The 57,343-nt window shown below is 71.3% G+C and carries 46 protein-coding genes (1 of these 46 running past the window's edge); 26 read left to right on the forward strand and 20 right to left on the reverse strand.

Annotation, left to right across the window (positions count from 1 at the left end):
* Both C516_RS0108975 and C516_RS0108980 read right to left on the reverse strand, forming a co-directional pair.
* Positions 1 to 744: the 5' portion of a bifunctional enoyl-CoA hydratase/phosphate acetyltransferase gene (locus C516_RS0108975; protein WP_018718041.1), read on the reverse strand. Its footprint begins 693 nt before the window's first position; only the first 744 of its 1,437 coding nucleotides appear in the window; it begins with the start codon at positions 742 to 744; its stop codon lies off the left edge, out of view.
* A 54-nt stretch (positions 745 to 798) separates the two neighbouring features.
* Positions 799 to 3,276 carry a plasma-membrane proton-efflux P-type ATPase gene (locus C516_RS0108980; RefSeq protein WP_018718042.1) on the reverse strand — a complete coding sequence of 826 codons (2,478 nt, stop codon included), beginning with the start codon at positions 3,274 to 3,276 and terminating at the stop codon, positions 799 to 801.
* 207 nt (positions 3,277 to 3,483) lie between these two features.
* On the opposite strand from C516_RS0108980, the gene C516_RS0108985 reads away from it, so the two are divergent.
* The 6 genes from C516_RS0108985 (at position 3,484) to C516_RS0109010 (ending at position 8,190) form a co-directional block, all read left to right on the forward strand.
* On the forward strand, positions 3,484 to 4,107 hold the full coding sequence (locus tag C516_RS0108985; protein WP_018718043.1) for a cation efflux transmembrane domain-containing protein: 624 nt from the start codon (positions 3,484 to 3,486) through the stop codon (positions 4,105 to 4,107).
* 11 nt (positions 4,108 to 4,118) lie between these two features.
* Positions 4,119 to 4,796 (forward strand): class I SAM-dependent methyltransferase, encoded by a 678-nt coding sequence (locus tag C516_RS19135; protein ID WP_018718044.1) that lies wholly within the window; start codon positions 4,119 to 4,121, stop codon positions 4,794 to 4,796.
* Positions 4,797 to 4,808: 12 nt separating this feature from the next.
* Positions 4,809 to 5,120, forward strand: coding sequence for a hypothetical protein (locus C516_RS0108995; RefSeq protein ID WP_018718045.1), 312 nt, complete (start codon positions 4,809 to 4,811; stop codon positions 5,118 to 5,120).
* A gap of 164 nt (positions 5,121 to 5,284) precedes the next feature.
* Complete coding sequence (locus C516_RS19140) at positions 5,285 to 6,607, forward strand: M23 family metallopeptidase (RefSeq protein WP_018718046.1); 1,323 nt, start codon at positions 5,285 to 5,287, stop codon at positions 6,605 to 6,607.
* The gene (locus tag C516_RS0109005; protein WP_051088211.1) at positions 6,604 to 7,455 is read left to right on the forward strand and encodes a cytochrome c oxidase assembly protein; all 852 of its coding nucleotides are present in this window, start codon (positions 6,604 to 6,606) and stop codon (positions 7,453 to 7,455) included. Before C516_RS19140 ends, C516_RS0109005 begins: the two co-directional genes overlap by 4 nt.
* A 114-nt stretch (positions 7,456 to 7,569) precedes the next feature.
* Positions 7,570 to 8,190 (forward strand): SCO family protein, encoded by a 621-nt coding sequence (locus C516_RS0109010; protein WP_018718048.1) that lies wholly within the window; start codon positions 7,570 to 7,572, stop codon positions 8,188 to 8,190.
* A gap of 8 nt (positions 8,191 to 8,198) precedes the next feature.
* On the opposite strand, the gene argH is transcribed toward C516_RS0109010, so the two are convergent.
* Entirely contained in the window at positions 8,199 to 9,599 is a 1,401-nt protein-coding gene (gene argH, locus C516_RS0109015) for an argininosuccinate lyase (protein ID WP_018718049.1), read from the reverse strand.
* Positions 9,600 to 9,764: 165 nt separating this feature from the next.
* Between argH and C516_RS0109020 the strand changes: the two genes are divergently transcribed.
* From C516_RS0109020 to C516_RS0109045, 6 genes are read left to right on the forward strand one after another with little or no spacing between them, the layout of a single operon-like run.
* Positions 9,765 to 10,790, forward strand: a complete 1,026-nt coding sequence (locus C516_RS0109020; RefSeq protein ID WP_026321059.1) for a sensor histidine kinase — start codon at positions 9,765 to 9,767, stop codon at positions 10,788 to 10,790.
* Positions 10,771 to 11,508, forward strand: a complete 738-nt coding sequence (locus tag C516_RS0109025; RefSeq protein ID WP_018718051.1) for a LytR/AlgR family response regulator transcription factor — start codon at positions 10,771 to 10,773, stop codon at positions 11,506 to 11,508. Before C516_RS0109020 ends, C516_RS0109025 begins: the two co-directional genes overlap by 20 nt.
* Before the next feature lie 55 nt (positions 11,509 to 11,563).
* Positions 11,564 to 12,493 (forward strand): hydroxymethylbilane synthase, encoded by a 930-nt coding sequence (gene hemC, locus C516_RS0109030; protein WP_018718052.1) that lies wholly within the window; start codon positions 11,564 to 11,566, stop codon positions 12,491 to 12,493.
* Positions 12,490 to 13,284 (forward strand): uroporphyrinogen-III synthase, encoded by a 795-nt coding sequence (locus tag C516_RS19145; RefSeq protein WP_018718053.1) that lies wholly within the window; start codon positions 12,490 to 12,492, stop codon positions 13,282 to 13,284. The genes hemC and C516_RS19145 overlap by 4 nt, the downstream gene beginning before the upstream one ends.
* Entirely contained in the window at positions 13,281 to 14,420 is a 1,140-nt protein-coding gene (locus C516_RS0109040) for a uroporphyrinogen-III C-methyltransferase (protein ID WP_018718054.1), read from the forward strand. Before C516_RS19145 ends, C516_RS0109040 begins: the two co-directional genes overlap by 4 nt.
* 10 nt (positions 14,421 to 14,430) lie before the next feature.
* Entirely contained in the window at positions 14,431 to 15,702 is a 1,272-nt protein-coding gene (locus C516_RS0109045) for a heme biosynthesis HemY N-terminal domain-containing protein (protein WP_018718055.1), read from the forward strand.
* Here C516_RS0109045 and C516_RS0109050 read toward each other — a convergent pair.
* Entirely contained in the window at positions 15,699 to 16,196 is a 498-nt protein-coding gene (locus C516_RS0109050; RefSeq protein WP_018718056.1) for a hypothetical protein, read from the reverse strand. The two genes, C516_RS0109045 and C516_RS0109050, sit on opposite strands and share 4 nt — an antisense overlap.
* 159 nt (positions 16,197 to 16,355) lie before the next feature.
* Between C516_RS0109050 and hemP the strand changes: the two genes are divergently transcribed.
* The 6 genes from hemP (at position 16,356) to hmuQ (ending at position 21,928) form a co-directional block, all read left to right on the forward strand.
* Positions 16,356 to 16,541: a hemin uptake protein HemP gene (gene hemP, locus C516_RS0109055; protein ID WP_018718057.1), complete on the forward strand. Its 186-nt coding sequence runs from the start codon at positions 16,356 to 16,358 to the stop codon at positions 16,539 to 16,541.
* 105 nt (positions 16,542 to 16,646) lie between these two features.
* The gene (locus C516_RS0109060; RefSeq protein WP_018718058.1) at positions 16,647 to 18,755 is read left to right on the forward strand and encodes a TonB-dependent hemoglobin/transferrin/lactoferrin family receptor; all 2,109 of its coding nucleotides are present in this window, start codon (positions 16,647 to 16,649) and stop codon (positions 18,753 to 18,755) included.
* Positions 18,749 to 19,660, forward strand: a complete 912-nt coding sequence (locus C516_RS0109065; protein ID WP_018718059.1) for a heme/hemin ABC transporter substrate-binding protein — start codon at positions 18,749 to 18,751, stop codon at positions 19,658 to 19,660. Before C516_RS0109060 ends, C516_RS0109065 begins: the two co-directional genes overlap by 7 nt.
* Before the next feature lie 2 nt (positions 19,661 to 19,662).
* Positions 19,663 to 20,751 (forward strand): FecCD family ABC transporter permease, encoded by a 1,089-nt coding sequence (locus C516_RS0109070; RefSeq protein ID WP_018718060.1) that lies wholly within the window; start codon positions 19,663 to 19,665, stop codon positions 20,749 to 20,751.
* Positions 20,751 to 21,539 carry a heme ABC transporter ATP-binding protein gene (locus C516_RS0109075; protein WP_018718061.1) on the forward strand — a complete coding sequence of 263 codons (789 nt, stop codon included), beginning with the start codon at positions 20,751 to 20,753 and terminating at the stop codon, positions 21,537 to 21,539. Before C516_RS0109070 ends, C516_RS0109075 begins: the two co-directional genes overlap by 1 nt.
* A gap of 50 nt (positions 21,540 to 21,589) precedes the next feature.
* Positions 21,590 to 21,928 (forward strand): heme-degrading protein HmuQ, encoded by a 339-nt coding sequence (gene hmuQ / locus C516_RS0109080; protein ID WP_018718062.1) that lies wholly within the window; start codon positions 21,590 to 21,592, stop codon positions 21,926 to 21,928.
* 15 nt (positions 21,929 to 21,943) lie between these two features.
* On the opposite strand, the gene C516_RS0109085 is transcribed toward hmuQ, so the two are convergent.
* The 6 genes from C516_RS0109085 to C516_RS0109110 form a co-directional block, all read right to left on the reverse strand.
* Entirely contained in the window at positions 21,944 to 22,921 is a 978-nt protein-coding gene (locus tag C516_RS0109085; RefSeq protein ID WP_018718063.1) for a quinone oxidoreductase family protein, read from the reverse strand.
* Positions 22,922 to 22,982: 61 nt separating this feature from the next.
* Positions 22,983 to 24,026: a ferrochelatase gene (hemH, locus tag C516_RS0109090; RefSeq protein WP_018718064.1), complete on the reverse strand. Its 1,044-nt coding sequence runs from the start codon at positions 24,024 to 24,026 to the stop codon at positions 22,983 to 22,985.
* A gap of 69 nt (positions 24,027 to 24,095) precedes the next feature.
* On the reverse strand, positions 24,096 to 26,381 hold the full coding sequence (locus C516_RS0109095) for an NADP-dependent malic enzyme (protein ID WP_018718065.1): 2,286 nt from the start codon (positions 26,379 to 26,381) through the stop codon (positions 24,096 to 24,098).
* Positions 26,382 to 26,497: 116 nt separating this feature from the next.
* Positions 26,498 to 27,283, reverse strand: a complete 786-nt coding sequence (locus tag C516_RS0109100; RefSeq protein ID WP_018718066.1) for an alpha/beta fold hydrolase — start codon at positions 27,281 to 27,283, stop codon at positions 26,498 to 26,500.
* Between the two features lie 10 nt (positions 27,284 to 27,293).
* A complete protein-coding gene (locus tag C516_RS0109105) occupies positions 27,294 to 32,153 on the reverse strand; it encodes an NAD-glutamate dehydrogenase (RefSeq protein ID WP_018718067.1) in 4,860 nt (1,619 codons plus the stop codon).
* 88 nt (positions 32,154 to 32,241) lie between these two features.
* Complete coding sequence (locus C516_RS0109110; RefSeq protein WP_018718068.1) at positions 32,242 to 33,264, reverse strand: 3-oxoacyl-ACP synthase III family protein; 1,023 nt, start codon at positions 33,262 to 33,264, stop codon at positions 32,242 to 32,244.
* 116 nt (positions 33,265 to 33,380) lie between these two features.
* On the opposite strand from C516_RS0109110, the gene C516_RS0109115 reads away from it, so the two are divergent.
* Positions 33,381 to 34,745: a phosphohexomutase domain-containing protein gene (locus C516_RS0109115; RefSeq protein WP_018718069.1), complete on the forward strand. Its 1,365-nt coding sequence runs from the start codon at positions 33,381 to 33,383 to the stop codon at positions 34,743 to 34,745.
* Positions 34,746 to 34,762: 17 nt separating this feature from the next.
* Here the strand turns inward: C516_RS0109115 and lpdA are convergent, their stop codons facing one another.
* The 10 genes from lpdA to C516_RS0109165 all read right to left on the reverse strand — a co-directional run bounded on the left by lpdA (position 34,763) and on the right by C516_RS0109165 (position 48,719).
* The gene (gene lpdA / locus C516_RS0109120) at positions 34,763 to 36,556 is read right to left on the reverse strand and encodes a dihydrolipoyl dehydrogenase (protein WP_018718070.1); all 1,794 of its coding nucleotides are present in this window, start codon (positions 36,554 to 36,556) and stop codon (positions 34,763 to 34,765) included.
* Positions 36,557 to 36,633: 77 nt separating this feature from the next.
* Entirely contained in the window at positions 36,634 to 38,379 is a 1,746-nt protein-coding gene (gene aceF / locus C516_RS0109125) for a dihydrolipoyllysine-residue acetyltransferase (protein WP_018718071.1), read from the reverse strand.
* Positions 38,380 to 38,454: 75 nt separating this feature from the next.
* Positions 38,455 to 41,130, reverse strand: a complete 2,676-nt coding sequence (aceE, locus tag C516_RS0109130; RefSeq protein ID WP_051088213.1) for a pyruvate dehydrogenase (acetyl-transferring), homodimeric type — start codon at positions 41,128 to 41,130, stop codon at positions 38,455 to 38,457.
* A gap of 401 nt (positions 41,131 to 41,531) precedes the next feature.
* Complete coding sequence (gene hemF / locus C516_RS0109135; protein ID WP_018718073.1) at positions 41,532 to 42,452, reverse strand: oxygen-dependent coproporphyrinogen oxidase; 921 nt, start codon at positions 42,450 to 42,452, stop codon at positions 41,532 to 41,534.
* 18 nt (positions 42,453 to 42,470) lie between these two features.
* Positions 42,471 to 43,058, reverse strand: a complete 588-nt coding sequence (mobA, locus tag C516_RS0109140) for a molybdenum cofactor guanylyltransferase MobA (RefSeq protein ID WP_018718074.1) — start codon at positions 43,056 to 43,058, stop codon at positions 42,471 to 42,473.
* Entirely contained in the window at positions 43,051 to 43,608 is a 558-nt protein-coding gene (gene tsaC / locus C516_RS0109145; protein ID WP_018718075.1) for an L-threonylcarbamoyladenylate synthase type 1 TsaC, read from the reverse strand. Before tsaC ends, mobA begins: the two co-directional genes overlap by 8 nt.
* 7 nt (positions 43,609 to 43,615) lie before the next feature.
* Positions 43,616 to 45,949, reverse strand: coding sequence for a DNA topoisomerase I (locus C516_RS0109150; protein ID WP_018718076.1), 2,334 nt, complete (start codon positions 45,947 to 45,949; stop codon positions 43,616 to 43,618).
* Between the two features lie 117 nt (positions 45,950 to 46,066).
* A complete protein-coding gene (locus tag C516_RS0109155; protein ID WP_018718077.1) occupies positions 46,067 to 46,543 on the reverse strand; it encodes a Smg family protein in 477 nt (158 codons plus the stop codon).
* A 32-nt stretch (positions 46,544 to 46,575) separates the two neighbouring features.
* Positions 46,576 to 47,688 carry a DNA-processing protein DprA gene (gene dprA, locus C516_RS0109160; RefSeq protein WP_018718078.1) on the reverse strand — a complete coding sequence of 371 codons (1,113 nt, stop codon included), beginning with the start codon at positions 47,686 to 47,688 and terminating at the stop codon, positions 46,576 to 46,578.
* On the reverse strand, positions 47,685 to 48,719 hold the full coding sequence (locus C516_RS0109165; protein ID WP_018718079.1) for a LysM peptidoglycan-binding domain-containing protein: 1,035 nt from the start codon (positions 48,717 to 48,719) through the stop codon (positions 47,685 to 47,687). Before C516_RS0109165 ends, dprA begins: the two co-directional genes overlap by 4 nt.
* A 128-nt stretch (positions 48,720 to 48,847) precedes the next feature.
* Between C516_RS0109165 and def the strand changes: the two genes are divergently transcribed.
* From def to trkA, 7 genes are all read left to right on the forward strand, one after another.
* Positions 48,848 to 49,384: a peptide deformylase gene (gene def, locus C516_RS0109170; RefSeq protein ID WP_018718080.1), complete on the forward strand. Its 537-nt coding sequence runs from the start codon at positions 48,848 to 48,850 to the stop codon at positions 49,382 to 49,384.
* A gap of 89 nt (positions 49,385 to 49,473) precedes the next feature.
* The gene (gene fmt, locus C516_RS0109175) at positions 49,474 to 50,403 is read left to right on the forward strand and encodes a methionyl-tRNA formyltransferase (protein ID WP_018718081.1); all 930 of its coding nucleotides are present in this window, start codon (positions 49,474 to 49,476) and stop codon (positions 50,401 to 50,403) included.
* On the forward strand, positions 50,387 to 51,718 hold the full coding sequence (gene rsmB, locus C516_RS0109180; RefSeq protein WP_018718082.1) for a 16S rRNA (cytosine(967)-C(5))-methyltransferase RsmB: 1,332 nt from the start codon (positions 50,387 to 50,389) through the stop codon (positions 51,716 to 51,718). The genes fmt and rsmB overlap by 17 nt, the downstream gene beginning before the upstream one ends.
* Positions 51,703 to 52,278, forward strand: a complete 576-nt coding sequence (locus C516_RS0109185) for a DUF4390 domain-containing protein (protein ID WP_018718083.1) — start codon at positions 51,703 to 51,705, stop codon at positions 52,276 to 52,278. The genes rsmB and C516_RS0109185 overlap by 16 nt, the downstream gene beginning before the upstream one ends.
* Positions 52,257 to 54,476, forward strand: coding sequence for a sensor histidine kinase (locus C516_RS0109190; protein WP_018718084.1), 2,220 nt, complete (start codon positions 52,257 to 52,259; stop codon positions 54,474 to 54,476). The genes C516_RS0109185 and C516_RS0109190 overlap by 22 nt, the downstream gene beginning before the upstream one ends.
* A complete protein-coding gene (locus tag C516_RS0109195) occupies positions 54,473 to 55,813 on the forward strand; it encodes a sigma-54-dependent transcriptional regulator (RefSeq protein WP_026321067.1) in 1,341 nt (446 codons plus the stop codon). The genes C516_RS0109190 and C516_RS0109195 overlap by 4 nt, the downstream gene beginning before the upstream one ends.
* A 7-nt stretch (positions 55,814 to 55,820) precedes the next feature.
* Positions 55,821 to 57,197, forward strand: a complete 1,377-nt coding sequence (gene trkA, locus C516_RS0109200; protein WP_018718086.1) for a Trk system potassium transporter TrkA — start codon at positions 55,821 to 55,823, stop codon at positions 57,195 to 57,197.
* Positions 57,198 to 57,343 lie beyond the last annotated feature (146 nt).

Here is a 57,343-nt window from a genome sequence, read left to right on the forward strand (position 1 = left end):
GCGGCCGTCGCCGGCGGGGACGATGCGGTAGTCGTCGATGGCGAGCCCGGCGCGCCCGGCGGCGGCGCGGATATCCGCCTCGGGGCCGACCAGCACCGGGACGATCAGGCCGGCCTCGGCGGCGCGTACGGCGCCGAGCAGCGACGCGTCGTCCACCGGGTGGACCACCGCCATGTGCAGCGGGGGCAACGCCCGCGCCGACTCGATCAGCCGCCGCAGGCGGTCGCCGTGGTCGAGGACCTCCACGTCCGGCAGCGCGGTGCGCTCGCGCCGGACCTCCTCCTGCGGCGGCAGGACCTCGGCGGTGCTGCTCACCAGCACGTTGCCGTCCCCGTCCAGGCACAGGCACTCCATGACCACGCGGCCGCTGTCGGCGTGCTTCTCGGCGACGCGCACGGTGACGGTCACCGTGGTGCCCAGGGCGATGGGGCGGACGAAGTCGAAGGTCTGACGGGCGTAGATGGTGCCCGGCCCCGGGAGGTGGGTGCCGAGGACGTTGGAGATCAGCGCGCCGGCCCACATGCCATGGCCGATCAGGGTGTGGAAGACGTGCTCCTGGGCGAAGCGGCGGTCCACGTTGAGCGGGTTCACGTCCCCCGAGATGGCGGCGAATGCCGCGATGTCGCGTTCGGTGAGCTGGCGTACCAGGCTCGCGGTCTGGTCGACCTTCAGCTCCTCGAAGGTGTACCCCCTCAGCAGGCCGTCGTCGTCCGTTGTCGTGGTCTCGTCACCGCAATGGCTCATTGCCGTTCACCCCGCAGCGTGGGTTGCCGGCGCGCCCGGGGGCGCCGCCGGGGCTCAGTGGCCGTGCATGCTCGACTCGAACCGCCGCAGGTGGCGGTTCTGGTAGCCCGCGCCGTAGCGCATCAGCCGCCCGAGCAGGACCTTGGCCGTGTCGTTGACCAGGAACTCCGCGAACGAGAAGGCCCACACCAGCACCACCAGGCGCCAGTCCAGCGGCGTGATGAACCAGCCGAACAGCGCCGCCAGCGTGCCCAGGACCTGGGTCGCCTCGAGGGTCACGAACAGCTGCCAGCTCGGCCACGGGCGCTGCCAGAACGGCCCGTCCGAGCGGGTGATGAACAGTGTCATGTGCCCGGCGACCAGCAGCTTGAGGAAGATCAGCGTCTGCAGCGTGTCGCCGTCCAGCCCCAGCGGGTGGCGCCCGAGCCAGTAGAGGATGAAGGTCGCGATCACCCCGAGGGCGCCGATCAGCGACGCCTCGCAGAGCGTGCGGGTCATGTCCCAGCGCCTCGGGTGATCGGCCACCGGGGCGTTGTCGTAGGCGATCATCATGATGGGCACGTCGTTGAGCAGGGCGAGCAGCACGATCATGATCGCGGTCACGGGGTAGACGTCGAAGACGACGATGCTCAGGGCGATGAACAGCAGCACCCGGATGGTCTCGGCGATGCGGAAGGTGGCGTAGCTGTTCATCCGCCGGAAGATGCGCCGGGCCTCCTCCACCGCGGTGGCGATTACCGACAGACCGGCCTCGGTGAGGACCAGATCCGCGGCGGCGCGGGCGGCATCGGTGGCGCCGCTGACCGCGATGCCCACGTCCGCGCGGCGCAGCGCGGGGGCGTCGTTCACGCCGTCGCCGGTCATGCCGACGATGTGGTCGGCGGACTGCAGCGAGGAGACGATGGCGTGCTTGTGCTCCGGCAGCACCTGGGCGAAGCCGTCGGTGGCCTCGATCTGCTCGTTGTCGGGGGTGCGGCCGTCGGCGAAGCGCTCCTGCGCGGAGACGATGCGCTTGCCGAGTCCGAGGCGCGTGGCGATCTGCCGGGCGATGGCGAGGTGATCGCCGGTGAGCATGCGCACCCGGATGCCCATGTCGTGGAGGCGCCCGATCACCGCGCCGGAGTCCTCCCGCGGCGGGTCGTAGAGGGGGATCAGGCCGAGGAACGTCCACGCCCCGCCGTCGTTGCGCGCCACGCCGAGGGTGCGGTAGCCGTCGGCGGCGAAGCGGTCGGTGGCCTCGCTCACCTGCCGTGCGAGGTCATCGTCCACATCGCACATGCCGAGCACCACCTGCGGGGCGCCCTTGGCGAAGCGGACGCGCTCGCCGTCGCGCTCGGCGGTGGCCTCGCTGTGTTTGCTCACCGGGTCGAACGGCACGAAACCGGTGACCCGGTAGGCGTCCAGGGCGGAGGCGTCGGAGAGGGCGGCGAGGATGGCGGTGTCGATGGCGTCCGGTTCCTCGCTCTCGTCGCGCTCGGCGGTCAGTGCCGCGGCGAGCAGCACCGCGGCCTCGTCGGCGTCCCCGAACGGGGCGATCTCGCCGACGGTGAGCTGGTTGCAGGTGAGCGTGCCGGTCTTGTCGGCGCACAGCACGTCCATGCCGGCCATCTCCTCGATGGCCACCAGCCGCGAGACGATGGCTTTCATCCGCGCCAGGCGCTCGGCGCCGATGGCCATGGTCACCGACAGCACCGCCGGCAGGGCGACCGGGATGGCGGCGACGGTGAGGATGAGCACGAAGCGGATGGTCTCCAGCGCCGGGGCGTGGCGGAACAGCGAGACCACCACGATCAGCGCGACCAGTCCCAGCGTGCCGAAGATCAGGAAGTTGCCGATGCGCAGCACCGCGCGCTGGAAGTGGGAGCGCCCGCTGCCGGCCTGGACCAGCTGGGCGGTGCGGCCGAAATAGGTGTCCATGCCGGTGGCCGTCACGACGCCGGTCATCTCACCCTGCTTGGCGGAGGAGCCGGAGTAGGCGGTGTCGCCGGCCTGCTTGTCCACCGGCAGGGACTCGCCGGTGAGCGCCGACTCGTCCACGCTCAGGTACTCACCCCGGCACAGACGCAGGTCGGCGGGGATGACGTTGCCCATGCGCACCGCGATGACGTCGCCGGGCACCAGCGTTCGCGCCGGCACCGTGCGCCACTGACCGTCGCGCAGGACGTGGGCGTTGAGCGCCAGGCGTTCGCGGAGCCTGTCGATGGCGGAGTCCGCCTTGTGCTCCTGCCAGAAGCCCACGCCGGCGTTGACCACGAGCATGGTGAGGATCACGGCGAGGTCGGCCCAGTGGCCCACCGCGGCGGAGAGGATGGCCGCCGCCTCGATCATCCAGGGGATCGGGCCCCAGAGGTAGGAAAGCAGCTGGCCGAGGACGCTGTGGCCGTTCTCGGCAAGGGTGTTTTCGCCGTAGCGCGCGAGCCGCTCCTGCGCCTCGGCCTCGGTGAGGCCCCGGTCCAGGTCGGTTTCCGGGGGTGCCTCCGCCGCGGTCTCGGCGGCCGGGCGGCCGGTATCGGAAGGGTCTTCACGGGACACTGTCGCCTCCCTGGCAGCACGCCGCGTCGCGGGGCCACCGGGCCCCGGCGGGGAACGGCCTCGCGGTCTTCCCTGTGCTGCGCTGCAATATAAGCTATGCCCGTGTGGCCTGCTCCGTCAATGCCCGGCGCGGGGGTGAAAGCTTTACCTTGTAGTCACTATAAGGATTACCGTACCGGTCAGGATCGATGACGAGTGAGGTGTGCGATGGCCGGTTGCTGTCACGACGACGACTGCGCGGCAAGCGCCCTGGCGGAGCGTCAGGCGCGCATGCTCTGGGTCGTTCTGGCGATCAACGCGGTGATGTTCGTGGTGGAGTTCGGCGCCGGCTGGGTCGCCGGATCCACCGCGCTGCTCGGCGATTCGCTGGACATGCTCGGGGACGCGCTGGTGTACGGCTTCAGCCTCGTGGCCGTGGCCCGCGGGGCACGCTGGAAGGCCGCGTCGGCGGGGCTGAAGGGCGGAATCATGGCGGCCTTCGGGATCGCCGTGCTGCTGGAGGCCGGTGCCAAGGCCCTGTGGGGCGTTGCGCCGGCCTCCGGGCTGATGGCCGGTATCGGCGTGCTGGTGCTGCTCGCCAACGCCGCCTGCCTGGTGGTGCTGACCCGCCATCGCGGCGATGACGTGAACATGAGCTCGGCGTGGGTGTGCTCACGCAACGACATCGTCGCCAACGTCGGCGTGCTCGTCGCCGCCGGCGCGGTGGCGCTCACCGCCAGCCCGTGGCCCGACATCCTGGTGGGCACGGCGGTCGCGCTGCTGTTCCTGCGCTCGGCGGTGCGGGTGCTCGGCGACGCACGGCGATCCTGGGACGCGGCGCCCGCCGGCTGAGGCCCGGGAGCGTGTCCCGCCTGTCCGCGGACGGCGCCTTTGCCCGGCAGGTCTACACCCGTATCGCCGGGTACTACGACCCGCTGCTGTGGCTGTTCGTGCCCATGGGGGTGCGGCTCGGGCGTTACCGGGCCGCGCTGGTGGACGGCCTGGCCCTGGCTCCGGGGGACACGGTGGTCGACCTCGGCTGCGGTACCGGGCGTAACCTGCCCCGGCTCGCCCGGGCCGTGGGCCCGGCGGGGCGGATCATCGGCGTGGACGTCAGCGCCGGCATGCTCGAGCGGGCCCGCAGGCGTGCCGACGCTCTCGGACTCGACAATGTCTCGCTGGTGCAGGCGGATTTCCTGCAGTGGGCGGGGCCGGGGCGGTCCGTGGACGCGGTGTGCGCGGCCCTGACCCTGGGCATGAGCGGTGATTACCCGGTGGTGATCGACCGTGCTGCCGGATGGCTTCGGCCGGGCGGCCGGTTCGGGGCGCTGGAGATGCAGGCCCCGGAGGGCTGGCCGGCCTGGCTGGTCCGCGCCGGGGTCGCGCTCAACCGTGTCTTCGGTGTGCGTCCGGAGCAGATCACCCGACGGGTGGACCAGGCGCTGCTCGCCCGTCTCACGCCGGTTTACCACCGCTACTACTACGGTGGGGTGTTCACCCTGGCCGTGGGATGTGTGGACGAGAGGACGCTGCCGTCATAGGCTTGCGGACCCATGAAGTGCATCGCCCGCATCCTGATCCTGCTCGTCGCGTTCTCCGTCGTCGCCCACACGGCGGAGGCCGGCGCCGAGATCGCCGCCCACGCCGACGCGCCTGTCGCAGCGGCGACGCCGGATTCCGCGGACGGTGATCAGCCGGTCGCCGCGCCCGGGATGCATGAGTGCCATCTTCCGGCGCACCTGCCGGCACTGGCACCGGCCTGCCCCCTGCCCATGCACGCCCGCTCCGAATCGCCCCTTGCCCGCCCCGGTCTGCGCCTCACCAGCGTGGACCGGGCGCCGGTAACACCGCCCCCGACCACCTGAGTCCAGCTCCCCGCCGTCCGGCCGGTTTTCCCCGGAGGACGGGCGTTGTGCCGACCACGGCGGCCGCCGTTCACGCGCCGGCGGACCGTGCGCGGCAACCCCCTGTTTACCACCGCTTCCGAAGCCCTGTGCCTGGTGTTCGGGGGCGGCCGAGGAGTCACACCATGCAGCTGCGAAACCGTTTCCTGCTGACCGCCGCGGTGCTCGCCGCGGGGGCGGCGGTCCTGCCCTTTCCGCAGGCCACACACGCGAGTGCCGGCGGGGATGCTTCCGACGTGACACCCGCACCGGCGGCGCGTGCCGGTGCCGACCCGGAGGCGGTGCCGCCCGGTTCACCACCCGGGCGGCTGACCGTGCGCGCCGGCGACACCCTGCTCGGGCTGTTGGGCAACGAGCTGGACCTGGACGCCGCCGAGGCGATGCGGGTCGTGCAAGCGCTCTCCGGGGTGATGGACGCCGGCGCGCTACGCCCGGGCCAGACACTGGTTCACGTCCTCGACGAAGACGGTGGGGGACCGCGCCTACGCCGGCTGAGTATCCGCACCGACGCGGACACGCGCGTGCTCGTCTCGCGGACGGACGGTGGCGGGCTCGAGGCCCGGGAGCGACGGGTGGCGCACCGGCGGACCACGCGCACCGTGCGCATGCGGGTCGACGGCGGGCTGTACCCGGCGGCGATGCGCGCGGGGATACCGGAGGCGGTCCTGATCGCCGCCTACCGCCGTCTCAGTGGCCGTATCGACTTCCAGCGGGACCTGCGTCGGGGCGACGAGTTCGCCGTCGTCTACGAGCGCTTTGTCCACGAGGACAGTGCGGCAAGCCATGACGGACGCCTTCTGGCCGCACGCATCGGCCAGGCTGGCGGAGAGCTCGCCGTGTTCCGGCCCGGTGGCGGGACCGACGGCGGGCGGGACGGTTTCTACACCGCCGACGGTGCCAGCGTCGCGACGTCGCTGCTGCGCACGCCGGTGAAGGGCGCGCGCCTGTCCTCGCTGTTCGGCCGGCGGGATCACCCGGTCCTCGGCTACACCCGCATGCACGAGGGCCTGGACTTCGCCGCGCCACGGGGCACCGCGGTCCGTGCGGCGGGCGATGGGCGTGTCGTCCGCGCCGGGCCGTTCAGCAGCTACGGCAACTACGTGCGTATCCGCCACGACAACCGCCTGCAGACGGCCTATGCCCACCTGTCCGCCTTCGCCGACGGGATCGGTGACGGCGATCGGGTCCGCCAGGGCGAGGTCATCGGCTACGTCGGGGCCACCGGCACCGCCACCGGTCCGAACCTGCACTACGAGGTCCTGCGCGGCGGCGAGCCGGTGGACCCGCGGGCGCTGGACCTGCCGCCCCGTCGCCGGCTCACAGGGGAGCGGTTGCGGACGTTCCGCGAGCGTATCCGTCCGCTGCGCGTGGCCATGCACGGCGGCGCCCGCAACGCCGCCGCGGCGCATCCCGCGCTGATGCTGGCCGACTACGCGGTGCGGCGATGACAGGCGACGGGTTAAGCGTGCTGGCCGGGGTGGCGGGGTTTCTCCGGCCCTACGAGTGGCAGCCGATGGTGAGCCTCGCGGTGGCCGTCGCCCTGCTCCTCTATCTCCGCGGCATTGCATGCGGGGCACGGCCGGGGGTCGTCCGGGCGGCGGCCTTCCTGGTCGGCCTGGGGGCCATGTACGCCGTCACCCAGACCCGCTTCGACTACTTTGCCCAGTACGTGTTCTTCATCCACCGCCTCCAGCACCTGGTGCTCCACCATATCGCCGCGATCCTCATCGTGCTCGCCAACCCGTTGCCGGTGCTGGCGGCGGGGATGCCGGCACCGGTCCGTGACCGCGTGATCGCACCGGCGTGGCGCAGTGCCCCGGTGCAGGGCGTCTACCGCTTCGTCCAGCATCCGCTGGTGGCCTCGCTGCTGTTCGTCGGGCTGATCTATCTCTGGCTGACCCCGGCAGTGCACTACAACGCCATGCTCAGCCGCGAGCTCTACACGGTCATGAACTGGAGCATGGCCATCGACGGGCTGCTGTTCTGGTGGCTCGCCCTCGACCCGCGCCCGCCCGGGCCGGGGCATTACGCCATCGGCTTCGGCAAGCGCTGCCTGATGCTCGCGGCGGTCGCCTTCCCCCAGATCTGGTTGGGCGCATACATCGTCATCGAGGGTGGCGGCATCTACGACTACTACGAGGTCTGCGGTTCGCCCTGGCCGATCGACGCCACCACGGACCGGGTGCTGGGCGGCATTTTCACCTGGATACCGGCGGCCATGATGAGCGTGCTCGGCACGGTCATCGTGCTGGCCTACTGGTATCGCAGCGAGCGCGGCCCGACCTCCACGCACTGACAAGGCCGGGCGTCGTATCCAGCGGGCCCTCTGGAACAGGAGACCATGGACATGAGGATTCGCCGCTTAATCCGTCCCCGCCGCCGTCATGCACGCCGCACCGGCGAGAGGGCAGTGACGACGTGGGGGGCGCGGCTGCACGTACTCACCGCCATCATCGCCCTGGCCGTCGTTCTGGCGGCCTGCAGCGAGCCGGAATGGCGGACCAGCGATATCCGCGGCCAGTTCCCGGCGTTGCAGTTCCGTCTCACCGGCGAGTCGGGCAGCGTGATCACGGAAGACGACATGGCCGGCAGGATCGTCCTGCTCTTCTTTGGCTATACCTCGTGCCCGGACGTCTGTCCGGGCACACTGGCGCGCCTGAGCCGCGTGATGCAGCGGCTGACGCCGGCGCAGCGCGAGGACACGCGCGTCCTGTTCGTCAGCGTCGACCCGAGGCGGGATTCGCCGCAGCGCCTGGCGCGCTACACGTCCGCCTTCGGCGAGGGCTTCATCGGCCTGACCGCCGGGACGGGCCGGCTCCGCGAGCTGGCGGCGCGCTACTACACCACGTTCTCCTACGGCGAGCCGGACGCGGAGGGCAACTACCCGGTCAGCCACAACGGCTCGGTGTTCGTCTTCGACCGTGACGGTACGGCGCGGCTGCGGATCACGGCGAACGACGCCGGCGGTGTGCCCAGCGACTCCGTCGAGGCGATCACCGCCGACCTGCAGCGGCTGCTGGCCTCCGGCTGAGGCGGTGCTCAGCCGGCCTTTTCCCCGAGCCGCTGCCGGGCCGCGGCCACCTGGGCGTGGACCTGCGCGGGGGCGGTGCCGCCGGTGTGGTCCCGCGCGGCCACCGATCCCTCCAGGGTGAGGACCTCGAAGACGTCCTCGCCGATGGCATCGGAGAAGCCCTGCAGCTCCCCCAGGGACATCTCCGCGAGGTCCCGCCCGCTCTCGACGCCGTGGCGCACGGCGCGCCCGACGATCTCGTGGGCGTCGCGGAAGGGCACGCCGCGGCGCACCAGGTAGTCGGCGAGGTCGGTGGCGGTGGCGAAGCCCCGGCGGGCCGCCTCGCGGGTGTTGTCGCGCTTGACCGCGAGGTTCGGGACCATGTCCGCGAAGGCCCGGAGGCTGGCGATCACCGTGTCGGCGGCGTCGAACAGCGGCTCCTTGTCCTCCTGGTTGTCACGGTTGTAGGCGAGCGGCTGGCCCTTCATGAGGGTGAGCATCGCCTGCAGCGCGCCGTGGACCCGGGCGGTCTTGCCGCGGACCAGCTCGGCGACGTCCGGGTTCTTCTTCTGGGGCATGATCGAGCTGCCGGTGCAGTAGCGGTCGGGCAGGTCGATGAAGTCGAACATCGGCGAGGTCCACAGCACCAGCTCCTCGGCCATGCGCGAGAGGTGGGTCATGATCGTGGCGCCAGCGGAGAGGAACTCGATGGCGAAGTCGCGATCGGAGACCGCGTCCAGGGAGTTGCGGCTGGGCGTATCGAAGCCGAGCTCCGCGCAGGTCATGGCGCGGTCCACGGGAAAGGTGGTCCCGGCGAGCGCGGCCGAGCCCAGGGGCATGACGTTGGCGCGCTCACGGCAGTCCCGCAGCCGGCCCTCGTCGCGCACCAGCATCTCGTACCAGGCGAGCATGTGGTGGCCGAAGGTGATCGGCTGGGCCACCTGCAGGTGGGTGAAGCCCGGCATGATGGTCTCCGCCTCCTGCTCGGCGAGGGACACCAGCCCGGACTGGAAGCGGCGCAGCAGCGCGACCGCCTCGTCAATCGCCTCGCGCAGCCACAACCGCACGTCCGTGGCGATCTGGTCGTTGCGCGAGCGCCCGGTGTGCAGACGCTTGCCGGCGTCGCCGATGCGCTCGGTCAGTCGCGCCTCGATGTTCATGTGCACGTCCTCGAGGGACGGCGACCAGGGGAACTCGCCGCGCTCGATCTCCTCGCCGATGGCGTCCAGGCCCTCGACGATGGCGCGGGTGTCCCCGTCGGAGAGCACGCCGACGCGGTTGAGCATGCGCGCGTGCGCCTTGGAGCCACGGATGTCCTGGCGGTAGAGACGGCGGTCGTAGTGCTCGGAGGCGGTGAACGCCTCGACGAAGGCATCGGTGGCCTCGGTGAAGCGCCCGGTCCAGAGCTGGCTGGCGGTCTTGTCGGTCATGGTGGCCCCTGGCCTCTGCTGCGTGGGTTAAGGCGTTGGCGGAGTATACTAGACAGACAGGTGCGATACGCGCCGCGGCGCTTGCGCCCGGCGCCGTTCCATGGCCATGCTGGAGCCGCCACGTGCACGGCACGGAGGGCGTGCCGCGGGCAACTGGGGGAGACTGTGGCGGCGAGGGAAAGCTTTCTCCCGGACTTCTGTGCCAGAACGAGCGTGCTCACGGTGGTGATGACCGCCGAGCTGCTCGCCTTCGTGCTGGTGCTGGTCCAGCCCGACGGCGGCTGGCAATCCCTGGGGCTGATCTCGTTGCTGGTGCAGTGGATCGCGCTGGGGAGCTCGGCGCTGCTGTGCTATCTGCGTCCCCGCCTCGCGCGGTTGTCGGGCCCGCAGGCCGCGATTGCGAGCTATATGCTGGTGCTCGCGGTGACCGCCGCGGTCGCCGAGGGGGCCTGGTGGCTGGCGGCGCCGGTGACGGCGGGACATCCCCTGTTCCTGGCACGGGTGCTGGCCGTGGCCGCCATCGTCGCGGCGGTGGTGCTGCGCTATCTCTACGTCCAGCACGAGTGGCGCCGGCGCATGCGCGCTGCCGCCGAGGCGCGCAACGAGGCGCTCCAGGCCCGCATCCGCCCGCACTTCCTGTTCAACAGCCTGAATACCATCGCCTCCATGATCCCGGTGGCGCCGTCCCGGGCCGAGCGCCTGGTCGAGGATCTCGCCGACCTGTTCCGCGCGAGCCTCGCCGGCGGCGACCGGCTGGTGCCGCTGGCCGACGAGCTGACCCTCGCCCAGGGCTATCTGCGCATGGAGCGCGAGCGCCTCGGCGAGCGGCTGTCCGTGGCCTGGGACGTGGACGCGCTGCCCCGCCACGCGCTGATCCCGCCGCTCACGTTGCAGCCGCTGTTCGAGAATGCGGTCTACTATGGGATTGAGCCCCGGCGTAACGGAGGGACCCTGACAGTGAGCGGACGGCGTGATGCGGACATGCTGGAGATCGCGCTGATCAACCCGGCCCCGGAGCGTCCGGGGCGCAGCACGGGCTTCGGCATGGCGCAGGAGAACGTGCGCGAGCGCCTGGCGCTCGCTTTCGGCCATGAGGGACGCCTGGAGGCCAACGGCCACGATGGCGTCTATCATGTCACAGTGCGGTTTCCCTACTGGCGAGGGGTGGCCGATGAAGATACTCATCGTTGATGACGAGGCCCCGGCCCGCCAGCGGCTGGCGGGGATGATCGCGGAGCTCGGCGACTGCGAGGTGGTCGGCGAGGCCGCGGACGGCGAGGAGGCGCTGGTGCTCACCGAACGCGTCCGTCCCGACGTCGTGCTCCTGGACATACGCATGCCGGGACCCAACGGACTGGAGGTGGCGGCCCGCCTGAGCCAGTCGTCCCAGCCGCCGGCGATCATCTTCACCACCGCCCACGGGGATCACGCCCTGCAGGCGTTCGAGACGGCGGCCATCGACTACCTGTTGAAGCCCCTGCGCTCCGAGCGGCTCGCCGCCGCGCTGGCCAAGGCCCGCCGGCTCAACCGAGCGCAGCTCGAGGCGTTGCAGGTGCCCGAGACCGACGGCCGTGAGCACATCCTCTGTCGCCGGCGCTCCGGTATCGAGCTCGTGCCGGTGGACAGCGTGCGCTACTTCATGGCCGACCAGAAGTACGTCACCGTCAAGCATGCCCGCGGCGAGGACCTCATCGAGGACTCGCTGCGCAAGCTCGAGGACGAGTTCGGCAACCGGTTCGTACGCATCCACCGCAAGGCGCTGGTGGCCCGGGACCGTCTCGTCGGCCTGGAGCGGGGCGGCGACGGGCGGACCTACGCCGTGCTCGAAGGCACCGACGACCGTCTCGAGGTCAGCCGGCGGCATCTGCCCCACGTCCGCAGCCTGCTGAGGTCGGCGCGCGTGAGTTGACCCCGCGGGTCGTGGCATCCTGTACGGCCACGCAGGCTACCCGAGAGGCCGTACCATGCCCCGCGACCGGGTCCGTATCGCCACCCGTCGCAGTGCCCTGGCGCTGTGGCAGGCGGAACACGTTGCCGACGCCCTCCGCCGTCTCCATCCCGGGCTCGAGGTCGAGCTCGTGGGCATGAGCACCCGGGGCGACGAGATCCAGGACAGGACGCTGGCCGCCATCGGCGGCAAGGCGCTGTTCGTCAAGGAGCTCGAACGGGGCATGTTCGAGGGGCGCGCCGATATCGCCGTGCATTCCATGAAGGATGTCCCCGCGGAACTGCCCGAGGGTATGCACCTGCCGGTGATCCTCGAGCGCGACGACCCCTTCGATGCCTTCGTCTCCAACCACCACGCCGGGGTCGACGAGCTCCCCCGGGGCGCCCACGTCGGCACCGCAAGCCTGCGCCGGGAGTGCCAGCTGCGCTGGCGGCGCCCGGACCTGCGGGTCTCGCCGCTGCGCGGCAACGTCCAGACCCGGCTCGGCAAGCTCGATGCCGGTGAGTTCGACGCCATCGTCCTCGCGGCCTCCGGGCTGCGCCGCCTCGGGCTCACCGAACGCATCCGCCGGCCACTCAGCGCGGACGAGAGCCTGCCGGCGGTGGGCCAGGGGGCGCTGGGCATCGAGTGCCGCAGCGACGACGACGCGCTCAACGAGCTGATCGCCCCGCTGCGCCATACGGACACCTTCGACCGCGTCAGCGCCGAGCGCGCGGTCAACCAGCGCCTGGAAGGCAGCTGCCACGTCCCCATCGCCGCCTACGCGGTGCTCGAGGGTGACCGGCTGTGGTTGCGCGCCCGGGTGGGCAGCCCGGACGGCGGGCGGCTGCTGCGCGCCGAGGGGCGTGCGCCCCGCGGCGAGGCGGCGGCGCTCGGCCAGCGCGTGGCCGACGACCTGCTGGCCCAGGGGGCCGGGGCACTGCTGGCGGAGGCGGAGGGCCGATGAGCCGGACGCTGGCCGGCATCGGGGTCGTGGTCACGCGCCCCCGGTCGCAGGCCGACGCGCTTATCGATCGGCTACGGGCGCTGGGGGCCACGGTGGCCCCGCTGCCCACCATCGAGATCGAGCCCGTGGACGACCCCGACAGCGCCCGGGCCCTCGCGGCGGCCCTGGAGGCCGCCGACTGGCTGGTGTTCGTCAGTCCCGGCGGGGTCGAGGTGCTGCTGGAGCGTTTCGGTGGTGACGGTGTCGTATGCCCGCCGAACGCCCGTGTCGCCGCCGTGGGGCCCGGCACTGCGCGGGCCCTGCGGGGGCGCGGCTGGCCCGTCGACGCCAGCCCGGCGCAGGGCGGCGGGGCCGCCGCGCTGCTCGATAGCCCGGCGTTCGACCCGGCGGCGGGCTCCAACTGTGTCATCCTTGCCGGCGAGCACGGTCGCGCGCTGCTCGCCGATACCCTCGCTGCCCGCGGGGTCCGCGTGACCCGCCTCGGTGTCTACCGCGCCGTGGTGCCCGACGTGGACCCGGCGCCGGTGGTGGCGGGCTGGCGCGCGGGCTGGCTGCAGTACACTATCGTTACCAGCGTCACCGGGCTGTCGCATCTGCGCGAGCTCGTCGGCCCGGAAGGCTGGGAAGCCGCCTGCGGCAGCCGGCTGATCACCGTCTCCGAGCGCGTGGCCGAACGGGCGCGGGCGCTTGGTGTGCACGAGGTGCCGGTGATCGCCGCCCGGCCCGGGGACGAGGGCCTGATCGAGGCCCTCGGGCAGGCGGCCGAAGCATCCACAGGGAGTCATCCATGACGGAAGAGAACGAGCAGGAACGGCCCGTGCAGGGGGAGGAGCGACAGGACAGCGGGGCGGAGGCCACCGGGGCGCCCCGGCAGGCCGCGAGCGGGGGCAGCGCCGGTGGCGGCGGTCTGCGCGGACTGGCCGTCGCGGCGCTGGTGCTCGCCATCGTCTCGGTCCTCGCGGTCGCCCTCGGTGGCTGGTGGGGCTGGCAGCGTTACCAGGCGTTCGCGGCGAGGCAGGCGTCGCTGGTGGACCAGCAGGCGCTGAAGCAACGCAGCGACGGCCTGGACGAGCGCATCTCCGAGCTGCGGGGCCGTCTGTCGAGCCTGGACGAGCGCACCGCCGGGCGCGACCAGCGCCTCGCCGAGCTCAAGGCCTCGCTGGACGCCGTGACCGAGACCCAGTCCCAGCTCAAGGCGCAGATGGACCGCGTCGCCGAGCTCGCCCAGGTCAACCGGGACGACTGGCGGCGCTCCGAGGCCGCCTATCTCGCACGTGTCGCCGTCCATCGCCTGCGCTACTACCGTGACGTCGACGCCGCCCTCGGTGCGCTCAAGGCGGCGGACGGCATGCTCTCTGCCCTGGGCGGCGAGGTGATCGCGGAACGTAAGGCGATCCGCCAGGCCATCGACCGGCTCCTCGCCGTGACGGAACCGAAGACCGACCGGATCGCATCCACCCTGGCCGGCATCGCCGACGGTGTCGATGGTCTCCGCCTGCGTGCCGGCGCCGAGCCCCTGCCTGCCGCGAAGGCGGCGGACCATGGCGGGGAGGCCGGTGGCGAGGGTGCCCGCGGTCCCCTCGGCCGCGCCTGGAGCGAGTTCCGCGGGGCCATGGGCGAGCTCGTGGTGGTCTCCGGGCCGGAGCGCGAGGTGGTGCCCCTGCGCCCGATCCGGGAGCGGTTTTTCCTGCGCGAGAACCTCCGGCTGCAGCTGGAGAGCGCTCGGCTCGCAGCCATCCGGGGCGATGGCGCCCTCTACCGCGACTCCCTGAAACGCGCCCGTGACTGGCTGAGCCGCTACTACGATGACGGCGACGCGGCCGTGGCCGACGCCCTCGACCGCCTGGACGCGCTCGCCGACCGGCCGGTGCGCGTGACCCTGCCGGACATCCAGTCGGTCCTCGCGCCGGTGCGCGAGTTCGACTGAGGGAGGCCGTATGCGCAAGCTCTTCGTTGCCCTGCTGCTGCTGCTCGCGAGCATCGCCGCCGCGCTGTGGCTGCGCGACCACCAGGGGTTCGTGATCATCAAGGTCGGGGCCTGGTCGGTGCAGACCAGCCTCGTGCTCTTCGCCGGCATCCTGCTGGTGGGCTGGGCCGTCCTGGGGCTGGTCTGGACGCTGCTGGCGCGGCTGTTCGCCACGCCCCGCGGCATGCGCCGGTGGGTGCAGGGGCGGCGGCGCAACCGCAGCCGCGAGCGTCTGGTCAACGGCCTCATCCAGCTCGCCGAGGGCCACTACGAGCAGGCCGAGCGCATGCTCACCCGCCAGGCCGAGGCGGACGGGCTGGGGTTGTTCCACTACCTGCTCGCGGCCATCTCCGCCCATCGCCGGGGTGACAACGAGTCCCGCGACCGCTTCCTCAGCCTGGCCGACGAGAGCGAGTCCGGCGCCGAGGTCGCGGTCGGCCTGGTTCAGGCCCGGTTCCAGCTAGACGCCCGCCAGCGCGAACAGGCCCTGGCGACGCTGTCCTGGCTCCACGAGCGCGCGCCGGGCAACCGCCAGGTCCTGGCACTGCTCTACCGCTGCGTCACCGAGCTGGAGGACTGGGAGCGCGCCCGCGAGCTGCTGCCCCAGCTGCGTCGCCACCAGGCCCTGCCCGCCGACGAGCTGGACGCGCTGGAGACGCGCCTGGCCACGGAACGGCTGGATGACGCGGTGGCCCCGGGGGCGGAACAGAGCCTGGCGTCCATCTGGCAGGGCCTCACCCGGGCCGAGCGTCGTGACCCGGCGCTGCGTGCCCACTACGCGCGTTGCCTGATCCGCTCCGGGGAGTCGGCCGCCGCTGCCGAGCTGCTCAAGGGCTGGCTGCGTCACGACTGGGACGACCGCCTGGTCACGGCCTGGGGGGAGCTCGAGGAGGTGCCCGGCGACCAGGGCTTCGCCCAGGCGGAGCGCTGGCTGAACCATCGCCCGGACGATCCCGTCCTGCTGCGTACCGCCGGGCTGCAGGCATTGCGCGGCGGTCTGTGGGGCCGGGCGCGGAGCTGTCTGGAGGCGGCCGCCGCCCGTGACGACGACGCGCTCACGCACCGCCTTCTCGGTGACCTCTACCAGCAGCTCGGCGAGCCGGAGCTTGCCCGGCGTGCCTGGCACCGGGCCATGGATGCGGGCCTCGGCCGGCCCGCGGTTACCGTGCCGGCACTGCCGCCGCGTCAGGCCGCGGACGGTTCCGACGTCGCAGAAGAGGCGGGGGCGTCCTCGTCCGCCTAGTGCAGGCGTTCTCCGGCGGCGGTGCGGGTGCGCTGCCGCCGGCTGCGGCACCGGTGTTTCGCGGTCGTCCGCCCCCGCTCCGGCCTCGCCTGGGCGCAGTACAGGGCAATCACCGAGGCGTGCTGCAGCAGCGTCGGTACCGCCTCGGCCTCGACGAGGTGGTGGGCGATGGCGTTCGCCTCACTGCCGGAGGACATCCGTCCGTGCAGGCGCAGGAACGCCGCCTCGTCCGCGCCCAGACACGGGCAGGGCGTTGCGTGGAAGCGGATGGTGCGCCGGCCGTAACGGGCGATGGTCGCCATCAGTGCACGGAAGTGCCGGCGCATGATGTCGCCGTCGGCCGGGGCCGGCGCGTTGCCGAGTTCCGCGTCCACCGCCCGGGCCAGCGCGTCCGGCTCGTACTGCAGGGCGCAGGCCGCGCTGCGGAACGCGCGCAGCAGGTATTGCTCGAGCGGTTCCAGGTCCGCTGTCCGTCCCACCGTATCGCTGGACATCGCTCATCTCCGTTGGTGCGAGTGCCCTGACTTTAATCGCGAATGAGAAGCGAGTGCAATAATAACACCGGTATACGCTAACAATTCTCGTTTGCGTTTTTGCCGATCGCGCTATAGCCTTGTGCCATTCGATCGAGGCCTTCACGGGGAGGGAGGAGGATGTCGGGTACGGGCGACGACGAGGCCCTGCCGCGGACGCCACCGCGCGGCGACCGGGGCGGCGGCCCGCGCCGGATCGACGCACGCTGCCTGCTCGGCAGCGCCGGCGAGGCCATCATCGTGCACGGGCGGCAGGAATACCGCCTGCGGCGCACCAACAGCGACAAGCTGATCCTGACGAAATGACCCCGCACCCCGCGGGGGAGGACAACCCACTCGAGTCCGAGCCAGCCAGTGCCGCGTCCCCGTGGCCGCCAGCCAGGACCGCGGAACCTGATCGGGAGACAGGTTATGCACGGCTGGACGAAAACGGGAACCGGTGCGGCGGTCATGCTCGCGCTCACGGCGGCCGCAGCGGCGGCGGATAGTGACGATGTGGCGCCCCCGCTGGAGCTGGATTACATCTCGGTGACCGCGATGCGTACGCCCATCGAGGCCTTTGACTATCCGGGGATGGTGAGCGTGGTGGATTCCGGGACGATCCGTGAGCGCCAGCCGTCGACGCCGGACGACATCCTCGGCGATCTGCCGGGGGTCGAGTTCACCGGCGGGCCCCGGCGTACCGGCGAGGTGCCCAGCATCCGTGGGCTCGCCGGGGCGGACGTGGTGGTGACCCTGGATGGCGCCCGCCAGAATTTCCTCTCCGGCCACGACGGCCGGTTCTTCGTCGACCCCTCGCTGCTGCGCGAGGTCGAGGTCGTTCGCGGCCCGGCCTCCTCGCTGTACGGCAGCGGCGCGACCGGGGGTGTCATCGCCCTGCGGACCCTGCGCGCCGAGGACCTGCTCGCCCCGGACGAGCATGCCGGGATATGGCTGCGCGGCGGCTACCAGGGCGTGAATCACGAGCGCCACGCCGGGGTTACCGCCTACGGCCGGCCGCGGGACGATCTCGGCGTGCTCGCCAGCATCACCCGCCGTGATTCCGGCACCATCGAGCTGGGTGACGGCAACGAGCTGACCAACAGCGACGACGACATCGTCTCCGGCCTCGCCAAGGGGCGCTGGCAGCCCGACGAGGACAGCGAGGTCGAGCTCTCGTTCCAGCGCTTCGACAACGACGCCCGCGAGCCTAACAACGGCCAGGGTGCCGGCGACGAGAACTCGGTCGCCAAGGATATCCGCGCGGATACCGCGCGGCTGCGCTACGCCCACGACGACCCGTCCGATCCCTGGGTCGATCTCGCCGTCAGCCTCTACCGCAACGAGACCCGGGTGGACGAGCGCCGCCTGGACGACGACGGCCTCGGTCCCGAGGGCGAGCGCCTGCGCCGCCACCTGGATACCACCGGTCTGCGCCTGGACAACAGCTCGCAGACCGCGTTCGCCGGGGCGGAGACGACCGTCACCTACGGCGTGGAGGGCTACCGCGACGTCCAGGATGGGGGCGATGCCAGCGGCGAGCGCGCCGGCGTGCCGGACGCCGAGTACGACTTTGCCGCGGTGTTTGCCCAGGCGGAGTTGCGCTGGAGTGCGCCCGGCGGCATGCCCGGCGAGCTGCTGCTGATACCGGGCGTGCGCTACGACCGCTTCAAGGCGAGCGCCGACGACGTGGACGAGGACCTCAGCGACGACGCGGTCTCGCCGCGGCTGGGCCTGACCTGGAAGCCCACCCGCGGGACCATGCTGTTCGTCAACCGTGCCGAGGCCTTCCGCGCGCCCACCCTCGGTGAGGCCTATCCCAGCGGTACCCATTTCCAGATCCCCCTCGGGGCGCCCTTCGGCACGATCACCAACCGCTTCGAGAGCAACCCGGACCTCGAGCCCCAGCGCACGCAGACCTGGGAGTTCGGTGGCGGACTGCGGTTCCCGGACGTCCTCGTCGACGGCGACCGCTTCGGGATCAAGCTCTCCCACTACGAGATCCACGGCGACGACTTCATCGACACCCAGGTCCGCCAGCCATCGCCGTTCGCGGACTGCAACCCCGCGGTCCCCGGCGCCTGCGACGGCACCACCCGCTCGGTGAACGTCGCCGAGGCGCGGTTGTGGGGCGACGAGATCGAGGCCCACTACCGTGTCGGCCGGCTGCGTACGAGCCTCGGCTTCTCGCGCATCGACGGCGAGGACGAGCGCACCGGCGAGAAGCTCGGCGTGCTCACGCCGCCGCAGGTGAGCCTGTCCGCGCGCTACGAGCTGCCGGCGACGGATACCACCGTCGGTGCCCGGCTGCTCCATGCCGCGGAATTCGACGAGGTGGACGACCCGTCCGAGGAGCGGGCCAGCTACACCGTGGTGGACCTCTCCGCTACCTGGCGGCCGCGACGGCCGGCCCTGCGCGGGCTGACGGTCCGTCTGGGCGTCGAAAACGCCTTCGACGAGGCCTACTCGCGAACCTACACCGGTGCCGCCGAGCCCGGGCGCAACGTCAGGATCGCGCTGGGGTACCGGCTGTCATGGTGAAGCGACCGCAGCACCCACGCCCCGGGCGTCCCGGACGCACCGTGCTGGTGGCCGCGGGCGTCCTCGCCGTGCTTGCCGTGCTCGCGGCCAGCGGCGTGCGCGCCGCCGATCGGCCCGAACGCGTGGTCGCCATCGGCGGGGCGGTCACCGAGATCGTCCACGCCCTCGATCGCATGGACGCGCTGGTCGCGGTGGACAGCACCAGCACCTATCCGCCCGAGGCGACGACGCTGCCGGACGTCGGCTACATGCGGCGGCTCTCCGCCGAGCCCATCATCGCCCTGGCGCCGGACCGGGTGATCGCGATGGCCGATGCCGGGCCGCCGGTGGTCTTCGAACAGCTGCGGGAGGCGGGCATCGCCGTCACCCGGGTGCCCGACCGGTCGAGTCCCGGCGGGGTGCTGGAGAAGGTGCGTGTTGTAGCCGGTGCCCTCGGTGTCGAAGGCCGCGGGCGGCGGCTGGTTGCGCGGCTGTCCGCGGACTTCGCGGCCCTGCGCCGCCGTGTCGCCGATACGAGGACGCGCCCGACGGTGCTCACCCTGATCGCCGCCGGCCCGGGTAACCTGATGGCCGCCGGGAGGGGGACGTCCGCCGAGGGCATCGTCCGACTGGCCGGCGGCAGGGGCGCCGTTACCGCCTACAGCGGTTTCCGGCCGCTGTCCGCGGAGGCGGTGATCGCCGCCTCGCCGGACTGGCTGCTGCTCACGCGCCGTGCGCTGGACGCGCTGGAGGGGCGCGAGGGGGTGCGCGCGCATCCGGTGCTGGGCGCGACACCGGCGGCCCGGCAGGGGCGCGTCGTGTCCATGGACGCGCTGTTGCTACTGGGCTTCGGGCCGCGCACGCCGGCCGCCGCGGGACGGCTGGCGGAGCGGCTGCATCCGGCGTCCTCCGGCGGAGACCGCTGACGGTGGCGGCGGTGGTCACGGCCGCGGACACCGGTGGGGATGCCCGGGAGCGGCGCCGGGTCATCGCGATCGCTGCCGTGTTTGCCGCGTTGTGGGGCGCGACCATCCTGGCCGGCCTGTCCGTGGGTGCGGTGGCCGTTCCGGCGGACGAGGTCGTGACCATCCTCGCCCGGAGCGCCGGCCTGCCGGTGGCGCCGGCGGTGCCGGCGCACGAGACCGTGGTGACCGTGATCCGTCTGCCCCGGGTGGTGCTGGGCACGGCCGTGGGCGCGGCGCTGGCGCTGGCCGGGGCGGCCCTGCAGGGGCTGTTCCGCAATCCGCTGGCGGACCCGGGGCTGATCGGTGTATCCACCGGCGCCGGGCTGGCGGCGGCCACCGCCATCGTCTTCTCCGCTGCGCTCACCGCGGTACTCCCCTTCCTGACGCCGGTGCTCGCGGTGCCGGCGGCCGCCTTCGCCGGTGGACTGGCGGTGACCTTCGCGGTCTACCGCATCGCCAGCACCGAGGGGCGCACGGACATCCCCACCCTGCTCCTCGCCGGCGTGGCGGTGAACGCCATCGCCGGCGCCGCGATCGGGCTGTTGGTGTTCGTCAGCGACGACCAGGCCCTGCGGGACCTCAACTTCTGGATGCTCGGCAGCCTTGGCGGGGTCACCTGGGCGCGGTTGGCACCGGTACTGGCGTTCATCGTGGTGCCGGCGCTGGCGCTGATGCGCTTCGCCGGGGAGCTCGACGCCCTGCTGCTGGGCGAGACCGAGGCGTTGCACCTGGGCTTCGACGTGGAGCGCAGCAAACGCCGGATCGTCGCCCTGTGTGCCCTGGCGGTGGGGGCCGCGGTGGCGCTGACCGGGGTGATCGGCTTCGTCGGCCTGGTCGTGCCCCACCTCGTGCGCCTGAGCGTGGGGGCGCGCCACCGTCTGGTGCTGCCGCTCTCCGCCGTGCTCGGCTCGGCGCTGCTGCTTGCCGCCGACCTGATCGCCCGGACCGTGGTGCTGCCCGCGGAGCTGCCCATCGGTGTGGTGACCAGCTGCATCGGCGGCCCGTTCTTCCTCTGGCTGCTGATACGCCGCCGCGGCGGCGAGGGCGGCTGATGCTGAGCGCGCAGGGGGTCGGGGTCGCCCGGGGCGGGCGCGTGCTGCTCGCGGGGGTGGACATCGCCGTGCCCCCCGGGGAGACGGTGGCGCTGATCGGCCCCAACGGGGCGGGCAAGTCGACCCTCCTGCACGTGCTCTCCGGGGCGCTGTCGCCGGACCGGGGGGCCGTGACCCTGGACGACGCACCGCTGGCGGACTGGCACCGCACGGCCCTGGCCCGACGGCGCGCGGTGCTGCCGCAGGCGCCGGCGCTCGGCTTTGCGCTGACCGTGCGCGAGGTGGTCGCCCTCGGGCGCAGCCCCCACGCGGGCATGAGCACGCCGGCGGCCGACGCCCGGATTATCGACGCCGCGCTGCGTCAGGCCGGCGTGGCGCACCTGGCGGGACGTGCCTACCCGGGACTGTCCGGCGGCGAGCGCCAGCGGGTGCAGATCGCCCGGGTGCTCGCCCAGATCGTGTCGGCGCCCGGCCGTGGCGAGGCCGGCGGGCGCTACCTGCTGCTGGACGAGCCCACGAACAACCTCGACATCGGTCACCAGCAGCGCATCGTGACCCTGGCGCGGCGGCTCGCGCGCCGGGGCGGCGGTGTCCTCGCGGTGCTCCACGACCCGAACCTGGCCGCCGCCTGCGCCGACCGGGTGGTGGTGCTCGCCGGTGGCACCGTGATCACCGCCGGGGCGCCGGCGGCGGTGCTGGACGCGGCGCTGATGCGCGAGGTCTTCGGCGTGCGGGTACGCGTGTACGTCGACGCCGACAGCGGCCGGCCGTTCGTGCGGCCGGTGTGAGCGGTTACGCTATCCCCCGACAACACCCGTTGCTGACCATGGAGGTCGTCATGTTCATCGCCATGAACCGATTCAAGGTACGCCACGGCCACGAGGAGGAGTTCGAGCGCATCTGGCGCGAGCGCGACTCCCACCTCCAGGAGGTGCCGGGGTTCATCGAGTTCCACCTGCTGCGCGGCCCGGAGGCGGAGGACCACACCCTCTACGCCTCCCACGCCCTGTGGACCTCCCGCGAGGCGTTTGAGGCGTGGACGCATTCGGAGGCCTTCCGCGCCGCCCACCGCAATGCGGGCAGGAATGCCCACGTGTACCTGGAGGGGCCGCGGTTCGAGGGCTTCGAGGTGGTCCAGCGGATGGGCCCCGCCGACGCCGGCACGGAGTCGGCGTAGGCGGGGCGGGCGCGCTCAGGGCAGCAGGATGGTGGAGCCGGTGGTGCGCCGGCCCTCGAGGTCGCGGTGCGCGCCGGCGGCGTCGCCCAGCGCGAAGCGCTGGTTGACCTCGATGCGCACAGCGCCCCGGGCGACCACGTCGAAGAGCTCGGCCGTGCTCGCGAGGAGGTCCTCGCGCCGGGCCATGTAGGTGAACAGCGTCGGCCGGGTGAGGAACAGTGAGCCCTTCTGCGCGAGGATGCCGGGGTCCAGCGGCGGCACGGAGCCCGAGGACTGGCCGAAGCTCGCCATCGTGCCCATGGGCCGGAGGCAGTCCAGAGACCCCATGAAGGTGTCCTGGCCCACGGAGTCGTAGACCGCGGCGACGCCGGCGCCCCCGGTGATCTCGCGTACCCGCTCGACGAAGTCCTCCTCGCGGTAGTTCACCGGGTAATGGCAGCCGTGGGCCTGCGCCAGGGCCGCCTTGTCGGCACTGCCGACAGTGCCGACCACGGTGGCGCCGAGGTGGTGGGCCCACTGGCACGCGATCAGGCCGACGCCGCCGGCGGCGGCGTGCACCAGCACGGTGTCCCCCGGTTGCACCCGGTAGGTGCGGCGCAGCAGGTACTGCGCCGTGAGGCCCTTGAGCATCATTCCGGCCGCCTGCTCGTCGCTGATGGATTCCGGCAGCGCTACGAGCCGGTCGGCGGCGATCACCCGGGCCTCGGCATAGGCCCCCGGTGGGCCGGCGGCGTAGGCGACGCGGTCGCCGACGGCGACGTCGGTGACACCATCGCCCACGGCCTCGACGACGCCGGCGGCCTCCATGCCCGGGGTGAACGGCAGGCCGGGGGGCGTGTACAGACCGGTGCGGAAGTAGACGTCGATGTAGTTGACGCCGATGGCGGTGTGGCGCACCCGCGCCTCGCCCGGTCCGGGAGGCGGCACGTCGACCGTCTCCCAGCGCATGACGTCCGGGCCGCCGTGCTCGTGAACGCGGATCGCGTGGGTCATCGCGGTTCCTCCCGTTGTGGCGTGGTGGCGGGCCGCGGGGCCGCCGGGAAACGACGGCGCGTCAGTGCCCGCCCGCCGAGAAGACGTCGTCGTTGGCCGCCGGTTCCGGGGCGGCGAGCCAGCCCTGGAGCTCGCGCAGGACGATGTCGCCGAGCGCGCGGATGTGGTCGTCGCGTACGTTCAGGCAGGGGATGTAGTGGAACGACTCGCCCCCTGACTCGATGAACAGCTCGCGGTTACCGATGTCGTTCTCCTCCAGCGTCTCCAGGCAGTCCGCGGCGAAGCCGGGGCAGATCATGTCCACGCGCCGGGTGCCCTCGCCGGCCAGGCGCTGGAGGGTGGCGTCGGTGTAGGGCTGCAGCCACTCCTTGGGGCCGAAGCGGGACTGGAACGTGGTCAGCCATTCCTCCGGGCCCAGTCCCAGGCGCCCGGCCACCGCCGCGGCGGTGCGCGCGCACTGTTCCGGATAGGGATCCCCTCTGTCGGCGTACTCCCTGGGGATGCCGTGGAAGGAGAACAACAGGATGTCGCCGCGATCGTAGTGCTGCCAGTACTCGCTGATCGAGGCGGCCAGCGCGTCCAGGTAGCCCGGGTGGTCGTGGTAGTCACGGACCAGACGCAGGCCGGGCACTCTGCGGCGGCGGGCCATCGCCCTGGCCACGGCATCGTAGGTGGACGCGGTGGTGGAGGCGGAGTACTGGGGATAGAGCGGCAGCACCGCGATGCGCTCGGCGCCGGCGCGCTCGAGCTCGGCAATGCCGTCCTCGATGGAGGGGCGGCCGTAGCGCATGCCCACCGCCACCGGGATGGGGCGGCCCGTGCGCTCGGCGATGAAACGGCGCACCGCCTCGGCCTGGCGGCGGGTGGTGGTCAGCAGCGGCGAGCCGTCTTCCTCCCAGATCCGCTGGTAGGCCTGTGCGGACTTGCGCGGGCGGGTGCGCAGGATGACGCCGTGGAGCACCAGCCACCACGGCAGCCGCGGCGCCTCGACCACCCGCGGATCCCAGAGGAACTCGGCGAGGTAACGCCGCAGCCCCTTTGTGTCCGGGGTGTCGGGGGTCCCCAGATTGGTCAGCAGAATGCCGATCGGTGTCTCGCTCGTCATGCCTGTCACCCGTCGCGTCCCGCGATACGCCCACCTCGGCCGGCGGGGGCTGCGCCCCCGCCGTGGCACTCACTCCGCGGCCGCTGCCTCGGCCATGGCCGCCTCGACGCTCGCCAGCGCACTCATGTTGACCACGCCCCGGACCGTGACCGACGGGGTCAGGATATGGGCGGGCTGGTTCGAACCCAACAGGATGGGGCCGACCGAGACCGTGTCGGAGACGGTCTTGAGCAGGTTGAAGGCGATGTTGGCCGCGTCGAGGCTGGGCATGATCAGCAGGTTGGCCTGCCCGCGCAGCCGCGAGTTCGGGAAAATGCGGTTGCGGATCTGCTCGTTGATGGCCGCGTCGCCGTGCATCTCGCCCTCGACCTCGAGGGTCGGGTCACGGTCCTCGATGAGCTCAAGTGCCTCGCGCATCTTCTCCGCGTTCGGCCGCGTGGAGGTGCCGAAGCTGGAGTGCGAGAGCAGCGCCACCTTCGGGGTAATGCCGAAGCGGCGGATCTCGTCGGCGGCGAGGATGGTCATCTCCGCGATCTGGTGCGGCGTGGGGTCGTTGTTGACGTAGGTGTCGCACAGGAACAGCGTGCCCTTGGGGCTCATGATCGCGTTCATGGCCGCGAGGTTGCGCACGCCGGGCCGGCGGCCGAGGACCTGCTCGACGTAGTCGATCTGGCGTTCGTAGCGCCCCACCATGCCGCCGAGCATGGCGTCCGCCTCGCCGCGCTTGACCATCAGGGCGGCGATCACGGTGTTGCGCGTGCGCACGATCTGGCGGGCGCGGTCCGGGGTGATGCCGCGGCGCTCCATCAGCGAGTGGTACAGCGTCCAGTACTCGCGGTAGCGCGGATCGTCCTCGGGGTCCACCAGCTCGAAGTCCTCGTCGATGCCGAGTCGCAGGCCGAGGCGCTTGAGCCGCATCTTCACCACCCGGCGGCGGCCGACGAGGATGGGCCGGGCGAGGCCGTCGTCCACCACCGCCTGCACGGCGCGCAGCACGCGCTCCTCCTCGCCGTCGCCGTAGACCACGCGCTTGGGGTCCTGGCGGGCGCGCTCGAAGATCGGCTTCATCACCAGCCCGGACTGGAAGACGAACTGGCTGAGCCGCAGGCGGTAGCTGGCGAAGTCCTCGATGGGCAGCGTGGCCACGCCGGAGTCCATCGCCGCCTGGGCCACCGCCGGGGCGACCTTGGTGATCAGCCGGGGGTCGAAGGGCTTGGGGATGAGGTAGTCGGCGCCGAACTTCAGCGGCTTGCCGCCGTAGGCGGCGACCACGACGTCCGAGGATTCCACCAGCGCGAGGTCGGCGATGGCCTTCACCGCGGCCTTCTTCATCTCTTCGTTGATGCCGGTGGCGCCCACGTCCAGTGCGCCGCGGAAGATGAAGGGGAAGCACAGGACGTTGTTGACCTGGTTGGGGTAGTCCGAGCGGCCGGTGGCGAGCACCGCGTCCGGGCGGACCTCCTGCGCCTCCTCGGGCAGGATCTCCGGGGTCGGGTTGGCGAGCGCCAGGATCAGCGGCCGCTCGGCCATGCGCTCGACCATCTCCGGCTTGAGCACGCCCGGTGCCGACAGGCCGAGGAAGATGTCCGCGCCCTCGATCGCCTCGCCCAGGGTGCGGGCGTCGGTCTCCGCGGCATAGACCTCCTTGCGGGGGTCCATGTACTCCTTGCGGCCCTTGTAGACGGTGCCCTTGGAGTCGTTGACGATGATGTTCTCGGGCTTGAGACCCATCGAGACCAGAAGATCGAGGCAGGCGATGGCGGAGGCGCCGGCGCCGGAGGCGACCAGCTTGACGTCCTCGAAGCGCTTCTCGACCACCCGCAGGCCGTTGTAGATCGCCGCCGCGGCGGTGATCGCGGTGCCGTGCTGGTCGTCGTGGAAGACCGGGATGTTCATGCGCTCGCGCAGCTGCTCCTCGACCTGGAAGCACTCGGGCGCCTTGATGTCCTCCAGGTTGATGCCGCCGAAGGTGGGCTCCAGCGAGGCGATGATCTCGACCAGGCGGTCCGGGTCGCGCTCGTCGACCTCGATGTCGAAGACATCGATGCCGGCGAACTTCTTGAACAGCACGCCCTTGCCCTCCATCACCGGCTTGGCAGCCAGCGGCCCGATGGCGCCCAGCCCGAGCACCGCGGTGCCGTTGGTCACCACGCCCACGAGGTTGCCGCGTGCGGTGTACTCGGCGGCCGCATCGGGGTTCTCCACGATCTCCTCGCAGGCGGCGGCCACCCCCGGCGAGTAGGCGAGGGCGAGGTCGCGCTGGTTCGCCAGCGGCTTGGTCGGCGTGACCGCGATCTTGCCCGGGACGGGGTTGCGGTGGTATTCGAGCGCGCTCTTGCGAAAGTCTTCGGACATTGTGTGGTTACCTTGATTCCCCAGTGACGTCGAGCGATGGGCGAGGCGGGCGATTATACGGCCGGGGGCCGTTCGACAACCACCTCCTCCAATTTATAGAAATATTTTCCATTTTTTCAAAGTCGATCGGCCAGGTAGCCCTCCACGGCCCCGGTAAACGCCTCCGGCGCCTCGACATGAAGCCAATGGCCTGCTTCGGGTAGCGTTTCCACTTCGTGGTTCGGGAAGTATCCGGCGATGGCCCGGCGACCGTCGTCATCCACGTACGGCGAGCGTCCGCCGTGGACGAACAGTGCCGGGCCGTCCCAGCGGCCGTCGAGCGCCGGCCAGCCGAGGATGTCGGGCAGTGCCCGGCGCAGGATCGCCAGCGGCAGCCGCCAGTCCCAGCCGCCGTCGGCGCGTTCCAGGTTGGTGAGCAGGAACTGCCGGATGGCCTGGCTGTCGATACGCGCCGCGAGCTGGCGGTCGGCGTCGCTGCGGCTGCCCACGTCCGCCAGCTCCACCGCCTGCATGGCGGCGATGATGGCGTCGTGGTCGTTGTCGGCGTAGGCCACCGGCGCGATGTCGGCGACGATCAGCCCGCGGACGAGCGCCGGGCGGGTCAGGGCCAGCGCCATCGCGACCTTGCCCCCCATGCTGTGACCGAGCACCACCGCCGGGCCCTCCGTTTCGGCCTCGAGCATGCGGGCCACGTCCGCGGCCATGGCCGGGTAGTCCATGCGCCCGCTGTGCGGCGAACGGCCGTGGTTGCGCAGGTCGGGCACGATCACCCGGTGGTCCCGGGACCAGCGCCGGGCATAGCGGCGCCAGTTGGCCCCGGAGCCGTAGAGGCCGTGGAGCAGGACCAGCGGCGCGCCCTCGCCGCTGACCTCACGGTGGAGCTCGATGATGTCGTCGTTCATGGTCCCTCGTTCATGCGGGTTCGCCGGTGACGAGCTGCTGGGCGGCGCCGGCCTGGCCGAGGTTGCGCAGCTCCTGGAGCGCGACCCCGAGCATGGGCAGGTCGACCTGCGCGGCCTTGCGCAGCTCGGTGATGGTCTGGGCGAGGCGCTCGACCATGGCCTTGTTGTCCCTTATCCAGTGCTCCAGGCGCTCGGCCGGTGGGGTACCCTCGTCGCCGCTGCGTAGCACGCGCACCGCCATGCGCCGGAGCTGGACGAAGAACTCCTCCTCCATGCCCGCGCGGTAGCGCTCCTGCCAGGGATCGTCCACCGGGTGCTCGGTGATCGCCTCGCGCAGCCATCCCAGCTCCAGGCGGGTGCCGGCGGTGTAGTAGACCTCCGCGGCCTCGCGCAGGCGCGCGCCGGTGTCGCTGGCCACCTTGACCAGGTCGAGGGCGGCGTAGAGTGCGTCCAGCCGGGCGACCCGGCGGCCGAGCTCCTCGGGCACGCCCTCGTTGGCGTGATCCTCGACCTCGGTCTCCAGCAGGCGGCGGTCCTCTTCGGGCACCAGCTCGTCCAGGGTCTCGCCGAGGTGGCGCACCGCCGGCGAGATGCGGGCGACGGTCTCCTCGATGTCCAGTGGCGAGGGGAGGTTGCGCAGCAGCCACAGGGTGGCCCGCTCCTGGAGATTGCACAGCGCGTCCAGCACTCGGAGCTGGGTGGTCGCGGAGACACGGTTGTCCAGGGCGTCCACCTCGTGCCAGAGCTCGCGCAACCGGAAGATGTCCCGGGCGGCGAAGTACGCGCGGGCGGCGTCCGCTGCGTCCACGCCGGTGCGCGCACGGATGCGGAAGAGGAAGGTCGCCCCCATGCGGTTGAGTATGTGGTTGGTCACCACCGTGGCGGTGATCTCGGCGCGCAGCGGGTGGCCCTCGATCCGCTCGCGGTAGCGCTCGCGCAGCGGCTGAGGGAAGTAGCGCATGAGCTCGGCGCTGAGATAGTCGCTGGCGACCAGCTCGGAGCCGAGCAACTCCGGATAGGCTTCGATCTTGGCGTAGGCGAGCAGCACCGCGAGCTCCGGGCGGGTGAGCCCGCCGCCGACCTTGCCCCGCTCCATCAGTCCCTCGTCGTCGGGCAGGTGCTCCACCGCGCGGTCCAGTCGGCCGCCGCGCTCGAGATCGCGCATGAACCGGCCGTGCTCGTCGATCAGCTCCGCGCTATGGTGCTGGAGCAGCGACAGACCCTGGGTCTGGCGGTAGTTGTTGGCCAGCACCAGGCGGGCGACCTCGTCGGTCATGTCCGCGAGCAGGTGGTTGCGCTGCTTGGTGGTGAGGTCGCCGTCGTCGACGGTGCGATTGAGCAGGATCTTGATGTTGACCTCGTGGTCCGAGCAGTCCACGCCGCCGGAGTTGTCGATGGCGTCGGAGTTTACCCGGCCGCCGTGCATCGCGAACTCCACCCGCGCGAGCTGGGTGAGGCCGAGGTTGCCGCCCTCTCCGATAACCCGGCAGCGAAGCTCGCCGGCGTCCACGCGCAGGGCGTCGTTGGCCTTGTCGCCCACATCGGCGTGGCTCTCCTCCGAGGACTTGATGTAGGTGCCGATCCCCCCGTTCCAGAGCAGGTCCACGGGGGCGCGCAGGATCGCCGAGATCACCTCCAGCGGGGTGAGCCGCTCGCCGCCGCTGATGCCGAGTGCCTGCCGGGCGGCCGCCGAGAGCTGGATGGACTTGGCCGAGCGGGGCCATACGCCGCCGCCGGTGGAGATCCGGCTGCGGTCGTAGTCCTCCCAGCTCGAGCGGGCCAAGCCGAACAGCCGCTGGCGCTCGGCGTAGCCCGTCTCCGGGTCCGGGTCCGGGTCGATGAAGATGTGACGGTGATCGAAGGCGGCAATCAGCCGTGTCTGTTCGGAGAGCAGCATGCCGTTGCCGAATACGTCGCCGGACATGTCGCCGATGCCCACGGCGGTGAACGGCTCGCTCTGGATGTCGCGGCCGAGCTCGCGGAAGTGGCGCTGCACGGCGACCCAGGCGCCGCGGGCGGTGATCGCCATCTTCTTGTGGTCGTAGCCGCTGGAGCCGCCGGAGGCGAAGGCGTCGCCGAGCCAGAAGCCGTATTCGTCGGAGAGCTCGTTGGCGTAGTCCGAGAACGTGGCCGTGCCCTTGTCCGCGGCGACTACCAGGTACGGGTCGTCGTCGTCGTGGCGCAGCACCTGCGGCGGCGGGCTGACCTCGCCGGCGGCGATGTTGTCGGTGACGTCGAGCAGGGCGCGAATGAAGATGCGGTAGCCGGCGAGGACCTCGTCCGCGGCGGCCTGCCGGTCCTCGGGCAGCTGCTTGCAGACGAACCCGCCCTTCGCGCCCATGGGCACGATGACGGCGTTCTTGACCATCTGTGCCTTCATCAGCCCGAGGATCTCGGTGCGGTAGTCCTCGCGGCGGTCGGACCAGCGGATGCCGCCGCGGGCGACCTTGCCGCCGCGCAGGTGCACGCCCTCGACCCGCGGCGAGTACACGAAGATCTCGTAGGCCGGCACCGGCTTGGGCACGCCGGGGATGGCCCGGGGGTCGAGCTTGAGGGAGACGAACTCCCGCCGCCGGCCCTCGCTGTCACGGCGGTAGAAATTGGTGCGCAGAGTGGCCTGCACCGCGGCGAGCATGCGGCGCAGGATGCGGTCCTCGTCGAGGCTGGTGACCTCCTCGAGCAGGCCCTCGATCTCCTCGCCCAGGGCCGCTGCCGCGGATTCGTCGGCGCTGTCCGGATCGAGGCGGGCGGCGAACAGCCGGGCAAGCCGCCGGGTGATGGTGGCGTTGTTGGCGAAGGTCTCCTCCAGGTACTGCTGGCTGAACGGCAGGCCGGCCTGGCGGAGGTAGCGCGCATAGGCGCGCAGGATCACGATCTGCTCCCAGGTCAGCCCGGCGGCGAGGACCAGGCGGTTGAAGCCGTCGTCCTCGGCGCGGCGGTGCCAGACCGCGGAGAAGGCGTCCTGGAAGTGCGTGCGGATGTTCTCCGGCTCGCGCTGGCCGGCGCTCGCGTAGCGCAGGCCGAAGTCGTGGATGTAGGCGATGCCGCCGCGCTGCAGGTGTACCTCGTAGGGGCGCTCGTCGACGACCTCCACGCCCATGTGCTCGAGCACCGGCAGGGCATCGGAGAGCACGATCGGGCGCTCGTACTGGAACAGCCGCAGGCGCAGGATCTCCGGCGGTGCCTCCAGCGGGCGGTAGAGCACGATCCCCAGGTCGTCCGGCCCGCTGATGTGCTCCAGGCGCTCGACGTCGTGGATCGCCGCGCGGGGCACGGTGTCCTCGCGGTAGGCGGCGCTGAATCCGTCGCCGTAGCGCTGCAGCAGGCGGTTGCCGCGGGCCTCGCCGAAGTACTCCAGCATCGCCTCGCTGAGGTCGTCGCGCCAGCTGTGCATGGTGTGCGCCAGGCGCCGTTCGAGGTCGTCGTGGTCGTAGCTCGGCTTGCCGGGTTTGGCCAGGCGCACGATGAAGTGGATGCGCGCGAGCACGGACTCGGAGAGCTGGACCGAGAACTCGGCGTTCTCGGCGGAGAAGGTGTCGACCAGGATCGACTGCATGCGCTCGCGCACGTCCGTGTTGTAGCGCTCCCGGGGGGCGTAGACGAGGCAGGAGACGAAGCGGCGGAAGGTGTCGTAGCGCACGAACAGCCGCACGCGCTGGCGCTCCTGCAGGTGCAGGATGCCCTTGGCGGTCTCGTAGAGCTCGTCGGTGGAGGCCTGGAAGAGCTCGTCCCGCGGATGGGTCTCGAGGATGTTGATCAGCGCCTTGCCCGCGTGGCTGTTGGGCCGGAGGTTGGCCTGCTCGAGGATCTGCTCGATCTTGCGGCGCAGCAGCGGGATGGTGCGCGGGCTGCGGTGATAGGCCGCGGAGGTGAACAGCCCGAGGAAGCGGTGCTCGCCGATCACCTCGCCGTTCGCGTCGAAGCGCTTGATGCCGATGTAGTCCATGTAGCCCGGGCGGTGGACGGTGGCGCGGCTGTTGGACTTGGTCAGCACCAGCGGTTCGGGGTCGCGGGCCAGCGCCTTAACCGAGGCGGGCAGGGCCGCGAAGCTCTCCGAGCGTTCGTCGCCGCTGTGCGCGCGCAGGATGCCCAGGCCGGAGTCGGCGACCGCGCGCAGCTCGTCGCGGCGGCCCTTGCGGGACAGCTCGTAGCGCCGGTAGCCAAGCAGGGTGAAGTGATCGTCGTGGATCCAGCGCAGGAACGCCGAGACCTCCTCCAGCCGGTCCGCGTCGATGGGCGGCGGGCGGCTTTCGAGCTCGCGCATCGCCTCCTCGAGGCGGCCCAGGATGGAGCGCCAGTCACCCACGGCAAGGCGCACGTCCTCGATCACGGAGGCGATGTCGCCGCGGATGCGTTCGAGGTCGTCCTGGTCGCTCTGGCGGTCCACCTCGAAGTGCATCCATGCCTCGGGGCCGGCGCCCTCGGCCTGCTGCACGTCGGGGATCTCGGCGACCCGGTGGTCCTCGCCGCGGCGCACCGTGAGCACCGGGTGGATGATCAGGTGGATGGTCAGCCCCAGGCGGTTCAGCGCCATGGACACCGAATCCACCAGGAACGGCATGTCCGGGGCGACGACCTCGCAGACCGTGTGGGTCGACTGCCAGCCGTTCTGCTCCGCGTCCGGATTGTAGACGCGGATATGGACCTGCTCGGGGGCGCGGACCTCGCCCAGGTTCCAGTGGCACAGCGCGGCGCCGTAGAGGTCGTCCGGGCGGCGGTCGATCACGTCCTCCGGTGCCGCCCCCTCGAAGTACTGGCGCACGAACGTCTCCACCAGCGGCGCGTCCTCGCCGCTCCAGCGCTCGCCGACGCGCCCGGCGATGGTGTCGATGACTTCTTCCCGGGCTTTTTCTTCGCTCGCCTGTCGCATCGTACCCCCTGCTTTCCACGGGAACCGCCTTTATCCGGTGGCGGCCTGCTGCCAGTGTAGCGCCGTGACGCGCCTGCGTGTCCCGCCGTCACCCCGGATTGGCGCGCAGGGCGTCGCTGCCGATCTCCAGGGCCACGGCGGCCATGTTGTAGCCCACGCCGGAGCCGAGCAGCACGACCCGGTCCCCGGCGGCGGCGCGGCCGCTGCCAAGGAGGTGGTCGAGCGCCATGGGCACGCACGCGGAGCCGGTGTAGCCCCACTCGCCCATGATCATCACCGCGCGCTCGGGTGTCAGCCCCAGCGCCGCACACGCGTGCTCGATGGTGCAGCGGTTGATCTGGGTGAAGATCACGTGGTCGATGTCCGCCACCGCCAGGCCGCAGCGGGCGACCAGGCGCCGCACGAGGCGCGGCCAGCCGGTCTCGTTGACCTCCGGCGGGTAGCGGTGCTTGACCCGGACGCGGTGTCGCCCGGCGGCAACGGCCGCCGCGGAGGCGGGCTCGACGGTGCCCCCGGCGTCGATGCCCCAGTAGTCGGCGTAGCGCCCGTCCGCCTCGAAGGCCGCGCCGAGCACGCCGGGCCGGTCGCCGGCGGTGACTACCGCCGCCCCGGCGCCGTCGCCGTAGAAGAAGCCCATGGGGTCGTCGTCGGCGGTGTGCCGGCTCATGAGATAGGCCCCCGCCACCAGTACCGTGTCGACGCCGGTGTTGGTCGCGATCAGCCCCTGGGCGGTGGCGAGCGCGGTGGGGAAGGAGGCGCAGGCGCAGCCGATGTCGAAGGAGCCGGCCTGATGGGCGCCGAGCCTGGCCTGGAGCACGGTGCTGGTCGCCGGTGTGGGGTAGTCCGGGGTGTCCGTGCCCACGAGGATCATGTCGATATCCGCAGGGGCGATGCCCGCGCGTGCCAGCGCCTGCCGTGCGGCGGCGGCGGCGAGGTCGGAGGTGGCCTCGCCGGGGGCGGCGCGGTAGCGTGCGTGGATGCCGGATCCGGCCTCGAAGCGGGCGAGGCGCTCGCCATGCGCCTCGCCCAGGCGGGCGAGCAGGTCGTCGTTGCTGATGCGCTCGGTGGGGAGGTGGCGGCCGGTGGCGACAACCCGGGCGAAACGGCTCATCGGCATGCCTCCCCGCCCGTGGCGTCCGCTGCCTTTGCCGTGCGCGTTGCAGGCGGGGCACCACTGGCGGGTAAACTGCCCGCCTTAATACCGCCCTTCAACCGAGCGAGGACGTCATGAGCGAACTGCTGGGATGCTTCAAGGCCTACGATATCCGCGGCCGGGTGCCGGACGACCTGGATGCCGGGCTCGCACGGCGCATCGGCCGCGCCTACGCCGAGGCCCTCAGTCCCGGCCGGGTGGCGCTCGGGCGCGATATCCGGCTGTCCAGCCCGGAGATCGCCGCGGCGGTCGCGGACGGCCTCCGCGACGGCGGCGTGGACGTCCTCGACATCGGCGTCGTCGGCACCGAGGAGGTCTACTTCGCCACGTTCCACTACGGTCTCGATGGCGGGATCATGGTTACCGCGAGCCACAACCCGCGGGACCACAACGGCATGAAGCTGGTGCGCGAGGGCGCACGGCCGATCAGCGGCGACAGCGGCCTCGGCGACATCGAGCGCCTTGCCGCCGGCCCGGAGCTCGTGGTGCGTCCGCGCCGCGGCGGCCTGGAGGCCTTCGATCACCGGTCGGACTACGTCGAGCACCTGCTCGGCAGCATCGATACGGCGACGCTGGCGCCGCTGAAGGTTGTGGTCAATGCCGGCAACGGCGGCGCCGGCGTGGTGGTGGATGCCCTCGCGCCGCGGTTGCCCTTCGAGCTCGTGCGTGTTCATCACGAGCCGGACGGGCACTTCCCCAACGGCGTACCCAACCCGCTGGTCGAGGCGAGCCGCGCGGTCACCGCCACCGCGGTGACGCACAGCGGCGCCGACCTGGGCGTGGCCTGGGACGGCGACTTCGATCGCTGCTTCTTCTTCGACGAGCAGGGCCGGTTCATCGAGGGCTACTACATCGTCGGCCTGCTCGCGGAGCTGTTCCTGCGCCGCAGCCCCGGGGAGCGGGTCATCCATGACCCGCGCCTGACCTGGAACACCATCGACCTGTGTCGGGCCTTTGGCGGCGAGGCGGTGCAGTGCAAGACCGGGCACGCCTTTATCAAGGAGCGCATGCGCGCCGAGGACGCCATCTACGGCGGCGAGATGAGCGCCCATCACTACTTCCGTGACTTCGCCTACTGCGACAGCGGCATGCTGCCGTGGCTGCTGGTCGCCGAGCTCATCGGCCGCACCGGCAAGCCGCTCTCCCAGCTCGTCGACGAGCGCATCGAGCGCTTTCCGGCGAGCGGCGAGATCAACCGCGAGATCGACGACCCGGCGGCGGCGATCGCAGCGGTGGAGGCGGAGTACGGGGCGGACGCCGTCGCCGTCGACCACACTGACGGGGTGAGCATCGAGCTCGCCGACTGGCGGTTCAATCTGCGCATGTCCAACACCGAGCCGGTGGTGCGGTTGAACGTGGAGACGCGCGGGGACCGGGCGCTGATGCACGCGAAGACCGACGAGCTCATCGCCCGCCTGGACGCCTTCGCGCATGGGTGACGCCCGGCCCCGCGCGATCATTTCTTTTTCTTCGGCATGTACAAGTCCGTGAGCGTGCCGGCGGCCGCTTCGGCGGCCATCGCCACGGTCTCGGAGAGCGTCGGGTGCGGGTGCACCGTCAGCCCGATGTCGTGGCAGTCCGCGCCCATCTCGATGGCGAGGCAGACCTCGGAGATGAGGTCGCCGGCGTTGGGGCCGACGATGGCGCCGCCGATGACACGCTCGCTCCTGGCGTCGAAGATCAGCTTGGTGACGCCGTCGCTGGCATCCAGGCTCAGCGCGCGGCCGTTGGCGGCCCACGGGAACTGCGCCTTCTCGATCTCCAGGCCCTCGGCCTTGGCCTGCTCCTCGGTCACGCCGACCCAGGCCACCTCCGGGTTGGTGTAGGCCACGGACGGGATCACCCGGGCGTCGAAGGCACTCTTCTCGCCGGCGCAGCACTCCGCCGCGACCTTGCCTTCGTGGGTGGCCTTGTGGGCGAGCATGGGCTGGCCGACGATGTCGCCGATGGCGTAGATGTGGGCGACGCTGGTCTGCTGGTGCTCGTTGACGGGGATGCAGCCGCGCTCGTCGAGGCCGACGCCTGCAGCCTCCAGGTTGAGCCGGTCGCTGTTGGGGCGGCGCCCCACGGAGACCAGCACCCGGTCGAAGCGGTCGCTCTCCGGTGCCTTCTCGCCCTCGAAGTGCACGGTCACGCCGTCGTCGTCCGGTTCGATGGCGGTGACCTTGCTCTCCAGGAAGATGTTCTCGTAGCTCTTGTCGATGCGCTTGCGGTAGACCTTGACGATGTCCGGATCGCCGCCGGCCATGATGCGGTCGAGCATCTCGACCACGGTCACCTTCGAGCCCAGGGCGTGATAGACGCTGCCCATCTCCAGACCGATGATGCCGCCGCCGACCACCAGTAGCCGCTCCGGCACGTCCTCGAGCTTGAGGGCGTCGGTGGAGTCCATGATCCGGGGGTGGTCCAGGTCGAAGCCCGGCGGCGCCACCGGCCGCGAGCCGGCGGCGATGATGCAGTTGCGGAAGCGGATCCGGCGCTCGCCGTCGTCGCCGCGCACGGTCAGCTCGTGGCTGCCGGCGAACTCGGCGGCGCCGTGGACCACCTCGACCTTGCGCTGCTTGGCCATGCCCTTGAGGCCGCCGGTGAGCTTGCCGACGACGCTGTCCTTCCACTCGCCGAGCTTCGCGGTGTCGATCTCGGGCTCGCCGAAGGTGATGCCGTGTTCGGCGAAGTGGCGGGTCTCCTCGAGTAGGGCGCCGGCGTGGAGCAGGGCCTTGGAGGGGATGCAGCCGACGTTGAGGCACACGCCGCCGAGGCTGGGATAGCGCTCGATCAGTACCGTCTTCAGGCCCAGGTCCGCGGCGCGGAAGGCCGCGGTGTAGCCGCCGGGGCCGGCGCCGACGACGACCACGTCGCAGTCGGCGTCCGCCGGGGCATCGCCCGCGGAGGTGGGCTGCGGCGCGGGCGGGGCCGCCTGCCCGGCGTCCCCGGCGGACGCGGTCTCACCGCTGCCCCCGGCGCTGTCGGTACCGCCCTCGTCGCTGGTTTCCGCCTCTCCGGCATCCCCCGACGGCTCGGCGAGCAGGATGACGTCCCCCTCGGCGACCTTGTCGCCCACGCCGATGCGGAGCTCGCTGATCCGGCCCGCGAACGGTGCCGGGACCTCCATGGTGGCCTTGTCGGACTCCAGGGTGATGAGCGAGTCCTCGGCCTCGACGGTATCGCCGGGCTTGACCAGGACCTCGATGACGTCGACCGCGTCGAAGTCGCCGATGTCCGGGACCTTCACTTCCTTTGCGTCTGCCATGGCGTGTCTTTCCTCCTGGCGGGGGCGCGCCTGCAAGCGCGCCCGCGGAATTCCCCGTGCCCGTCGCCGGGCGGGTGTTACAGCACCAGTCGCCGCAGGTCGGCGAGCAGCTGCGCGAGGTAACTGGTGAACCGCGCGGCGGCGGCGCCGTCGATCACCCGGTGATCGTAGGACAGCGACAGCGGCAGCATCAGCCGCGGAGCGAACTCGCTGCCGTTCCACACCGGCTTGGTGCTCGACTTGGACACGCCGAGGATCGCCACCTCGGGGGCGTTGACGATGGGCGTGAAGGCCGTGCCGCCGATCCCGCCGAGGCTGGAGATGCTGAAGGTGCCACCCTGCATGTCGCCCGCGCCGAGCTTGCCGTCCCGGGCCTTGGTCGAGAGCTCGGCGAGGTCGCCGGCGATCTCGTAGATGCCCTTGCGGTCGGCGTCCTTGACCACCGGTACCACCAGCCCGTTGGGCGTGTCCACGGCGACGCCGACGTTGATGTAGTGCTTGACGATGAGGGCGTCGCCGGAGGGCTTGAGCGAGCTGTTGAACTCCGGGAAGCGCTGCAGCGCGGCCGCCGAGGCCTTCACCAGGAAGGCCAGCGGCGTGAGCTTGACGCCGCGCTCCTCGGCGGCGGCCTTCTCGGCCTTGCGGAAGGCCTCCATCTCGGTGATGTCCGCCTCGTCGAACTGGGTGACGTGGGGCACGTTGAGCCAGCTGCGGTGCAGGTGCGGGCCGCTCTTCTGCTTGATCCGCGACAGCGGCTGCTCCTCGACCTCGCCGAACTTCGAGAAGTCCACCTCCGGGATGGGCGGGATGCCCATGCCACCCTGGGCCGGGGCCTGGGCCGACGGCGCGGCGGCCCCGGTGCCGGCGCCCTGCAGCGCGCGTTTGACGAAGCCGCGGACGTCGTCGTGGGTGATCCGGCCCTTGCGTCCGCTGCCCTGCACCGTGCCGAGGTCGACGCCCAGCTCGCGGGCGAAGCGCCGCACCGACGGGCTCGCGTGGGCGAGGCGCTGGCGCTCGGGCTCGATCGGCCGCTCGATGGGCTCGTGATCGGCCTCCAGCGAGCGTCCGGCGCTGGGGCCTGGGAGGACTTCGCTTTCGCCCTCATCGGATTCCTCGGGCCCCCCGGTCTCTGGTTCCGAGCCGGTCGCCTGTGCGGCGGTCTCCGGCTCGTCACCCGCGGGTTTGGATTCCGCCCTGTCCGCGGCCTTCGCCGGCGCGCCGCCCTCCAGGGTGACGATGGCGGTGCCCTCGGAGACCTTGTCGCCGGCGGCGACGAGGACCTCGGCGATCCGCCCGCCCCGCGGCGCCGGGACCTCCATGGTGGCCTTGTCGGACTCCAGGGTGATGAGCGAGTCCTCGGCCTCGACGGTATCGCCGGGCTTGACCAGGACCTCGATGACGTCGACCTCGTCGAAGTCACCGATGTCCGGCACGGTGACGGTCTCGGTGCCGCCGTCACTACCGGCGCTGCTGCCGCCGGCGTCCTCACTGCCGGAGGCGGCGGGTGCGGAGTCGGTGCCCCCTTCCGGGGCCGCCGTGGTATCCGTCGTCCCGGTGTCGTCGCCGGAGCCGCCGGCGGCCTCCGCCACCTCCAGGGTGATGACGGCAGTGCCCTCGGCGACCTTGTCGCCGGCGGAGACCAGGACCTCCGCGACCCGGCCGGCCTCGGGGCAGGGCACCTCCATGGTGGCCTTGTCGGACTCCAGGGTGATCAGCGAGTCTTCCGCCTCGACGGTGTCGCCGGGTTTGACCAGGACCTCGATGACGTCGACCTCGTCGAAGTCACCGATGTCGGGGACCTTGATTTCCTTCGTGTCAGCCACGGGTGTTCCTCCAGATCGGCTGCGGGCGCGCGGACGGCCCCGGCGGCCGCGGTCGCCGGGGGAATCGGCACGGGGTCAGACCGTGACCGGGTTGGGCGCGTCCGGGTCGATGTCGTAGTGCGCGATGGCCTGCTGCACGGTATCGGCGTTCAGCCGGCCCTCGTCGGCGAGGGCCTTGAGCGCGGCCACCGTGACGTAGTAGCGATCGACCTCGAAGAAGTGGCGCAGCCGCTCGCGGGTGTCCGAGCGGCCGAAGCCGTCGGTGCCGAGTACGGTGTAGCGCCGGTCGACGTAGGGCCGGATCTGGTCGGCGAAGGCGCGCAAGTAGTCGGTGGCGGCGACCGCCGGGCCGTCATGCCCCTCGAGCTGCCGTGCCACCCAGCTCTGACGCGGGGTCTCGCCCGGGTGGAGCATGTTCCAGCGCTCGCAGTCGATGCCGTCGCGGCGCAGCTCCGTGAACGACGGGCAGCTCCAGACGTCCGCGGCCACGCCCCAGTCGTCGCGCAGCATGTCCGCCGCGGCGATGACCTCCCGCAGGATCGGCCCGGAGCCCATGAGCTGGACCCGGTTGTCCGCGTCCCCGCCACGCTGGAAGAGATACATGCCCCGCCGGATGCCTTCCTCGGCGCCCTCGGGCATCGCCGGCTGGTGGTAGTTCTCGTTGAGCATGGTGATGTAGTAGAAGACCTTCTCCTGGTCCCGGTACATCCGCCGCAGCCCGTCCTGGATGATCACCGCCATCTCGTAGGCGAACGTGGGGTCGTAGGAGATGCAGTTCGGGATTACCGAGGTCAGCAGGTGGCTGTGGCCGTCCTCGTGCTGCAGGCCCTCACCGTTGAGCGTGGTCCGTCCGGCGGTGCCGCCCATGAGGAAGCCCTTCGCCTGCATGTCGCCGGCCGCCCACCAGAGGTCGCCGGTGCGCTGGTAGCCGAACATGGAGTAGTAGGCGAAGAACGGGATCATCTCGATGCCGTTGTTGGCGTACGAGGTGGCCGCGGCGATCCACGAGGACATGGCGCCGGCCTCGTTGATCCCCTCCTGGAGGATCTGGCCCTTCTTGTCCTCGCGGTAGTACATCAGCTGGTCGGCATCCTGGGGCTCGTAGAGCTGGCCCTTGGGCGAGTAGATGCCGAGCTGGCGGAACAGCCCCTCCATGCCGAAGGTCCGGGCCTCGTCGGGGACGATGGGCACCAGGTGCCGTGCCAGGGTCTTGTTGCGGCCGATGACCGCCAGTGCCCGCACGAACGCCATGGTGGTGGACATCTCGCGATCGCCGCTGTCCTTGAGCAGCACCTCGAAGGCGTCCAGGTCCGGGATGGTCAGCGCCGGGGCGTCCTCGTGGCGCTCGGGCAGATAACCGCCCAGGGCCTGGCGGCGCTCGTGGAGGTAGCGCATCTCCGGGCTGTCGTCCGCGGGCTTGTAGAATGGCGCCTCGGCGACCTTGTCGTCCGGCACCGGGATCTGGAAGCGGTCGCGGAAGGCCTTCAGGGCGTCCTCGGCCATCTTCTTCTGCTGGTGGGTGATGTTCTGGCCCTCGCCGGCCTCGCCCATGCCGTAGCCCTTGACCGTCTTGGCGAGGATGACGGTCGGCTCGCCCTTGTGCTTGGTGGCGGCGGCGTAGGCGGCGTAGATCTTGTGCGGGTCGTGGCCGCCGCGGTTGAGCCGCCAGACGTCCTCGTCGGTCATGTTGGCGACCATCTCCTTGAGCTCGGGATACTTCCCGAAGAAGTGCTCACGGGTGTAGGCGCCGCCCTTGGCCTTGAAGTTCTGGTACTCGCCGTCGACGCATTCCTCCATGCGCCGGCGCAGCAGCCCCTTGGTGTCGCGGGCGAGCAGCGGGTCCCAGTAGGAGCCCCAGATCACCTTGAGCACGTTCCAGCCCGCGCCGCGGAACTCGCCCTCGAGCTCCTGGATGATCTTGCCGTTGCCGCGCACCGGGCCGTCCAGGCGCTGGAGGTTGCAATTGACCACGAAGATGAGGTTGTCGAGCCCCTCGCGGGCCGCCACGCCGATGGCGCCGAGCGATTCCGGCTCGTCCATCTCGCCGTCACCGCAGAAGACCCAGACCTTGCGGTCCTCGGTGTTGGCGATGCCGCGGTTGTGGAGATACTTGAGGAAACGTGCCTGGTAGACGCCCATGATCGGGCCGAGGCCCATGGACACGGTGGGCAGCTGCCAGAAGTCGGGCATCAGCCACGGGTGCGGATAGGACGACAGCCCGCCCTCCGAGAGATCGGAGCGGAACTTGTGCAGCCGGTCCTCGCTGAGCCGCCCCTCGAGGTAGGCACGGGCATAGATGCCCGGCGCGGAGTGGCCCTGGATGAAGATCAGGTCACCGCCGTGGTCCTTGGAGGGGGCGCGCCAGAAGTGGTTGAAGCCGACCTCGTAGAGCGTGGCCGAGGAGGCGTAGCTGGCGATGTGGCCGCCGATGCCCTCGCGGTCCTTGTTGGCCTGCACGACCATCGCCATGGCGTTCCAGCGCAGCAGCGAGCGGATGCGCCACTCCAGGGCGGCGTCGCCCGGGGACTTCTCCTCGTGCTGCGGTGGAATCGTGTTCTGGTAGGCGGTGGTCGCCTTGAACGGGAGCTGACCGCCCCGGCGGCGGGTCTTGTCCACGAGGGCCTCGAGCAGGAAGTGGGCGCGATCGGTGCCCTCGTACTCGAGCACCGCCTCGAGCGCCTCCATCCACTCCTGGGTCTCCTGGGGATCGTCATCGCCGGGGATGGGCGTGTGTTGCCTGAGTGCAGCCATTGTCTCACCTCTGGTATCGCCGCGTGCGGCCGCGTTCCGTGGCACGTTTATCATTGTGCGGCAGCGGTCGTCGCGGGATCGCCGCGCGCCGCGATGGCTTTCGCCCCCCGGTCTGCGGGGGCCTTTGCTGACGTCGAGTATAGACACTGGGTCGCGGCTGCGGACCGGCCGCAATGTTGCGCTGCGGAAATCGATTCCGGAGCCGTACGACGTGTGCGCGTCCAAAGCTACCGTAACGGCGAGGGCGGTGTCGTCAGTTTATTAATTCTTTTATGTCACAAATCATGTGACGTCAGCGCCAGCCATCCTACGGGCACTCATGAAAAACAATGGGTTACAGGTTGACGTCGGGTTAACAGGCGTTATGCTGCGCCGCAGCGGAAAAAGTCCGCCCTTTGCCGCTACCCCTCTGTCAGCCAGTCCCGGGGCTGGAGCCAGTAGTCGGTGAGGGCTGCCTCCGGCGTGCCCGGGGTCGGACGATAGCCGTACTGCCAGCGCGCCAGCGGCGGCAGGGACATGAGGATGGATTCGGTGCGCCCGCCGGACTGGATGCCGAACTGGGTGCCGCGGTCGAAGAGCAGGTTGAACTCCACGTAGCGCCCGCGCCGGTAGAGCTGGAAGCGGCGCTGGGCCTCGTCCCAGGGGGTGTGGCGGCGGCGCTCGACGATGGGAAGGTAGGCCTCGAGGTAGGCCTCGCCCACCGAGCGGGTGAGGCCGAAGGCGTGCTCGAAGCCGCCCTCGTCGAAGTCGTCGAAGAACAGCCCGCCGACGCCGCGCTGCTCGCCGCGGTGGGGCAGGTGGAAGTAGTCGTCGCACCAGCGCCGCAGGCGCGGATACAGCCCGGTGTCGAAGGGCTCGCAGGCCGCGCGGGCCGTGCGGTGCCAGTGCAGCACGTCCTCGCGGACCGGGTAGTAGGGGGTCAGGTCGAAGCCGCCGCCGAACCACCACACCGGCTCGGCCTCGGGGTGTTCGGCGACGAAGAAGCGCACGTTGGCGTGGGAGGTGGGCACGTGGGGGTTCTCCGGATGCACCACCAGGGACACGCCCATGGCCTGGAAGCTCCGCCCGGCGAGCTCCGGGCGCCGCGCCGAGGCGCTCGCGGGCAGTTCGCCGCCGCGCACGTGGGAGAAGTTCACCCCGGCCTGCTCGAAGACCGCGCCCCCGGCCAGTACCCGGGAGCGTCCGCCGCCGCCGTCGGGGCGCTGCCAGCTGTCCTCGTGAAACCCGGCGGCGCCGTCGGCCGCGGCCAGGGCGTCGCAGATCCGCTCCTGCAGCGACTCCAGCCAGTGACGGACGTCGTCGGGGCGCGGCTGCTCGGTCATGGTCCCTTCCGTGCGTGGCTATCGGGTCTGTGGCGGCGGGTCGCCGAGGAAGCGTGCGAGCTCCGCCGCGGTGTTGATATTGGAGAACGCCTCGCGCTGATCGGAGAAGTCCACCGTGACCGCCCCGGCCCGTTCCAGCCAGGCGTGTAGGGCGCGGGTGCCCTCCTCTATGGCCGTCTCCAGCTCCGGGGCGATGCCGGTGGCGAGCAGCGAGAACGTCGGCTGCATCCGCCGGCCGTCGTGGGCCACCGTTGCGGGGGCGCCCGGTTCGCGCAGCCGCCGTACCAGGTCCAGGGGCAGAGCCGGGGCGTCGCAGGGCACGAACAGGGCGTGTCCCGGGGCCGCCGCGGCCAGCCCGGCCTGTACGCCGGCCAGGGGCCCGGCGAAGTCCGGCAGACGGTCGCTGACGACAGTGTCCGCGTAGCGGGCGTACTCGCCGGTGTTGCGGTTGGCGACGATCACCAGCGCGTCCGCCTGGCCGGTCAGGCGGGCGGCGACGTGGGCGATCATGGGGCGGCCGTCGAGATCGATGAGGCCCTTGTCGGCGCCGCCCATGCGCTGTCCGCGCCCGCCCGCGAGGATGACCGCCGTGATCCGTTCAGCCATGGCGTACGACCCCGCCGTCGGGCCAGCGGAGCATGGTCGTGGGCCGCGCCCGGCCGCCCGTGGGGCCGCCGAGTACGAGGTCGACGTCGCCGTCGAAGTAGGTGCGCACCCGCAGCGCGTTCCGCGCCGGACCGGCGCCCCCGGGGTTGGCGCTGGTGGAGACCAGCGGTCCGCCGAAGGCCCGGCACAGCGCGGCCGCATCGGCGTGGTCGGTGATGCGGACCGCGATCCGCGGCCGTCCCCCGGTGATCCAGGGCGCTGCCTCGCCGGTGGCGGGCAGGATCCAGGTCACCGGTCCCGGCCAGGTGGCGTTCACCTGTGGATCCCCCAGGGCCTCGGGGGTCACCCAGTCGCGGAGCTGGCCGGTGTCGGCGGCGATGAGGATCAGCCCCTTCTCGACGGGGCGGTCCTTGAGCTCGAGCAGCCGGGCCACGGCGGGCGCCTGCCATGGGTCGCAGCCGAGGCCGTAGACCGCCTCGGTGGGATAGGCGATCACGCCGCCCCCGTCGAGCACGGCCGCCGCGAGGCGGTGACGGAAGCGTACGTCCATGCCGGCCTCAGCGCCCCTTGCGCTTGTTGCCGGCGGCGGCCCGGCGCCGGCCGCCCTTCTTTTCCGGGGCGTTGGCGATGAGTTCGCGGCATTCTTCCAGGGTGAGGGCCTCCGGCTCGCGCTCCTTGGGTACCTTGGCGTTCTTGCGTCCGTCGGTGACGTAGGGCCCGAACCGTCCGCGCAGCACGCGGATGCCGTCGTCCGTGAACTCCTGAATGGTCCGCCGCGCCTCGTTCTCCTTCTTCTCGGCGACCAGCTCCAGGGCGCGCTCGCGGGTGACGGTGTAGGGGTCGTCGTCCTTCTTCAGCGAGGCGAACTTGTCGCCGAAACGCACGTACGGTCCGAACCGTCCGATATTCACCTGCAGCGACTCGCCCTCCGGGGTCTCGCCGAGGTCCCGGGGCAGCTGGAAAAGCGCCAGCGCCTCGTCCAGGGTGATGGTGTCGATGCTCTGGCCCTGGCGCAGGCTGGCGAAGCGGGGCTTCTCCTCGTCTTCCCGGGTCCCGATCTGCGCGAACGGTCCGTAGCGCCCGAGCCGTACCTGTACCGGGCGGCCGCTCTTGGGGTCGGTGCCGAGCTCGCGGGCCTGCATGACCTCTGCGCGGGAGACGTTGGCCTTGTCCTCGACGCGTTCGTGGAAGGGGGTCCAGAACTCGTGGAGCACCGGCACCCAGTCGCGCTCGCCGCGGGAGATGGCGTCGAGGTCATCCTCCAGCCGTGCGGTGAAGTCGTAGTCCACGTAGCGGTCGAAGTGCTCGGTGAGGAACTTCGCCACCACCCGGCCGGTGTCCGTGGGATGGAAGCGACGGTTGTCCATCTCCACGTAGCCGCGCTGCTGGAGCGTCGAGATGATCGAGGCGTAGGTCGACGGCCGGCCGATGCCGCGCTCCTCGAGTGCGCGCACCAGCGAGGCCTCGCTGAAGCGCGGCGGCGGCTCGGTGAAGTGCTGCTCCGGGCGAATGGCCTTGAGCGTGACCCAGTCGCCCTCGGCGAGGGGCGGGAGGATGCGCTCCTTGTTGTCGGCCGGCGCCTTGGGGTCGTCCGTGTCTTCCATGTAGACGGTCATGAAGCCCGGATCGCGGATGGTCGAGCCAGTGGCGCGGAACACGCCCACGTCGCCGGCGGCGAGGTCCACGGAGACGGTGTCGATGGTCGCATGGATCATCTGGCAGGCCACGGACCGCTTCCAGATGAGGTCGTAGAGCTTGTACTGGTCCTCGGAGAGGTGGCCCTTGAGGTCCTCCGGGCTCCGTTGCGCATCGGTGGGCCGGATGCCCTCGTGCGCCTCCTGGGCGTTCTTGGCCCGGGTGCGGTACTGGTTCGGTGACTTAGGCAGCATCTTCTCGCCGTAGCGCTCGGCGATCACGCCGCGGAGATTGCCGATGGCCTCCTGAGAGAGATTCACCGAGTCCGTCCGCATGTAGGTGATCAGGCCGATGGCGCCGCTGCCGGTGTCCACGCCCTCGTAGAGCTGCTGGGCGACGCGCATGGTGCGCTGGGCGGAGAAGCGCAGTTTGCGCGAGGCCTCCTGCTGCAGCGTCGAGGTGATGAAGGGCGCGGCCGGGTTGCGCCGGCGCTGTTTCTTCTCGACGCTGCTGACGTGCAGCCGGCCGTCCGCCGCGGCCTCCAGGCGCTTCGTGGCGTCGGTGGCCTGGCCTTCGTTGGTGAGGGTGAACTGCTCGACCTTCTCGCCGTCGAGGCGCGCGAGCTTGCCGGTGAACGCCTGGCCCTCGTGGTCGAGGTCGGACTCGACGCTCCAGTACTCCTGGGGCTCGAATGCCTCGATTTCCTGCTCGCGCTCGACGATCATGCGCAGCGCCGGACTCTGCACCCGGCCCGCGGACAGGCCCGGTGTGATCTTGCGCCAGAGCAGCGGCGAGAGGTTGAAGCCGACCAGGTAGTCCAGCGCCCGGCGTGCCTGCTGTGCGTTCACCAGGTCTTCCGACAGGCCCCGCGGATGCTCGATGGCCTCCTGTATGGCCGGCTTGGTGACCTCGTAGAACACCACCCGCTGCACGGGCTTGTCGTCGACGACGCCTTTCTCCCGGAGCAGCTCGTAGAGGTGCCAGGAGATCGCCTCGCCCTCGCGGTCGGGGTCGGTGGCGAGATAGATGGCCTCGGCCTTGCGGCTTGCCTTGGCGATGGCGTCGACGTGCTTGGCGTTGCGCTCGATGGTCTGGTAGCGCATCGCGAAGTCGTGCTTCGGATCCACCGCCCCCTCCTTGGGGACGAGGTCGCGGACATGGCCGTAGGAGGCCAGGACCTCGAAGTCCTTGCCCAGGTACTTGTTGATGGTGCGCGCCTTCGCCGGCGACTCGACGATGACCAGTTTTTTGCCCATAAGAAGAATGTTCGGTCTCCGGAGCGCCCGGCGACGTCCGAGATGGAGTTGGTCGGGACGGACCCGCGATCTACCGGGAAACTAACGTGGCGGCTCGGCGTGTCAACCTCAAGCCGATCAGTGAACGAGCTGGTTGGGTCCGTCGAAGACCAGGTTTTCCATGCTCGCGAATGCCTCTTCCTGTCCCGGCTGGCTGAACAGCACCATGAGCACGACCCACTTTACCGTGTCCAGGTCGATGTCCTCGTCGCCGAGGGCCATCAACCGGTCGATGACGAGTTCGCGGCTGTGCGCGGTGAGGATGCCCACCTGCTCCAGGTAGAGCATGAAGCCGCGCATCTCCGTGTCGAGGCGCTCCTGCTCGCTGGCGGTGAACACGCGCACGCAACGCTGGGTGCTCGTGCTGACGGCGGGGAGTTCGCGGCTGTGTGCCAGTGCGTCCAGCCACTCGAAGGCCTTGCGGATCTCCGTACGGCTGAAGCCGATATCGAAGAGCTCGGATTCGAGTGAGTCCCTGTCCGGCTGAGGTTCTTCCTCGTTATAGAAATAGTTCTCGAACAGGTACATGAGCAGGTCGAAGACGTTCTCTTTCATCCGCGCGCCCAGAGAGACCAGGGGAAGGGTGCTCAGTGGGAGCGAGCGTAGCGCCCGCCGGAGCAGGCAGTTACATGCCCCTTGAGCTCGAGTATCAGCAGCATGGAGGAAAGCGTATCGGCCGTCAATCCAGTGCGCCCGGCCAGCACGTCGAAGGCCACGGGGTCGTGTCCGAGGGCCTCCAGCACCTGCTCGTAGTCCTCGCCGAGCCCCGCCTGGGGCGCGCCGGCGCCGGTATCGGCGGGGATGTCGCCGTCCCCGGGGAGGGCGATCGGGGGCAGCTCGTCGAACACGTCCCGGGCCGATTCCACCAGCTTCGCGCCCTGGCGGATCAGCGCGTGACAGCCGCGGGCCATGGGGTTGTGGATGGAGCCCGGGATGGCGAACACCTCGCGGCCCTGCTCCAGGGCGTGCTGGGCGGTGAGCAGCGAGCCGCTGTGCACCCCGGCCTCGACCACCAGCACGCCCATGGCGAGCCCGCTGATCAGGCGGTTGCGGCGGGGAAACTGCTCACGGCGCACGCCGGTCCCCGTGGGCAGCTCGGTGACGATGGCGCCGCCGCCGGCGATCCGCCGGGCGAGGTCGCGGTGTCGTGCGGGGTAGACCCGGTCCGGGCCGGTGGCCGTGACCGCTACCGTCGTGCCGCCGCCGGCGAGGGCGCCGGCGTGGGCGGCACCGTCGATGCCCAGGGCGAGACCGCTGGTGATGGTCAGCCCGCTTCCGGCGAGGTAGCGCGCGAACTCGTGGGCGTTGTCCTCGCCGCCGCGGCTCGGCTTGCGGCTGCCCACCACCGCGAGCTGGGGGCGGGCGAGCACGGCGGGGTCGCCGTTGACGAACAGCAGCGGCGGCGGATCGGCGATGGCGTGCAGGCCGTCGGGGTAGCGGGGGTCGCTGCGGGTGATCAGGTGGTGGTCCGGGCCTGCCAGCCAGTCCAGGTTCGCGGTCACGCCGGTGTCGTCGGCGCCGGGCGTGCCGTCACGCAGGGCCGGGTTCAGGCCGGCGGCCCGGACCGTGGCGGCGTCCGCGTCCAGGAAGGCCTCCGGCGTCGCGAACGCCTCGAGTATGGCGGTGAACGTGGCGGTGCCGACCCCGGGGGTGCGCAGCAGCCGCAGCCAGGCCGTCCGCGGCTCGCGCGGCGGGCTCATCGTTCGGGGGTGCGCACCGTGTCGCCGACGGCCATGGCGCGGTTCGCCTCCATGACGAGACCGAGGCTCATGCGCTCGAAGACCTGGAAGACGATCAGCACGCCCTCGCGCTCCGCCGGCAGGGTGACCACCTCGTCGTCCTTGCTGTAAGGGTCTTCCACGCTGCGCGGTTTCTCGAGCACGGTGAGCACGTGGCCGGTCTTCATGCCCTCACGCCTGCCGAGATTGAGTGCGACCACATCGTACTGGCCGATCTGGTTGACGCCGTCCATGACCGCCATGATCACGCCGTCGACGTCCTGGGACGGGGCGGCCGGCACGAGCTGGCTGTCGAAGGGCTCGTCGCTCGCCTCCAGCAGACGATCGCCGGCGAGGATCTCGCGGGTGCTGTCGGTGAGCACCAGCGTCGCCGGGTCGCCGTGCTCGCGCACCCGTGCGCTGCCCGCATACTGGGCGAGGACGCCGAGGACCTCGCCGCTGGCGGGGTCGCGGAAGGTCTGCTCCTTGCGCACCACGTCCCAGCTGTTGGCGTCGCTGCCGTCGAGTCCGCGGACGTAGATGGGGTCGCCGGTGGCGCTCATCACGCGCTCGTCGCCGCCGGCCACGACGTAAGGGGCGTCGCTCAGCGTGCCGGCCTCGACAACGCGGTCACCGCTGAGGAAGGGCCGGATCGCCTCCATGGGGATGCCCGGGATGGCGTCGTCGAGCTGCTCGACGCGGACCTCGGGGGAGAGCTTGATGGTGCCGCCGCCGCGCTCGACGCTGAGCTGCGGCTCCCCGTTGACGAGGGTCAGGCGCACCACGTCGCCCGGGTAGATCAGGTGGGGGTTCTCGATGTCCGGGTTCTCGTGCCAGATCTCCGGCCAGTACCACGGCTCGGTAAGGAAACGCCCGGAGATGTCCCAGAGGGTGTCGCCCGGCTGCACCGTATACGTGGTGGGATGATCGGCCCTGATGCGGGGGTCCTGCGCCGAAACCACGGTGCTCAGCAGAAGGGCGCCGAGCGCCCACGCGAGAGTCTTCTTAAGCATGGACAATCCCTGTGTCGGCGCCGCTTTCGAGCTGGCCGCCAGTGCCCCGGATCCGTTATGATCGTTCATTTGAGGATATCGTAACATTAGCAGCGTTGCTGCGCGCCCCGCAACGGATTCCCAACGCCATGGCCAAGCTCGACATTCTGCACTATCCCGATCCCCGTCTGCGCACGGTGGCGAGCCCCGTCGAGGCCGTCGACGAGCGCGTCGTCCGGCTCATCGACGACATGTTCGAGACGATGTACGCCGCCCCCGGTATCGGCCTGGCGGCGACCCAGGTGGATGTCCACGAGCGGATCATCGTCATGGATGTCTCCGAGGATCGCAGCCGCCCGCTGGCGTTCGTCAATCCACGGATCACCACCCGCGACGGCGAGACGGTCAGCGACGAGGGCTGCCTGTCGGTGCCGGAGTACTTTGAGGCGGTGCGCCGTGCTGAGCACGTCACCGTGGAGGCGACCGGGCGCGACGGTGAGCCCTTCACCCTCGAGGCCGAGGGGTTGCTCGCGGTGTGCATCCAGCACGAGATGGATCACCTCGAGGGCCGGCTGTTCGTCGACTACCTCTCCGATCTCAAGCGCAAGCGCCTGCGTCGTCGCCTGGAGAAGCAGGCGCGGCAGCGCGGCGAGCCCGCGGGACAGGCGGCACGCGAGGCCGGCTGAGCGCGCCGGCCCGTCCCGCCCGGACCGGCGCCCGCCGATCCGGACCCGCCTACTCCACGGCCATACGCCCACTGCGAACGGGAGCAGCATTGCGAGTCGTCTTCGCCGGTACCCCCGATTTCTCCGTTCCCGCGCTGACCGCCCTGGTCGAGGCGGGGTTCAACGTGGTCGCCGCCTATACCCAGCCGGACCGCCCGGCCGGGCGGGGCCGGCGCCTGCGGCCGTCGCCGGTGAAGCAGGCGGCACAGGCGCACGGCATCCCGGTGTACCAGCCGGAGAGCCTGCGTGACGCCGATGCCCGCGCCACCCTCGCCGCGCTCGAGCCGGACGTCATGGTGGTGGTGGCCTACGGGCTGATCCTGCCCCGGACAGTGCTCGACGTCCCCGTCCATGGCTGCCTCAACATCCATGCCTCGCTGTTGCCGCGCTGGCGCGGTGCCGCCCCCATTCAGCGCGCCCTGCTCGCCGGCGATACGCATACCGGCGTGTGCATCATGCGCATGGCCGCCGGGCTCGACACCGGGCCGGTGATCGAGTGCGAGGCGACCCCCATCGGCGCGGAGGATACCGGCGGCAGCCTGCACGACCGCCTCGCCGCCATGGGCGCATCCCTGATCGCACGGGTGCTGCCGGACTGGGTCGCCGGGCGCCTGCCGGAGCGGCCACAGCCGGAGGACGGCGTCACCTATGCGGACAAGCTGGAGACTGCCGAGACCCGGATCGACTGGCACGAGCCCGCGGCGGCGATCGAGCGGCGTATCCGCGCCTTCGACCCGTGGCCGGTGGCGCGGACCCGCCGGGGCGACGGCGAGCTGCGGCTCTGGCGTGCAGAGGTGCGGCCGGACCGGGCGGACGTGCCGCCGGGGACCGTGATCGCCGTTGCCCCCGGGGGCGTCGATGTCGCCACCGGTGACGGCGTGCTCCGCCTGCTGGAGGTTCAGGCCCCGGGGCGCCGGCGCCAGCCGGTGGCCAGCTTCCTCAACGGTGTCGGGATCGAGGCCGGTGAGCGGCTCGGCTGAGACCGGCGTCGCCCCCCGCCGCGCCGCTGTGGAGGCGGTGGCCGGGGTGGTGCTCCACGGCCGGTCACTGGCCCGCGAGCTGCCGGCCCTGGAGGCGGGGCTCGGTGCCGCCGATGCCGCCCTTGCCCACGAGCTCGCCTACGGCAGCCTGCGCTGGTATCGCCGCCTGCAGGCGGTGGTGAACGCCCTGCTGAGCCGGCCCCTGAGACCCCGGGACCGGGTCCTGGAGCCGCTGCTGGTGGTCGGGCTCTACCAGCTCGAGCACACCCGGGTACCGCCCCATGCCGCGGTCTCCGCCACCGTCGCGGTCACCAGCGCCCTGGGCCGCCGGCGCGCGGCGGGGCTGGTCAACGGCTGCCTGCGGCGTTTCCAGCGCGAACGCGAGCGGCTGCTGGCACGGGCCGACCGGGACCCGGCGGTCGCCGCGGCGCTGCCGGAGTGGCTGGACGCGGCGATCCGCTCGGACTGGCCCGAGGCCCGGGACGCGGTCGCCGCCGCCTGCCTGGCGCGCCCGCCCATGACCCTGCGGGTGAACCGCCGTCGCACCACCCGCGAGGCCTACGCCGCCCGGCTGGTCGCCGCCGGTATCACGGCGCGGCCCCTGCCGGGGCTGCCGGAGGCACTGGTGCTGGACGCACCGGTGGCGGTCACCGCCCTGCCGGGGTTCGCCGCGGGCGAGGTTTCGGTGCAGGACGGTGCCGCGCAGTTCGCCGCCGGGCTGCTCGCCCCCGCCGCCGGGGATCGCGTGCTCGATGCCTGCGCCGCCCCCGGGGGCAAGACCGCGCACCTGCTCGAGCGCGGTGACGACCTCTCCGTGCTGGCGCTGGACAGTGACGCCACGCGCCTGGAGCGCGTCGGCGCGACCGTGGCGCGCCTGGGGCTGTCCGCCCATCTGTGCGCCGGGGATGCAAGCCACCCCGAGACGTGGTGGGATGGTGATCGGTTCCAGCGCGTTCTGCTGGACGCGCCGTGCTCGGGGACCGGGGTGATCCGCCGTCACCCGGACATCAAGTGGCTGCGGCGGGCCGCGGACATACCGCGTCTCGCCGAGACCCAGGCGGCGCTGCTGCGTGCGCTCTGGCCACTGCTCGCGCCGGGCGGGCGGCTGGTGTATGCCACCTGCTCGCTGCTGCACGCCGAGAACGAGGCGGTGGCCTCGGCGTTTGCCGCCGGCACCGCGGATGCGCGGGTCGTCGCGCCGGGGCTGCCGGCGGGGCGTGCCACCGGCGTCGGTCATCAGCTCCTGCCGGGGGAGGGCGGGATGGACGGCTTCTACTACGCCTGCTTCGACAAGTCGCCATGTGCCGGTGGCTGAGCGCCACCGTGCTGGCACTCGCACTGGTGTGCGCGGCGCTGCCTGCGGCAGCCCCTGCCGCCGACGGCCACGTGCGCATTCGTGCCGGTGAGCTCAACGAGCGTGACGGCGTCTGGTACCTCGACGCGCGCATCGACTACCGGCTGAGCGATGCCGCCCGCGAGGCGCTGCGTAACGGCGTCCCCTTGCAGGTGCGGCTGGACGTCGAGGTGCTTCGCTCCACGTGGTGGGGGCTGTGGGAGGCCACACTCGTGAGCCGTTCGCACCGTTACCGCCTGCAGTATCACGCGCTGAGCGAGCGCTACGTCCTCCTGCCCCTGGACGAGGGCGAGCCACGCAGTTTCCGCACGCTGGATCGGCTGCTGGAGACGGCGGGTGACATTCGGGACGTCACGGTGGTGCGTGTCGCGCGGCTGGAGTCGGGGGTGCGCTATACCGTCGCCGCCCGCGCGGCCCTGGACACGGACGCGCTGCCCCGGCCGCTGCGTTCCATGGCCTACCTCTCCCCCGAGTGGCAGCTCGAGAGTGACTGGCGGCGATGGCCATTGCAGGGTTCCTGAAACGGCTCAAAAGCGAGGGCGCCGTGCGGCTCGCGCTGTGCGTGGCGCTGCTCGTCTCGCTGTACCTGCTCAACGCCGCGACCGAGAACTCGGCAATGTTCGGGCAGCTCTACAGCTGGCTGCTGCTGTTCAACGCCGCCGCGCTGGTGGCGCTGGTCACGGTCATCGGCGTCAATGTCTGGCGGCTGGTGCGCTCGCTGCGCGAGGCGCGCCCGGGCAGCCGTCTTACCGGGCGGATCATGGCGCTGTTCGCGCTGCTCGCCGTGGTCCCCGGGCTCGTCGTCTACGCGTTCTCCATGCAGTTCCTGCGCAGTGGCATCGACAGCTGGTTCGACGTGCGCGTGGAGCAGGCCCTGGACGACGCCCTGAGCCTGTCCCAGGCGTCGCTGGACCTGCGCATGCGCGACCTGCTCAAGCGCGTGCAGTCGGCGGCCGACGAGCTCACCACCGTGCCCGAGGGCGCCATGACCTTCACCATCGGTGACCTGCGCGAGCGCATGAACGCCGCCGAGCTCACCCTGTTCGGCAGCAACGGCCGGATCATCGCCTCCAGCACGCGGGATACCGAGAGCATCCTGCCCAACCGGCCGGAGGACGAGGTCCTGCTCCAGCTCCGCCAGGGCCGGCCGTACGTCAGTCTCGATCCCATCGAGGGCAGCGGCCTGAATATCCGTGCCGCGGTGCCCGCGCCCAACCCGGCGCAGCCCCAGAACCCGCGCTTCCTGCTCGCGCTCTTCCCGATCTCGCCGCGGCTCAACGAGCTCGCCGGGGACGTGCAGCAGGCATTCGCGCAGTACCGCGAACTCGCCTACCTGCGCGGCCCGCTCAAGGACAGTTTCATACTCACCCTATCGCTGGTGCTGCTGATGTCGCTGCTGTTCGCCGTGTGGTCGGCGTTCTACCTGGCGCGGCGGCTGGTTGCGCCGATCAGCGGCCTCGCCGAGGGCACGCGGGCCCTCGCCGAGGGCGATTACGGCACCCAGCTCCCGGACGGCGGCCGCGACGAGCTCGGCTTTCTGGTGCGCTCGTTCAACGAGATGAGCCGCCGGGTGGCGCAGTCGCGGGACGAGGCCCGCCGCGGCCAGGTGCTGGCGGAGGCCCAGCGCGCCTATCTGGAGACGGTGCTCGGGCGGCTGTCCTCGGGGGTGCTGGCGCTGGACCAGTACGGTCGGCTGCGGACCTACAACCAGGCCGCGGTCGACATCCTCTCGGTGCCGCTGGCCCAGGCGGCGGGCGGGCGGCTGCGGGTGCTGGTCTCCAATCATCCGGCGTTCGAGCCGTTCGTGGAGCTGGTGGAGGCCCGCTCCGCCGCCGGCGGCGGCGAGTGGCGCGAGGAGTTCACCCTGGATACGGACGAAGGCCGGCGCATGCTCATCTGCAGCGGCGCCGCCCTCCCCGGGGGGCGCACCGCCGGCGGCCACGTCATCGTCTTCGACGACGTCACCACCCTCATCCAGGCCCAGCGCGACGCCGCCTGGGGCGAGGTCGCCCGGCGTCTCGCCCACGAGATCCGCAATCCGCTCACGCCCATCCAGCTCTCCGCGGAGCGGCTCCAGCACAAGCTCAGCGACCGCCTGGAGGCGGAGGACGCCGAGCGCCTGGAGCGTGCCACGCGCACGATCATCCAGCAGGTGGACGCGATGAAGGCGATGGTCAATGCCTTCTCCGAGTATGCCCGTCCGCCGCGGCTGAGCCTCGTGGACGTCGACCTCAACGCCCTGGTCCAGGACGTGGTCGAGCTCCACCGCGGCGACGATACCACCGCGGTGGCGTTCACCCTGGACCTGGCCGGGGACCTGCCGACGCTGCGCGCGGACCCGGGCCGGCTGCGCCAGCTGCTCAACAACCTCATCCGCAACGCCCAGGAGGCGGCGGACGGCGAGGGCCGGCCGTGCCGGCTCACGGTGACCACGCGGACCGGCACCGGCCGCTACGCCGGGCAGGTGGAGCTGTGCCTGACCGACAACGGCCCGGGCTTTGCCGAGGAGGTCCTTGATCAGCTCTTCGAGCCCTACGTCACCACCAAGCCCCGGGGCAGCGGACTGGGGCTCGCCATCGTCAAGAAGATCGTTGAGGAACATAATGGGCGCATATCCGCCCGTAACCTGCGCGACGGGGCCCGGATCACCGTGCGCCTGCCGGTGGCCGGCGAGCCGCACCGGGCGCTGGTGCGCAGCACTGTCGAGGAGAGGGGATGACGCACGCCAGAGTCCTGGTAGTGGACGACGAGCCGGATATCCGTGAGCTGGTCGAGGAGATCCTCGCGGACGAGGGCTACGCGGTGGCCACCGCGCAGAGCGCCGCCCAGGCCCGCGAGCGCCTCGCCGAGGCCCCCCCGGACCTGGTCCTGCTCGACATCTGGATGCCCGAGGAGGATGGGATCTCGCTGCTCAAGGAATGGGTCCGCGCCGGCGGGCCGGCCTTCCCGGTGGTGATGATCTCCGGGCACGGCACCGTGGAGACCGCCGTCGAGGCCACCCGCCTGGGCGCGGTCGACTTCATCGAGAAGCCCCTGTCTCTGGGTAAGCTGCTCGCTACCGTGGAGCAGGCCCTGGCCGAGCATCCCGGTGCCAACGCAACCGCCGAGCCCCCGCAGGTCCTTGCCCCGGTAGGGCGCAGCCAACTCATGGTGCGGCTGCGCGAGCAGGCCAGTCGCCTGGCCCAGGCGCGCTCGCCGGTGCTGGTCACCGGCGAGGCCGGCAGCGGGCGCAAGACGCTGGCGCGCTACATCCACGGCCTGCGCGCCCAGCCGGGCCCGCTGGTGGAGTTCGTGCCGGCGAACGCCGCCGGCGAGTCGATGTCCGAGGCGCTGTTCGGACGCCACGGCGGCCGGCCCGGGCGGCTGGAGGCCGCCGCCGGCGGGACGCTGGTCATCGATGAGCTCGACGACCTGGACGAGGCCGCTCAGACCCGCCTCACCGCGGTGCTCGACGCCGGGCACTTCCAGCGCATGGGCGGCGGCGAGTCCGTGTCGCTGAGCTGCCGCGTCGTCGCCGTGGCCAGCCTGGAGCTGGAGGCGGCGGTGCGGGCCGGACGTTTCCGCGAGGAGCTGTTCTACCAGCTCAATGTCGTGCCCGTGGTGGTGCCGCCGCTGCGCGACCACGTCGAGGACATCCCGGAGCTGGTGGCCTTTTTCGTCGACGACCTCGTCGAGCGCGAGGGGCTGGTCTACCGGCGGTTTACCGTGGCCGCCCAGAACCGCCTGCGCAACCACCTCTGGCCGGGGAACGTGCGCGAGCTGCGCAACCTCGTCCAGCGGCTGCTCCTGCTCGGCGACGGGCTGGATATCGACGTCGACGAGGTCGACCGCGTGCTCGCCGAGCGCGCGCACAATGGCGAGTCGACGGGCACGGAGCTGTGGTTGGACCTGCCCCTGCGCGAGGCCCGCGAGGCCTTCGAGCGGGCCTATCTCCAGCGCCAGCTTCGGCGCGCCGAGGGTAGCGTCGCCCAGCTCGCGCGGCTGAGTGGCATGGAGCGTACCCACCTCTATCGCAAACTGCGCGCGCTCGGTATCGACCCGAAGGAAGGGGGCTAGTCAGGCGATGAAGATCATCATCCTCGGTGCCGGCCAGGTGGGCAGCACCGTCGCACAGAACCTCGCGCACGAGGACAACGAGATCACCGTCGTGGACGTCGATCCGGCCGTGCTCCAGGAGCTCCAGGACCGGCTGGATCTGCGCACGGTCACCGGCAGCGCCACCTACCCGGACGTGCTCGCCCGCGCCGGCGTGGACGACGCGGACATGATCATCGCGGTGACCGACTCCGACGAGGCGAACATGGTCGCCTGCCAGGTCGCGGACACGCTGTTCAACACGCCCACCAAGATCGCCCGGGTGCGCGCGGTGGAGTACCTCTCCTGCCCGCAGCTGTTCTCCCCGGATGCCCTGCCCATCGACGTCATCATCAGCCCGGAACAGCTGGTCACGCAGTACGTCAAGCGCCTCATCGAGCACCCGGGGGCGCTGCAGGTGCTCGACTTCGCCGGCGGCAAGGTCCGCCTGGTGGCGGTGCGCGCCTACTACGGCGGGCCGCTCGTGGGCCAGGAGCTGCGCACCCTGCGCGAGCACATGCCCGGCGTCGAGGCCCGGGTGGCGGCGATCTTCCGGCGGGGCCGGGCGATCATCCCGGAGGGCGACACGGTCATCGAGGCCGGCGACGAGGTCTTCTTCGTCGCCGCGCGCAAGAACATCCGCGCGATCATGAGCGAACTGCGCCGCCTGGAGAAGCCGGTCAAGCGGCTGATGCTCGCCGGCGGTGGTAACATCGGCACACGCCTCGCGCAGTCCCTGGAGGGGCGCTACCAGACCAAGATCATCGAGCGTAACCCCCAACGCTGCCGGCTGGTCTCGGAGCTGCTGCAGAAGACCATCATCCTCCGCGGTGACGCCGCTGACGAGGACCTCCTCCTCGAGGAGAACATCGAGAACACGGATGTCTTCTGCGCGCTGACCAACGACGACGAGGCCAACATCCTCTCGGCCATGCTCGCCAAGCGCCTTGGCGCGCGCACCGTCATGGCGCTGATCAACCGCCCGGCCTACGTGGATCTCATCCAGTCCAGCGAGGACATCGACGTCGCGATCTCCCCGCAGCACGCCACTATTGGGAGCCTGCTCGCGCACATCCGCCGCGGTGACGTGGTCAACGTCTACAGCCTGCGCCGGGGTGCGGCGGAGGCCATCGAGGCGGTGGCCCACGGCGACGCCAACAGTTCCTCGGTGGTGGGTCGGCGCATCGACGAGATTCGCCTGCCCCGGGGGACGACCATCGGTGCGATCGTGCGTAGCGAGTCGGTCATCATGGCCCATCACGACACTGTCATCGAGTCCGAGGACCACGTGATTCTCTTCCTCGTGGACAAGAGCCGCCTCGGTGACGTCGAGAAGCTCTTCCAGGTGGCCGTGACCTTCCTTTAGCCAGGGGTGATCAGAGACGTAGCCATGGGTGATGCGAGACAAGGCCTGCCGGCGGCGTGCCGCAGGGCGGATAAGGCAGTGGTCGCGAACGGCCATGGACGATGGGCGCGCGTGTGCTGGCATGAGGCCTCCTTCCGGGCGGGCGC

The organism is Arhodomonas aquaeolei DSM 8974 (genome assembly GCF_000374645.1).
GTDB lineage: Bacteria > Pseudomonadota > Gammaproteobacteria > Nitrococcales > Nitrococcaceae > Arhodomonas > Arhodomonas aquaeolei.

Bases quoted from the DNA above. Each gene is read 5' to 3' on its own strand.
- C516_RS0108985 (WP_018718043.1), top strand. From the start codon at position 3,484: ATGGCCGGTTGCTGTCACGACGACGACTGCGCGGCAAGCGCCCTGGCG.
- C516_RS0108995 (WP_018718045.1), top strand. From the start codon at position 4,809: ATGAAGTGCATCGCCCGCATCCTGATCCTGCTCGTCGCGTTCTCCGTC.
- C516_RS19140 (WP_018718046.1), top strand. From the start codon at position 5,285: ATGCAGCTGCGAAACCGTTTCCTGCTGACCGCCGCGGTGCTCGCCGCG.
- C516_RS0109005 (WP_051088211.1), top strand. From the start codon at position 6,604: ATGACAGGCGACGGGTTAAGCGTGCTGGCCGGGGTGGCGGGGTTTCTC.
- argH (WP_018718049.1), bottom strand. From the start codon at position 9,599: ATGACCGACAAGACCGCCAGCCAGCTCTGGACCGGGCGCTTCACCGAG.
- C516_RS0109025 (WP_018718051.1), top strand. From the start codon at position 10,771: ATGAAGATACTCATCGTTGATGACGAGGCCCCGGCCCGCCAGCGGCTG.
- hemC (WP_018718052.1), top strand. From the start codon at position 11,564: ATGCCCCGCGACCGGGTCCGTATCGCCACCCGTCGCAGTGCCCTGGCG.
- C516_RS19145 (WP_018718053.1), top strand. From the start codon at position 12,490: ATGAGCCGGACGCTGGCCGGCATCGGGGTCGTGGTCACGCGCCCCCGG.
- C516_RS0109040 (WP_018718054.1), top strand. From the start codon at position 13,281: ATGACGGAAGAGAACGAGCAGGAACGGCCCGTGCAGGGGGAGGAGCGA.
- C516_RS0109045 (WP_018718055.1), top strand. From the start codon at position 14,431: ATGCGCAAGCTCTTCGTTGCCCTGCTGCTGCTGCTCGCGAGCATCGCC.
- C516_RS0109050 (WP_018718056.1), bottom strand. From the start codon at position 16,196: ATGTCCAGCGATACGGTGGGACGGACAGCGGACCTGGAACCGCTCGAG.
- hemP (WP_018718057.1), top strand. From the start codon at position 16,356: ATGTCGGGTACGGGCGACGACGAGGCCCTGCCGCGGACGCCACCGCGC.
- C516_RS0109060 (WP_018718058.1), top strand. From the start codon at position 16,647: ATGCACGGCTGGACGAAAACGGGAACCGGTGCGGCGGTCATGCTCGCG.
- C516_RS0109065 (WP_018718059.1), top strand. From the start codon at position 18,749: ATGGTGAAGCGACCGCAGCACCCACGCCCCGGGCGTCCCGGACGCACC.
- C516_RS0109075 (WP_018718061.1), top strand. From the start codon at position 20,751: ATGCTGAGCGCGCAGGGGGTCGGGGTCGCCCGGGGCGGGCGCGTGCTG.
- hmuQ (WP_018718062.1), top strand. From the start codon at position 21,590: ATGTTCATCGCCATGAACCGATTCAAGGTACGCCACGGCCACGAGGAG.
- C516_RS0109085 (WP_018718063.1), bottom strand. From the start codon at position 22,921: ATGACCCACGCGATCCGCGTTCACGAGCACGGCGGCCCGGACGTCATG.
- hemH (WP_018718064.1), bottom strand. From the start codon at position 24,026: ATGACGAGCGAGACACCGATCGGCATTCTGCTGACCAATCTGGGGACC.
- C516_RS0109095 (WP_018718065.1), bottom strand. From the start codon at position 26,381: ATGTCCGAAGACTTTCGCAAGAGCGCGCTCGAATACCACCGCAACCCC.
- C516_RS0109100 (WP_018718066.1), bottom strand. From the start codon at position 27,283: ATGAACGACGACATCATCGAGCTCCACCGTGAGGTCAGCGGCGAGGGC.
- C516_RS0109105 (WP_018718067.1), bottom strand. From the start codon at position 32,153: ATGCGACAGGCGAGCGAAGAAAAAGCCCGGGAAGAAGTCATCGACACC.
- C516_RS0109110 (WP_018718068.1), bottom strand. From the start codon at position 33,264: ATGAGCCGTTTCGCCCGGGTTGTCGCCACCGGCCGCCACCTCCCCACC.
- C516_RS0109115 (WP_018718069.1), top strand. From the start codon at position 33,381: ATGAGCGAACTGCTGGGATGCTTCAAGGCCTACGATATCCGCGGCCGG.
- lpdA (WP_018718070.1), bottom strand. From the start codon at position 36,556: ATGGCAGACGCAAAGGAAGTGAAGGTCCCGGACATCGGCGACTTCGAC.
- aceE (WP_051088213.1), bottom strand. From the start codon at position 41,130: ATGGCTGCACTCAGGCAACACACGCCCATCCCCGGCGATGACGATCCC.
- hemF (WP_018718073.1), bottom strand. From the start codon at position 42,452: ATGACCGAGCAGCCGCGCCCCGACGACGTCCGTCACTGGCTGGAGTCG.
- mobA (WP_018718074.1), bottom strand. From the start codon at position 43,058: ATGGCTGAACGGATCACGGCGGTCATCCTCGCGGGCGGGCGCGGACAG.
- tsaC (WP_018718075.1), bottom strand. From the start codon at position 43,608: ATGGACGTACGCTTCCGTCACCGCCTCGCGGCGGCCGTGCTCGACGGG.
- C516_RS0109150 (WP_018718076.1), bottom strand. From the start codon at position 45,949: ATGGGCAAAAAACTGGTCATCGTCGAGTCGCCGGCGAAGGCGCGCACC.
- C516_RS0109155 (WP_018718077.1), bottom strand. From the start codon at position 46,543: ATGAAAGAGAACGTCTTCGACCTGCTCATGTACCTGTTCGAGAACTAT.
- dprA (WP_018718078.1), bottom strand. From the start codon at position 47,688: ATGAGCCCGCCGCGCGAGCCGCGGACGGCCTGGCTGCGGCTGCTGCGC.
- C516_RS0109165 (WP_018718079.1), bottom strand. From the start codon at position 48,719: ATGCTTAAGAAGACTCTCGCGTGGGCGCTCGGCGCCCTTCTGCTGAGC.
- def (WP_018718080.1), top strand. From the start codon at position 48,848: ATGGCCAAGCTCGACATTCTGCACTATCCCGATCCCCGTCTGCGCACG.
- C516_RS0109185 (WP_018718083.1), top strand. From the start codon at position 51,703: ATGTGCCGGTGGCTGAGCGCCACCGTGCTGGCACTCGCACTGGTGTGC.
- C516_RS0109190 (WP_018718084.1), top strand. From the start codon at position 52,257: ATGGCCATTGCAGGGTTCCTGAAACGGCTCAAAAGCGAGGGCGCCGTG.
- C516_RS0109195 (WP_026321067.1), top strand. From the start codon at position 54,473: ATGACGCACGCCAGAGTCCTGGTAGTGGACGACGAGCCGGATATCCGT.
- trkA (WP_018718086.1), top strand. From the start codon at position 55,821: ATGAAGATCATCATCCTCGGTGCCGGCCAGGTGGGCAGCACCGTCGCA.